48 protein-coding genes and 4 pseudogenes (1 of these 52 running past the window's edge) are annotated in these 57,671 nt (G+C 37.8%); 23 read left to right on the top strand and 29 right to left on the bottom strand.

Features of this window, described 5'->3' with window-relative positions:
• The 4 genes and pseudogenes from thrS to Q0017_RS02760 all read left to right on the top strand — a co-directional run.
• On the top strand, positions 1–548 hold the 3' portion of the coding sequence (thrS, locus tag Q0017_RS02775) for a threonine--tRNA ligase (protein ID WP_298142363.1). Its footprint begins 1,363 nt before the window's first position; 548 of the gene's 1,911 nt are visible here — the last part of the coding sequence; the start codon falls outside the window, past its left edge; the stop codon is at positions 546–548.
• Between the two features lie 11 nt (positions 549–559).
• Positions 560–2,383: pseudogene (mrdA, locus tag Q0017_RS02770) on the top strand (penicillin-binding protein 2); the annotation flags it as partial.
• A gap of 481 nt (positions 2,384–2,864) precedes the next feature.
• On the top strand, positions 2,865–4,397 hold the full coding sequence (locus tag Q0017_RS02765; RefSeq protein WP_298142361.1) for a TnsD family Tn7-like transposition protein: 1,533 nt from the start codon (positions 2,865–2,867) through the stop codon (positions 4,395–4,397).
• Entirely contained in the window at positions 4,381–5,982 is a 1,602-nt protein-coding gene (locus tag Q0017_RS02760; protein WP_298142359.1) for a Tn7-like element transposition protein TnsE, read from the top strand. Before Q0017_RS02765 ends, Q0017_RS02760 begins: the two co-directional genes overlap by 17 nt.
• A 60-nt stretch (positions 5,983–6,042) precedes the next feature.
• Here the strand turns inward: Q0017_RS02760 and Q0017_RS02755 are convergent, their stop codons facing one another.
• Complete coding sequence (locus tag Q0017_RS02755; protein WP_038350079.1) at positions 6,043–6,519, bottom strand: hypothetical protein; 477 nt, start codon at positions 6,517–6,519, stop codon at positions 6,043–6,045.
• Between the two features lie 188 nt (positions 6,520–6,707).
• Between Q0017_RS02755 and Q0017_RS02750 the strand changes: the two genes are divergently transcribed.
• Genes Q0017_RS02750 through Q0017_RS02730 form a run of 5 tightly spaced genes read left to right on the top strand, consistent with a single transcriptional unit; the run spans position 6,708 to position 11,180 of the window.
• A complete protein-coding gene (locus Q0017_RS02750) occupies positions 6,708–8,243 on the top strand; it encodes a 5'-methylthioadenosine/S-adenosylhomocysteine nucleosidase (RefSeq protein WP_136144149.1) in 1,536 nt (511 codons plus the stop codon).
• Positions 8,244–8,262: 19 nt separating this feature from the next.
• Positions 8,263–9,210, top strand: coding sequence for a CBASS oligonucleotide cyclase (locus tag Q0017_RS02745; RefSeq protein ID WP_298142354.1), 948 nt, complete (start codon positions 8,263–8,265; stop codon positions 9,208–9,210).
• A gap of 2 nt (positions 9,211–9,212) precedes the next feature.
• Entirely contained in the window at positions 9,213–9,710 is a 498-nt protein-coding gene (locus Q0017_RS02740; protein ID WP_298142352.1) for a hypothetical protein, read from the top strand.
• Positions 9,707–10,603 carry an ATP-binding protein gene (locus Q0017_RS02735; protein ID WP_298142350.1) on the top strand — a complete coding sequence of 299 codons (897 nt, stop codon included), beginning with the start codon at positions 9,707–9,709 and terminating at the stop codon, positions 10,601–10,603. The genes Q0017_RS02740 and Q0017_RS02735 overlap by 4 nt, the downstream gene beginning before the upstream one ends.
• Positions 10,604–10,631: 28 nt before the next feature.
• Complete coding sequence (locus Q0017_RS02730; protein ID WP_298142348.1) at positions 10,632–11,180, top strand: 3'-5' exonuclease; 549 nt, start codon at positions 10,632–10,634, stop codon at positions 11,178–11,180.
• A gap of 250 nt (positions 11,181–11,430) precedes the next feature.
• Here Q0017_RS02730 and Q0017_RS02725 read toward each other — a convergent pair.
• Positions 11,431–11,611 (bottom strand): annotated as a pseudogene (locus Q0017_RS02725) (IS982 family transposase); the annotation flags it as partial.
• 373 nt (positions 11,612–11,984) lie between these two features.
• Here Q0017_RS02725 and Q0017_RS02720 point away from each other — a divergent pair.
• Positions 11,985–12,533 (top strand): sce7726 family protein, encoded by a 549-nt coding sequence (locus Q0017_RS02720; RefSeq protein WP_298142346.1) that lies wholly within the window; start codon positions 11,985–11,987, stop codon positions 12,531–12,533.
• Positions 12,534–12,614: 81 nt separating this feature from the next.
• On the opposite strand, the gene Q0017_RS02715 is transcribed toward Q0017_RS02720, so the two are convergent.
• The 5 genes from Q0017_RS02715 to Q0017_RS02695 all read right to left on the bottom strand — a co-directional run bounded on the left by Q0017_RS02715 (position 12,615) and on the right by Q0017_RS02695 (position 16,683).
• Positions 12,615–13,828 (bottom strand): IS3 family transposase gene (locus tag Q0017_RS02715; protein ID WP_298142344.1). Its coding sequence is split into 2 segments (ribosomal slippage): positions 12,615–13,501 and positions 13,501–13,828, totalling 1,215 coding nucleotides; the frame shifts between segments, so codons are not numbered across the junction.
• Positions 13,829–13,882: 54 nt separating this feature from the next.
• Positions 13,883–14,938, bottom strand: a complete 1,056-nt coding sequence (locus Q0017_RS02710; protein WP_298142341.1) for a hypothetical protein — start codon at positions 14,936–14,938, stop codon at positions 13,883–13,885.
• Positions 14,928–15,755 carry an ImmA/IrrE family metallo-endopeptidase gene (locus Q0017_RS02705; RefSeq protein ID WP_298142338.1) on the bottom strand — a complete coding sequence of 276 codons (828 nt, stop codon included), beginning with the start codon at positions 15,753–15,755 and terminating at the stop codon, positions 14,928–14,930. The genes Q0017_RS02710 and Q0017_RS02705 overlap by 11 nt, the downstream gene beginning before the upstream one ends.
• Entirely contained in the window at positions 15,752–16,432 is a 681-nt protein-coding gene (locus tag Q0017_RS02700; protein ID WP_298142336.1) for a hypothetical protein, read from the bottom strand. Before Q0017_RS02700 ends, Q0017_RS02705 begins: the two co-directional genes overlap by 4 nt.
• 44 nt (positions 16,433–16,476) lie before the next feature.
• Positions 16,477–16,683, bottom strand: coding sequence for a helix-turn-helix transcriptional regulator (locus Q0017_RS02695; protein ID WP_298142334.1), 207 nt, complete (start codon positions 16,681–16,683; stop codon positions 16,477–16,479).
• Between the two features lie 118 nt (positions 16,684–16,801).
• On the opposite strand from Q0017_RS02695, the gene Q0017_RS02690 reads away from it, so the two are divergent.
• Positions 16,802–17,263: a hypothetical protein gene (locus Q0017_RS02690; RefSeq protein ID WP_298142332.1), complete on the top strand. Its 462-nt coding sequence runs from the start codon at positions 16,802–16,804 to the stop codon at positions 17,261–17,263.
• Positions 17,264–17,278: 15 nt separating this feature from the next.
• Here the strand turns inward: Q0017_RS02690 and Q0017_RS02685 are convergent, their stop codons facing one another.
• The 11 genes from Q0017_RS02685 to Q0017_RS02635 all read right to left on the bottom strand — a co-directional run bounded on the left by Q0017_RS02685 (position 17,279) and on the right by Q0017_RS02635 (position 28,957).
• On the bottom strand, positions 17,279–18,025 hold the full coding sequence (locus Q0017_RS02685) for an HEXXH motif-containing putative peptide modification protein (RefSeq protein ID WP_298142330.1): 747 nt from the start codon (positions 18,023–18,025) through the stop codon (positions 17,279–17,281).
• A 5-nt stretch (positions 18,026–18,030) separates the two neighbouring features.
• Entirely contained in the window at positions 18,031–18,615 is a 585-nt protein-coding gene (yhhC, locus tag Q0017_RS02680; RefSeq protein WP_298142328.1) for a cyclophane-containing peptide 2OG-Fe(II) oxygenase YhhC, read from the bottom strand.
• A complete protein-coding gene (gene yhhB, locus Q0017_RS02675; RefSeq protein ID WP_298142326.1) occupies positions 18,612–19,736 on the bottom strand; it encodes a cyclophane-forming radical SAM/SPASM peptide maturase YhhB in 1,125 nt (374 codons plus the stop codon). The genes yhhC and yhhB overlap by 4 nt, the downstream gene beginning before the upstream one ends.
• A 2-nt stretch (positions 19,737–19,738) precedes the next feature.
• Positions 19,739–19,897 (bottom strand): YhhA family cyclophane-containing RiPP, encoded by a 159-nt coding sequence (gene yhhA, locus Q0017_RS02670; RefSeq protein WP_168730614.1) that lies wholly within the window; start codon positions 19,895–19,897, stop codon positions 19,739–19,741.
• Between the two features lie 211 nt (positions 19,898–20,108).
• Entirely contained in the window at positions 20,109–20,525 is a 417-nt protein-coding gene (locus Q0017_RS02665) for a hypothetical protein (RefSeq protein ID WP_298142323.1), read from the bottom strand.
• Positions 20,522–22,681: a hypothetical protein gene (locus tag Q0017_RS02660; protein WP_298142321.1), complete on the bottom strand. Its 2,160-nt coding sequence runs from the start codon at positions 22,679–22,681 to the stop codon at positions 20,522–20,524. Before Q0017_RS02660 ends, Q0017_RS02665 begins: the two co-directional genes overlap by 4 nt.
• Complete coding sequence (locus Q0017_RS02655) at positions 22,678–24,231, bottom strand: site-specific integrase (RefSeq protein WP_298142319.1); 1,554 nt, start codon at positions 24,229–24,231, stop codon at positions 22,678–22,680. The genes Q0017_RS02660 and Q0017_RS02655 overlap by 4 nt, the downstream gene beginning before the upstream one ends.
• Positions 24,228–25,598 carry a site-specific integrase gene (locus Q0017_RS02650; RefSeq protein WP_298142317.1) on the bottom strand — a complete coding sequence of 457 codons (1,371 nt, stop codon included), beginning with the start codon at positions 25,596–25,598 and terminating at the stop codon, positions 24,228–24,230. The genes Q0017_RS02655 and Q0017_RS02650 overlap by 4 nt, the downstream gene beginning before the upstream one ends.
• Positions 25,599–25,742: 144 nt before the next feature.
• Positions 25,743–26,339 (bottom strand): single-stranded DNA-binding protein, encoded by a 597-nt coding sequence (ssb, locus tag Q0017_RS02645; protein ID WP_298142315.1) that lies wholly within the window; start codon positions 26,337–26,339, stop codon positions 25,743–25,745.
• A 53-nt stretch (positions 26,340–26,392) separates the two neighbouring features.
• A complete protein-coding gene (locus Q0017_RS02640) occupies positions 26,393–27,757 on the bottom strand; it encodes an MFS transporter (protein ID WP_298142313.1) in 1,365 nt (454 codons plus the stop codon).
• A gap of 111 nt (positions 27,758–27,868) precedes the next feature.
• Positions 27,869–28,957, bottom strand: a complete 1,089-nt coding sequence (locus Q0017_RS02635; protein WP_298142311.1) for a DUF475 domain-containing protein — start codon at positions 28,955–28,957, stop codon at positions 27,869–27,871.
• A gap of 201 nt (positions 28,958–29,158) precedes the next feature.
• Between Q0017_RS02635 and tenA the strand changes: the two genes are divergently transcribed.
• Positions 29,159–29,821 carry a thiaminase II gene (tenA, locus tag Q0017_RS02630; RefSeq protein WP_298142309.1) on the top strand — a complete coding sequence of 221 codons (663 nt, stop codon included), beginning with the start codon at positions 29,159–29,161 and terminating at the stop codon, positions 29,819–29,821.
• Positions 29,822–29,998: 177 nt separating this feature from the next.
• Positions 29,999–32,830, top strand: a complete 2,832-nt coding sequence (gene uvrA / locus Q0017_RS02625) for an excinuclease ABC subunit UvrA (protein WP_298142307.1) — start codon at positions 29,999–30,001, stop codon at positions 32,828–32,830.
• Between the two features lie 141 nt (positions 32,831–32,971).
• On the opposite strand, the gene Q0017_RS02620 is transcribed toward uvrA, so the two are convergent.
• Together Q0017_RS02620 and Q0017_RS02615 are read right to left on the bottom strand one after the other, a co-directional pair.
• Positions 32,972–34,657, bottom strand: a complete 1,686-nt coding sequence (locus Q0017_RS02620; protein WP_298142305.1) for a GGDEF domain-containing protein — start codon at positions 34,655–34,657, stop codon at positions 32,972–32,974.
• Positions 34,658–35,102: 445 nt separating this feature from the next.
• The gene (locus Q0017_RS02615; protein WP_298142402.1) at positions 35,103–35,960 is read right to left on the bottom strand and encodes an IS982 family transposase; all 858 of its coding nucleotides are present in this window, start codon (positions 35,958–35,960) and stop codon (positions 35,103–35,105) included.
• Positions 35,961–36,757: 797 nt separating this feature from the next.
• Between Q0017_RS02615 and omp33-36 the strand changes: the two genes are divergently transcribed.
• Complete coding sequence (gene omp33-36 / locus Q0017_RS02610; RefSeq protein WP_298142303.1) at positions 36,758–37,648, top strand: porin Omp33-36; 891 nt, start codon at positions 36,758–36,760, stop codon at positions 37,646–37,648.
• 58 nt (positions 37,649–37,706) lie between these two features.
• Here the strand turns inward: omp33-36 and Q0017_RS02605 are convergent, their stop codons facing one another.
• A complete protein-coding gene (locus tag Q0017_RS02605) occupies positions 37,707–38,381 on the bottom strand; it encodes an ion channel (RefSeq protein WP_298142301.1) in 675 nt (224 codons plus the stop codon).
• A 74-nt stretch (positions 38,382–38,455) separates the two neighbouring features.
• On the opposite strand from Q0017_RS02605, the gene Q0017_RS02600 reads away from it, so the two are divergent.
• Both Q0017_RS02600 and Q0017_RS02595 read left to right on the top strand, forming a co-directional pair.
• Positions 38,456–38,968, top strand: coding sequence for a hypothetical protein (locus tag Q0017_RS02600; protein WP_298142300.1), 513 nt, complete (start codon positions 38,456–38,458; stop codon positions 38,966–38,968).
• Positions 38,969–39,814 carry a hypothetical protein gene (locus Q0017_RS02595; RefSeq protein WP_298142298.1) on the top strand — a complete coding sequence of 282 codons (846 nt, stop codon included), beginning with the start codon at positions 38,969–38,971 and terminating at the stop codon, positions 39,812–39,814.
• 48 nt (positions 39,815–39,862) lie between these two features.
• Here Q0017_RS02595 and Q0017_RS02590 read toward each other — a convergent pair whose 3' ends face one another.
• Positions 39,863–41,569: a cation acetate symporter gene (locus tag Q0017_RS02590; RefSeq protein ID WP_298142296.1), complete on the bottom strand. Its 1,707-nt coding sequence runs from the start codon at positions 41,567–41,569 to the stop codon at positions 39,863–39,865.
• Positions 41,566–41,901, bottom strand: coding sequence for a DUF485 domain-containing protein (locus tag Q0017_RS02585; protein ID WP_298142295.1), 336 nt, complete (start codon positions 41,899–41,901; stop codon positions 41,566–41,568). Before Q0017_RS02585 ends, Q0017_RS02590 begins: the two co-directional genes overlap by 4 nt.
• A gap of 183 nt (positions 41,902–42,084) precedes the next feature.
• On the opposite strand from Q0017_RS02585, the gene Q0017_RS02580 reads away from it, so the two are divergent.
• Complete coding sequence (locus Q0017_RS02580) at positions 42,085–45,576, top strand: PAS domain-containing hybrid sensor histidine kinase/response regulator (RefSeq protein ID WP_298142293.1); 3,492 nt, start codon at positions 42,085–42,087, stop codon at positions 45,574–45,576.
• Between the two features lie 44 nt (positions 45,577–45,620).
• Here Q0017_RS02580 and Q0017_RS02575 read toward each other — a convergent pair whose 3' ends face one another.
• Positions 45,621–46,271, bottom strand: coding sequence for a response regulator transcription factor (locus tag Q0017_RS02575; RefSeq protein ID WP_297425344.1), 651 nt, complete (start codon positions 46,269–46,271; stop codon positions 45,621–45,623).
• Between the two features lie 373 nt (positions 46,272–46,644).
• Between Q0017_RS02575 and msuE the strand changes: the two genes are divergently transcribed.
• From msuE to Q0017_RS02555, 4 genes and pseudogenes are all read left to right on the top strand, one after another.
• Positions 46,645–47,373 carry an FMN reductase gene (gene msuE / locus Q0017_RS02570; protein WP_298142291.1) on the top strand — a complete coding sequence of 243 codons (729 nt, stop codon included), beginning with the start codon at positions 46,645–46,647 and terminating at the stop codon, positions 47,371–47,373.
• A gap of 24 nt (positions 47,374–47,397) precedes the next feature.
• Positions 47,398–48,483, top strand: a pseudogene (gene sfnG / locus Q0017_RS02565) (dimethylsulfone monooxygenase SfnG).
• Between the two features lie 169 nt (positions 48,484–48,652).
• The gene (locus tag Q0017_RS02560; protein ID WP_298142289.1) at positions 48,653–49,111 is read left to right on the top strand and encodes a hypothetical protein; all 459 of its coding nucleotides are present in this window, start codon (positions 48,653–48,655) and stop codon (positions 49,109–49,111) included.
• Between the two features lie 12 nt (positions 49,112–49,123).
• Positions 49,124–49,309, top strand: a complete 186-nt coding sequence (locus Q0017_RS02555) for a hypothetical protein (RefSeq protein ID WP_298142287.1) — start codon at positions 49,124–49,126, stop codon at positions 49,307–49,309.
• Between the two features lie 27 nt (positions 49,310–49,336).
• Here Q0017_RS02555 and Q0017_RS02550 read toward each other — a convergent pair whose 3' ends face one another.
• Both Q0017_RS02550 and acs read right to left on the bottom strand, forming a co-directional pair.
• The gene (locus tag Q0017_RS02550; protein ID WP_298142285.1) at positions 49,337–50,515 is read right to left on the bottom strand and encodes an acyl-CoA dehydrogenase family protein; all 1,179 of its coding nucleotides are present in this window, start codon (positions 50,513–50,515) and stop codon (positions 49,337–49,339) included.
• Between the two features lie 126 nt (positions 50,516–50,641).
• The gene (gene acs, locus Q0017_RS02545) at positions 50,642–52,582 is read right to left on the bottom strand and encodes an acetate--CoA ligase (protein ID WP_298142283.1); all 1,941 of its coding nucleotides are present in this window, start codon (positions 52,580–52,582) and stop codon (positions 50,642–50,644) included.
• Between the two features lie 128 nt (positions 52,583–52,710).
• On the opposite strand from acs, the gene Q0017_RS02540 reads away from it, so the two are divergent.
• Positions 52,711–53,256, top strand: coding sequence for a DUF805 domain-containing protein (locus tag Q0017_RS02540; protein ID WP_298142282.1), 546 nt, complete (start codon positions 52,711–52,713; stop codon positions 53,254–53,256).
• Positions 53,257–53,363: 107 nt separating this feature from the next.
• Positions 53,364–54,329: a mechanosensitive ion channel family protein gene (locus Q0017_RS02535; RefSeq protein WP_298142280.1), complete on the top strand. Its 966-nt coding sequence runs from the start codon at positions 53,364–53,366 to the stop codon at positions 54,327–54,329.
• Here the strand turns inward: Q0017_RS02535 and Q0017_RS02530 are convergent.
• From Q0017_RS02530 to Q0017_RS02520, 3 genes and pseudogenes are all read right to left on the bottom strand, one after another.
• Positions 54,315–55,025, bottom strand: a complete 711-nt coding sequence (locus Q0017_RS02530) for a 16S rRNA (uracil(1498)-N(3))-methyltransferase (protein ID WP_298142278.1) — start codon at positions 55,023–55,025, stop codon at positions 54,315–54,317. The two genes, Q0017_RS02535 and Q0017_RS02530, sit on opposite strands and share 15 nt — an antisense overlap.
• A gap of 9 nt (positions 55,026–55,034) precedes the next feature.
• Positions 55,035–56,315: a 3-deoxy-D-manno-octulosonic acid transferase gene (locus tag Q0017_RS02525; RefSeq protein ID WP_298142276.1), complete on the bottom strand. Its 1,281-nt coding sequence runs from the start codon at positions 56,313–56,315 to the stop codon at positions 55,035–55,037.
• Between the two features lie 127 nt (positions 56,316–56,442).
• Positions 56,443–57,513: pseudogene (locus Q0017_RS02520) on the bottom strand (alkene reductase).
• Positions 57,514–57,671 lie beyond the last annotated feature (158 nt).

The raw sequence follows: 57,671 nt of genomic DNA, 5'->3' as shown, positions 1-57,671 counted from the left end.
CATTAAATATCGGTGAAGGTGCATTTTATGGCCCTAAACTTGAATTTACCTTAAAAGATGCCATTGGTCGTGAATGGCAATGCGGAACAATTCAGGTTGATTTAAATTTACCAGAACGTTTTGATATTCATTACATTGATGAAAATAATGAAAAACAACGGCCTGTGATGTTGCACCGTGCTTTATTTGGATCTCTTGAGCGTTTTATTGGTATTTTGATCGAGCATTATATGGGGCACTTCCCATTTTGGCTTGCACCTGTCCAGATCGCAATTTTACCGATTACAGATGCACAACATGATTACGCCAAACAAGTCCAAGAATCACTTAAACAGAGTGGCTTTAGGGCAACATTAGATTTAAGTCAATCGAAATTGAACTATAAAATCCGTGAAAATACGCTACAAAAAATACCTTATCTGATCATTGTTGGGGAGCAAGAAAAGCAACAATCATCTGTTCGAATACGTGCGCAAAATGGGCAGGATTTGGGGGTTTTTCTAACTACAGATCTGCATGATTTTTTACTACTCAAGCACATTTTGTGACTTAATTGCTTATGTGGCATCAAACACATAATCAGGTTAAAAATTTACGGCAGGAAAAGAAGATTTTTAACCTGAGAATCTATTTTGCAATGGCTCTAGTGGGAATTTGTCTTGCTGTCTTGATCATTAGATATGGTTATTTGCAGCTCTATCAGCATCAACATTTTCAAACTATCTCAGAATCTAACAGAATTCGTTTACAGTCAATCCCACCTGCGAGAGGAAATATTTACGATCGTAATGGAATATTACTCGCCCATAATTATCCTATTTTTTCAATTACTGTAAATAAAGCTCAATATCCAAAAATTAACAATTTAATCAACAATTTACAACCAATATTAAATTTATCAGCAGAAGATATTGGACAAGTTCAAAAACGTTTTAAAGATGCACGAAAAACTGATCAAGTCACCATTAAATTCCATCTTACTGATGAAGATATTGCACGATTTAGTGAAGTTAAATATCAATTTCCTGATGTTGAAATTGCAACCCAAATGACACGAATTTATCCTTATGATGATTTATTTGCTCATTTAATTGGCTATGTGGGACGAATCAATGATAAAGAGCTAAAAGTTATTGATAAAGATAAATATGCAGGTACAAACCTGATTAGTAAAATCGGTATAGAAAAATTTTATGAACAACTTTTACATGGGCAAAAAGGTCATGAATCTGTTGAAGTCAATGTACATGGGACAGTTTTAAAACATTTAGAACATCAACCTGCAATTCGTGGCAATGATCTCTATCTTTCACTTGACTTTCATTTACAAAAGTTTGCATCGGAACAACTTGCACAGAAACGTGGAGCGATTATCGCCTTAGATCCTCGTAATGGTGAAGTACTGGCAATGGTATCTAGTCCAAGTTTTAATCCGAATTTATTTGTGATGGGTATTAGCCATAAAAATTATAACAATCTTAATGAGAATCTTGATCAACCATTATATAACCGAGCATTACAGGGGACTTATCCACCAGCATCAACAATTAAACCTATGGCTGGATTGGGCGGTATTCATTATGGCTATATTGACTGGAATACCAAAATTTTTGATCCTGGCTATTTCCAAATCCCTGGTGATAGTCATAAATTTCGTGATTGGAAAAAATCTGGCCATGGTATTGTCGATTTACATAAAGCGATCACACAGTCTAGTGATACCTATTTTTATATATTGTCTTATCAAATGGGTATCGACAATATGTACAAATGGATGACCCAGTTTGGCTTTGGTGAAAAAACAGGAATTGACTTACCTTATGAAGGTTCGGGATTATATCCATCACCCGAATGGAAAATGCGAACCCGTGGGACAAAATGGTTAATGGGTGAAACAATTTCCGTAAGTATTGGTCAGGGGGCATTTACCGCTACACCATTACAATTAGCCCTTTCGACAGCAATCGTTGCCAATTCTGGTAAGCATATTACCCCTCATTTACTTAAAGAAAGTAAAGGTTCAACACCCTACCCAATCCACCATGATACAGATGGTAAAATTCTCTTTAATGGCACCCCTAACGATTGGGTAAAAATGCATCACGCCATGATTGATGTGATTCAGTCTGGTACAGGTCAAGGTATCAAGTAGGGACTACAATATCAAATTGCAGGAAAAACAGGTACAGCCCAAGTTAAAAGTATTGCACAGGGCAAACACTACAATGAAGCCTTACTCAGTGGACGGCATTACGATCATGCTCTATTTATTGGCTTTGCTCCTGCGGATAACCCTCAAATTGTTCTTGCCATTATTTTAGAGAATGGACGCAGTGGTAGTGCTGCTGCCAAAGTTGCTCGTCCAATTTTTGATTATTGGCTGAAAGAAAGTATTCACTAACAAATGTCTGAAATATAATTTACTTATGAGCTTATAATATGACATTTATTGAAAAACAAGCCTATGCGTTATCAATTCCAAATCCTCCTTTAAGTAAAAAGCAGGGTTTTATAATCCTTATTTTTCATTAAATATCAATATTTTAAATTACATAAAAGACAGTTTGATCTTACTTATCAGTACGGGCCCTTGCTATAGAGATGGTCTTGAAGCATCGCTCTAACTTTATCGTGATGGATCATAGTTTAGTAGTAATTCTGCTGAAGGATTACCCCATGAGTCGTTTTATAATCGAGTTTGAAAGCCTTTTAAACGGTATTTACACAGATTTTAAAAAAGTCCATTTTGTGAATGCTTAATGTCATGTAAATTAATTTGGGGGCTTAGGAAGCTAAGCTAAAGAAATAAGTCTATTTCTGTTAAAACGCTATTTGAAAAATAAGCTGATACAATCATGATACATATGCATAACTTTCCATTACCACACCCCGATGAACTTCTATACAGCTCAATAGCACGGGCAGGTGTGTATCATGGCATTACCAGTCCTAAACAACTGTTGGATGAGGTTTTTGGTACTAGAGCTGTTATAGCAACGCTAGATTTACCCAGCCATGTCTCTAAAATTGCATATTTATTAAGAAAAACAAAACAATATTCAACTAATGATTTGATAAACCAAAATACCTTATTTCCACTGTATGCCCCATTTGTTCCACAAAAAATACGTAATAAAGCCATTAAACTGATGCAAGGTAAAACCAATGGTGCTCTACATACAATGTTTGGAGTTTCTGCATCAAGAATCAAGGCAATTCAGAATTTCCAAGTTTGTCCAAAATGTATTGAAATTCAAATACAGACTTATGGTGAAGCTTTTTGGAAAAGAAATTGGTTTATTCCTAACCTACCAATCTGTTTAGATCACGGACCATTAATTATTTATAAAGAAAAACCATCGGACTCTAGACATCATTTCCAACCCTTAATTGAATCAAACTTTTCAATAGAATCATTCAGCTCAGTCTTCCCTCAAGACTTCATTATGTCTTACCAAGTGCAAAAATTATTTAAGCTATCATCCTATCCATCTATTTCTTTTGAGCAATGGAGTCATTTTTACCATGGATTAGCACATGACTTTGGTTACACACGAGGAAAGCATATTAAACATGATGAAATTTTATCCTTAGTTTTACAACACTGGGGCAAAGAATATCTTCAAACTAAGAATTTACTCTGCCACCAAGGTGAAGAAAATTCCTGGTTAAAAAGCATATTCCGTAAGCATCGAAAAAGTTTTAGCTTCTTTGAACATCTATTGATTCATCAAACCTTTACTCCAAAGGAAAAATTAGAAGATATTTTTCATTACGTCCAAAATATTCAACCCGTTTTTATTGTTAAAACTAAACCTAACGAAGATACCCTAGATATAATTAAACGTGAACAACATAGAGAACAATGGCAACAGTTAGTTCTAGAAAATGGTATTAAAGCAAGTCGTTCCATACGAAATGGAGGCGCTATCTATGCATGGTTGTATCGCTATGATTATCAGTGGCTCCAGAGCTTTAACTCAGAACATCAAATAATCCAACAAGCACCTGAAACCCGAGTGGAATGGCCTCAACGTGATCGGGTATACGTAAAACTATTACTACGAATTGCACATCAATCTAAAGATGATCTAAGTACTCCGAGACATTCTGCAAACTGGTATCTTATGCAATTACCACAGCATTCAACAATAGAACATAATCTTAACAAGCTCCCATTAGTTAAACAATTTTTAGTGAAATATGTTGAAAGCATCACTGAATATCAACTACGGAGAGTCTGTGTAGCTGTTGAATTATTATCGTTAGATAATCAACAATTACACTTATGGCGAGTCTTCCGTTTAGCAGGACTCAGTAAAGAAAGAATAACTCCTGACGCCTCAAGAATTTTAGAATTATCTGGATTTTTTAAAACTGATGACAGCAAGAATTAATAATTTTGATCATAATGTAACAATTACTCATATTGGCGGACTTTTCAAAGGCTCAAGATCGAAGATATGGAGTATCAACCTTCAATGTTCACCAAAGCAGGAGAAAAAATTTACAAATTTCAGTAATTCCTCCATGCTAATCCGAGGTAAAAAGATAAATTGTAGTGAACGGCAATTATCTCAACCAAACCTAGCCATTACATTGACCAATCAAGATGTCCTTACTCCATCATACTTAAAAGACTTTAACGAATTATCGACTGATCCAAAACTTGCATATTTTGAAGGAATACAAACCAGCTTTGTCATTGAAAGACAGAATCAAGCCACAATTCATCTTCCTCAGCTTGAATTAGCTCGAACACTTTTTCTCATTAATTCTTATTTTTGTCGAGCAAGTCTCTCTACCACCACGATCCAACATGAGTTTGAAGTCATTCAAAATGATGAGGAAAACTTAATTGTTTTTCTAGAAAATAATACGATGCCTTTAAAATTAGTAAATCAGAAAGGAACCCAAATCCTACTTGCTTGGTTGCTACTTGATCCAAATGCAAAACAATCATTTGAAAGTATTTCGCGTTACTTTAACACTCAACTAAAAGATCAGAATGGGTGGAAAAAATGGATTTTCCAGTTTGACCCACCATCAATGAAAGGTTGGACATTACATTTCCGAGGACGATATAACACATCACGAGATGCTTTTCTTGTAGAAGAGATTGTTGGCATCGAAATTGATACTGATATTCCAACAAACATTACTTTTTCACATCCATCTTTCATTCAAATCAAGACTGAAGGACAACAATCAGGGCAAGGTTATAAACCAGAATATAGTGACTCCCTTGGCTCTACCATTGAGGATGATGCAACAGCTTCTATAGAACAAGGAATTCGAGTTTTAAATGCTAATGAATCTTGGGTAAGCTTCATTAAGCCATTAGAAATAACTAAGAAAGGTAAAATCAAAATTACTGGACAGAGAGCAAAAGATGATAGTAATGATGATGAGTCTGGCTCTGGGAATTTAGTCAGTACAGACGAGGCAAATAGTGCTGGAGATCTACCTGCTGCCGATGTTGGAGGCAAAAAAGATTACACAAATTATGATCAGAAATATGCTCAACGTTATAATGACTTCAATTCGTTGATTGAAATACTCCAGTCTGAGCATCAGTGCACACTATATGAGTCCATGACTCATGAGCTCATAAAAGTAGGACGTTCAGAATGTCATAAAATTGGTGACAATATACGACGAACAATTAAGTTTGTACATCTTGTTCAGAAAGGAAAAGATTTTCTACTTATCGAGTTAGATACATCAGATGGTATTAAGAGTATCTCAACTAAACTTATTCATCTCACAACCGATGATTGGAAATTTTATCTGGATGATATTAAAAAACACTTAGTTGCAAAATCATTGTCTTGGCCAAATGAACTATTTAATGATGTATTTGGAGAAAACTCTCATACATATATTATCCATCCACGATTTTCAGTACAAGAAAACTGCTCAATAGAATCAGTTAATAATTGGGCTATGAGAATCATGAATGGATTAAGAGATTTGACCTAAAACACTTAACTTATATTAAAATATTATTTAAAAAATATTAAACAATTAAATTAATGAAGATTATAGTACAATATAACCTATAATCTTCATGTAAAAAATTAAAACCCCTATGACACCAACCAATCCAGTGATAAAGAAAGTTGATCTAAACAATAAACCATACGTAATAATTTGATTAACAAAAGCTTTATTCTTATTGGCTCTTTCTAAATTAGCATCCTCATTACAGAATATCCCAATATCAATTGAAGAATTTCTTTCTAGTTTTTTAAAAACTTGCTCAGATTGCTTAATAAGAAAAGAGGTTCTTTGATCGAGCTTCCAAAAAACCACAGATACAACAATGATAAATATACTAATGAAAATACCCACATATGAAAATTTGTTTGAGGATTGAAGAATTACTCCAACAGCTGTACCCAAACCTGCCATAATAAAAAGAAAATAATTAAATAAGGTTATTCTCTGATTAGAATGTAATTCAAAATATTTCCAAGCATGCTCTACCGCCTGCTCAGAACTAATATTACTTGCCATAATTAATCAACCACTCAGAAAAATCGAATAAAATTTTACCACTACCCTTGCAATTAGAAACAGTCATCCCAACTAAAAAATTAGTTATATAAGTATGTAATAAACTCTTATATCAAACTACTAAACTTAATAATAATGATTACTCAAAAATAGTACTCATTGCATCAATAGAAATAACTGGGCTTAAAATGAACGACTCTCATATGCTTTCTGATAGCTGCATTCTACTGGCAGGGAGTATTTCTCATGCTACAAATGATGACCAAATTGATAAGGCACATGCATTTGTTGAAACTCTTGTTACAGAAATAATTAATTCAGGTGGAAGTTTTGTTGGCTATTTTTCAGCTGAACCAGTTAATGAAAATCAAAAACCTTTACTGTTTGATTGGACTATTGCAAGAAAGATTAATGAATTAACCAAAGAAAATAATAACGATGTACGTCTAAAGATTGTTGCATCAAATGATCGGTTACAAAATAAAACAAACGTTGAACAGCGTCAGCTTTTGAATAGCATGATAGCTCGTGGTATTGCTGAGCATATCTGTATCGATGATGAGATCCTAACTGGAAGCAATGTCGGCGAAGAACAAATAGAGCATGCTACAGCAATGATAGCTCTAGGTGGTGGTAAAGGTGTATTAGATAGAGCCCACAAAATGGCAAAGAAATCACTACCTGTTTTACCCCTTGATCTTCAACTGGGAGCAAATAAAGAAGATGGAAAGGGTGCATTAGGTGTCCTTCAAAAATTTCGTGAAGCTCCTTTAACTTACATGCAAAATACTGGTTTGTCGGTAGTAAAAAGTATTTCAGCAATTACTCTAGAAGAACCTGTATTAGATTTCTCACAAATATCAAAGAGAATTATCACAATCTTTCATGAAGAAGAGCAAGCTCGATTAGCTGCTCTTCCACCAGATGTATTAGTATTAACAGCTTTACCAGTTGAGCTATCAGCAGCAAGACAGGCATTAAATATTAGTGAAGATACTCAGCCCTTTATTACTAGTATAGGGCTTCACGTTTGGAAGACAGTAATTATTCGAAATAATGGAGTGCGTGCAAATTGTGCAATTGCATCTTTTGCAGGTCCAGGAAATGTAGATGCATCTTCAATTACATCTACATTACTAAGCGAATTACAACCCAAGAATGTAATCATGTTAGGTATCGCTGCGGGAATGCGAGAAAAATGTTCTTTAGGTGAAGTAGTCTTATCTGAACGGGTTGTTGCGTATGAAGGAGCTGCTCTAATTGAAGGCGGGGTTACGGAACACCGCTCTAGAAGTACAGAGTTAGATTTAAAAGTTAGGCAGGATGTTAATACATATTTATCTAATAAAAGTTCTGTAGAAAATCGTTTAATTCAAAGCTATGAGGCCTTAGAAATCAATTTTCCAGAGAACATTGAAATTGGACCAGTCGCTAAAAGCGTTATGCCTAAGACAGCCACAATTGGAAGTGGTGAGAAGCTTCTTCGCGATCCAGAAAAATTTAGAGCTTTGAAAGAGCTTAATGGAAAAATAGAAGTCGCTGAGATGGAAGGTGCAGGAGTATTTGCAGCTTGTGCTAACCACAAAAAGCCTGTGTTGATGATTAGGGGAATTAGCGACTTTGGGGACTCCACAAAAGACAATCGCTTTCATGATTTAGCAGCAAAAGCTGCGGCAGCAGTAACAGCAGATTATATTGCTTATGGATTAACTCTTAATAACTAACTTTGGGAAACCTATCCGAATGTCACTTAAAAATTCAGATCTCCAATACTATGATGGCAATATTTTGCGTTTATCTTCTGAAAAACGTAAAGAATATCATGCACAAGTTGATAATTTGATTGCTGAACTGCGTAAACATATAACAGTAAACTCTGACTTAAAAGTAAAAAAGGTAGTCAAAGCTGGCTCGTTTGCTAAGTTCACAATTCTAAAAAAAACAGCAGAGGATGATATCGATGTTGACGTTGTGTTCTATATAGATGGTAAAAATATTGATGATACAACTTTAGATAATCTTAATGATCTAATTTACTCGTTACTAACAAAAATTTATCCTACTAAGGCAGTTGAAGATTTTGAAATCCAACGAAGAGCTGCGACAGTAACCTTTGTCAAAAGTGGTATCAGTGTTGATATCGTTCCTGTTATTCAAGATGAATTAGATCCAAATCATGGCTGGCAATATGATCTTAAGTCCAAAGAAAGAAATTTGACTTGTGCCCCTTGTCATATTCAATTTATCCAAGATAGAAAAAATTCAGACAAACACTATCGAACTTTAGTACGTATGGCAAAGCGGTGGAAAAATTTTGCGTGTCCTCCTGGACTCAAGTCTTTTCATATCGAGTTGATTTTAGCTTATTTACAAGATCGTGATGGGCCGACTCAAAATATTGAGCAACGTTTTAGAGAATTCTTGGGGTTTATAGCACAAAGTGAACTAAATAAACGTATCGATTTTCCTGAGAACTCAGCAAAGATAGAGAAATATTTTTCTGATCCAGTTGTAATTATTGATCCTGCGAATCATGAAAATAATGTGGCCTCGCGAATAACTCCAAACGAAAAAGAGCAAATTGTCAATATAGCCTTAAAAGCATGGGAAACCGCAAATTATGCTTCAGTAGAAGACGATATTGATATTTGGAAAGAAGTTTTTGGTAATAAATTCAAAATTAAGGATTAAATATGAGTTCGTCTAATTCCAGCACCTATACCACTACTTATACTTTTGCTGATGTTGAAAAAGTTGTACGTAGCATCAAAGCGGATTTAGTTATGATCGCAAGTAGTACAAAGGCAATAACTGAGTCTGAAGCTAAAGAATATGCTCATGATATTGAGCTGTTAGCAAAAAATGACTATTTATCTAAAGTTGATGTGACCTTAATAAATTCCTATGGCTCAGAAATTAGAGCTATTCAATATACATTTCAAACTGAAAATGCATCAGGTTCAGAAAGACCAGGTGGAGTAATGTGGCCTCACACACCAGATGGCCGAGTTAGAATTATATTGTCACATACAGATAAATATCGTAGTGAATCAGATAAAATTTCTAAATTACCATTTGAAATAACTTGGGTATCAACAACAGAAAGTACAAATCATAGTAGCCTCTCAGCAGTTGGGGAACGTGGCTACAGCAGTAATGGTTATGGTGCAAATAGGAGCGATTATTCATGAGCAAATCAACAGTTTTTGAAATTAAAGCAGATTTACCAATTAAACAATTTGATGATTTAGCTAATAAATTACTTGGTTTTGAATCAAGATATGCTCGTATCAAAAAGCAAGTACAGCTCTTACTGCAAGTTGATGAGTTAGAGCTCTGGAGCAAACAGAAGCATGGTAAGAAAATTGCATTAATTGATCTTCTTGCTGATCAATATCCATTAGCTATTTTCCATGGTGATGTTGGTACTGGTAAAACTGCAAATGCTGAGGCAATTGTCAATCGATTAGCCCGTGATGCTAAAATTGAAGATGCTCTACTATTTAAATTAAGTAATAAAGTTAGAGGAACTGGTAAAGTTGGTGAAATGGGTACTCTAATTTCACAAGCATTCGATGAGATCACTAGATCGATTGGCAGTGGGAATGGTCGAGCATTTCTTATTATTGATGAAGGTGATTCACTTGGAGCATCTCGAAGCCAAGAAAATAGCCATCATGAAGATAAAGTCGGTGTTAATACTTTAATTCAGGCTATTGATGATTTGAGAAAACATGGTGGACGGATATTTGCGATCTTATGTACCAATAGATTAGCTGCCCTAGATGCTGCTGTCTTGCGTAGAGCCTCAATTGTAGAAGAATTTGTTCGCCCATCAAATGAAGAGCGACATGAGCTTTTTACCAAAGACTTATCAGATATCAACTTTTCAGAGAATGATATTGCAGAATTAGTAAGTGTGACAGCCCCTCGTGGTGAAGAACCAGGTTGGACATATTCAGATATTCGTACTCGTTTATATCCAACAGCAGTTGCGTTAGCATTTCCTGAATCAGAATTAACAATTTCACATTTTCATCAAGCGCTTAGTAAACTTAAACCCTCACCTATAATGGCTGGATAAAGAAATCTTAGTTGGAAGGAGCATAATAATGGGCAAGAAAGAAATCTTTATTTCTGTTGATATTGAAACAGCTGGTCCTATTGTTGGTGAACACAGTATGCTGACAATAGGAGCATGTTTTGTATATAATCCTGCGGTTGAATTTACAATAATGCTCCAACCAATTAGTGATAAAGCAATTGAAGAAGCCCTAAAAGTCTCAGGCATAACTTTAGAACATGCAAGTAAAGCAGGACTCCCACCAAAAGAGGCTATGTCTCAATTTGAGAATTGGCTGATTCAAAATATGCCTGAGAATGCTGCTCCTGTTTTCGTAGGGCTTAATGCCCCATTCGATTGGTCCTTTATAAATTTTTATTTTTTGAAATATTTGAATAGAAATCCTTTCGGCATTTCAGCCATAGATATCAAAGCTCTTTTTATGGGCGCTACAAAATGTAGTTGGCACGATACAAAATCAAGCTCAATAGATAAATATGTACATCCGACCTTACAAGGTGATCATAATGCTTTGCATGATGCAAAATACCAAGCAGAGCTATTCAGATTAGTTTATGAGTTAAATCGCTCAAAATAAATAATATTTTGAGTTCTGAAATCAAATTATAGTATCTGAATTAATTTAGATGCTAAAATACACTGAGTATCAAAGAGAAAGGCTGGTAAATTCAGCATTCAGTTAATAACTATTTTGTCCTTTATTTTTTTAGTATCAATTTCATGACATTTATTAGTTAATAACTATTTTGTAATAAAAGACAATTTAACTAAGTTTAAGTTATTGATTTTTAATAGTCATTAGTTAACAACTATTTTGTCTGACCACAATTAGTGAAATGAGAGCATTTATACATACCAAATAGCAATAAAGGTGATTTCTGAAATACTCAAGTGAGCTGTTCGGGCTCTGGAGAAACGATGGCTTTGCTTAAGGAATTGCCAATAAGTTGCTTCAAATTTAAGAAAGAAATCATCAATTACGCAGAATAATTCGGTACTATTAAACATAAGGACTAGAGCTTTAAGTTTTGTGTGGTAACTCAACTGATGGCTCTAGTCCTCTTATTTTTCAAGTCAATTTCTTATCCGCGATTCGGGTTATATATGAAGAATAATTTTATAAACTTTACAAAATATGATCTCTAGTAGGTGTCAAAACGGTTAACTATATAAAAAACAATAAAAATAAAAATAAAAACTTAAAAATCAAAATCCTATTAAAATATAAATCAAATATTTTTTTTAAAAATTTGATTTTATGGAATTTCTTCTGAAATATAGCGATAAATACAACTTTTACAATTAGTTTAAAAAATTAGAGAGAAGACTAAAATCGGTTATAATTATTTCACTATTTACATAGCTAAAAATCATGCTCGTTATGAATGATGCTGAAATCAGGTTAGCCCTGACCAATTGGCTGAACCAAAAAAAAATTTCTCCTCAAAAAATTTTAAATGAAATCACTATTTCAGATGGTTTAGCACGTCCGGATCTTATAGCGATTTATAGTTATTCTCATTGTTATGAAATCAAAGGTGATAATGATCAAATACAACGTATAGTCAGACAATTTACCCACTATCAGTCTTCATTTAAGAAAAATACACTGGTTACGACTCAAAAACATCTAAAAAAAGCGTTAGAGCTTCTGCCTGACTTTTGGGGAATTATTTTGGCAATAAATGAAAATGAAACAATAAAATTCAAGTATGTGAGAAAATCTTCTCACAACCCATTCTATCGCAAGGACATAGCTTCAAAGATTCTTTGGAAAGCTGAAATGCAGCAACTTTTAGAAAATAAATATATAAACTATAAATCAAGTTCAACAAGAAATGATCTAATTGATCTCCTAAATATCTCCTACACTTCTTATGAATTAGACCAATCAATTTGCCTTAGCTTATTAAATAGAAAAGTCTCTTAGCATATATGTCACATGTAAATTAATGTTAGGCTTTAAAATAGTAGAAGAAGTTACTGTATTAGCCCCCGTAAAAACGGACAGTTAACTTGCTAAGTTTAGCGATCGAAACTCCCGAGGGGATTTCATTTTTAGCCCACTATGGGGATGATTGCAATTGTAATCTTCAATCCAAGTCGGTAAACATCGCATAACCGTTTCTGCATCAGGTACATCATTCAAATACACATAATCCCGTTTAAATGTTTTGACGAAAGCCTCAGCCATTCCATTACTCTGTGGACTACGAATTGGTGTTGTGCAAATACGAAACCCTAACGACTGAGCAAATACACGTGTTGGATGAGCGATGTAGCAGCTACCATTATCTGTAAGCCATTCAATCCTATGTGGAAGATGAGAGACTACACCGAAACGTCGTTCCATACTTTGTACGAGTACATCACAGACCATTTCACTACTGATGCCAGCAGTCGTTGCTACATAACTCATGATTTCACGATCACAGCAGTCTAAGCTGAAGATCACTCGTACCTTTTCACCATTCCAACACTTGATCTCGAAGCCATCTGAACACCAACGGAGATTAGAGTCAGATACGATAACCTTTCCCTCATGTGTACGATCATTTGGGAGAAGCTGAGCTCGAGTGAGCAGCAAATCATTCTGCTTCATGATGCGGTAAATACGCTTATGATTTACCTGCTTCAGTATTAGATTACTCGCCTGTAAATTGCGATTGAGATGCACTGTAACACGCCGATAGCCATTACTTGGTCGTTGGTCGCAAATAGCTCGAATCATTGGAAGCAGGATGTGATCATCCGCCTTGTTATACCTCGAACGAGACTTCATATTCGGTTGCTTCAAGCGACGATACAAGTTCGATCTCGACACACCGAGTGTTCGTGCTATTTGTTGTGTTGGGTAGCGTCGGGTGGTAGTAAGGGCATGTGCGATATGTACTTTTTTGTTTGTGCAATCTCTAATGCATCTTTGAGAATTTCTGCTTCAACGGTCTTTCGACCGAGCATCTGTTCAAGCTGTTTTACTTTTTTTAATAATGAATTGTAGTCTGAAACACTCACGACTTGATCATTGGCTTCCACGGCAGTTACTCCACCATCTTGCATAAGTTTCTTCCATTTAAACAGCAAACTTGGCGTAATTCCATACTGTCTAGCAACGGAGGAAACGGATGATCCTGGTTGCATGGTCATAGCAACAAACTGTGCTTTCTCTTGACCTGTATAACGTCTACGACGCTGAACAGATGTAATAACTTCAATACGTTCCATAAGACACTCCTTAACTCTAGTTCTATGCCTAGGTCTTAATTTTGAGTGTCCGTTTTAATTGGGGGTTAATACAGTTACTGATAGGCCTGTTGGCTGTTTTTCATGAATATATTTATCACCAAATGAATAATCCTTTTTTCTGTAAAAGTGTTTATGAACAATTTCATCAAGTAATGGCTTAAAAGGATCTCTTAAGCCTCTAGTTTTTCCACTTCTTGTAACATAAAAATAATGATCATAAGGGTAAAAAATTTTACCTGTCATATATGACTGAATAGTCTCAATATATATGTCTAAAAAACTAGTTTCAGGACTAACACACGTGTAATCACCAAAATCAAATTGTATGTTTTGTTCTTTTAATTTTTTGAATACTGAAACTTCTTTTCTTTCGACAACTTTATTCTTTTTTGTTTCTATGAGTTGAGTTATGACTTTAGGAATAGTTGATCCCGATACTATTATTCTTTCGAATTTGCCCAAATCTAGATTATCTAGAAAATCTATAACCTGCTTACTAGATCTCTCGACATCTTCTACAACCCTTAAGTCAAAAATAAGAATAATTTTTTCAAAGGTAGATTCTAAATTTGCTACGCAATCCTCAAAATCATATTCAATGAATTCATAATCTTCAAAGGCAGATTCAGTTAATCGAATAGCAACTTTATCCTTTAGAAACAATCCTGCTTTTGCGCTAGCTATAACGCAATCTAAATGCTCCTGTACTCGATCATCAACACCACATACAGGTATCATTCCAAGAGGAGCAAATTCATTTATTATCGATTGATAATTATATGTTTTTCCGTCAATTTTTACTAAAGGATCAATATCATAATTATCAATAAATATTTCATCTAAAAAATTAAGCTTAGTATTCAGATATTTTTTTTGAGCTTCAATTTTCTTTTTCAATGCATCAGTTTTAAATTCGAGTAATTCCTCTGGAGAAAAAGAGTTAATACCATCATTGTGAGACTTTGAAGGAAGTTCATTAGGCAAATCAAAGAATACACTTAAATCTACCTTAAGTTCATCATCTAAGTAATTTAAAGCATAAACTTCATTCATTTTAAATTTTAAAAATGGAATATATTTAGAGTTCATAGTTAATTTTATATTCCGCTCTTAATTTTGAATAACTAGCCCAATCATTATTTTCAAACGATAGCCTCCCCGCAATAATACTTGGATGAACTTTAAATAGCTTAGAATAGCTAGCCAAGTCTTCTAAGTTTCTTGTAGTTTTAATAGTTCTCCAAATTGAATTAGGGATCATTATTTCCCTCGCAAGTTTATTTGCTTGCTTCTCTAATTTATTTATATCTAAATCGGAACTTTCTTCAAAATAGTCCACAATAGGCTCATTCAGTTCATCAAAGTGTAATACGATATGGGATAATTCATGGAGTAAAGTAAACCAAAAACTATCTAAATTTTTTAGTCTTAGAGACATAGCAACAACTGGCTTTTCATTAACTTTTAAAGAGACACCATCTACTTTTGTACCTTCCTTAGCAGTTTCAAAAATTAGGTATATACCTTGCTCTAGAAGATAATTTTGTATAACTATCAAATTAGTTTCTTCGATGAATTTATTAAATAGTATCCGTAGAAAATTCCTATTTATGCCAACGTAGGGCTTATCCAAAAAACCATCTAAAAATCTAGCTTTACCACTTACAGTTGAAACCCAAAAATCAATTAGATATTGATCTGCTGAATCCGTTTTCTTAAATAAACTTTTGGTGGAGCTATTACGGTAGATATTAAAAAACTTGTGATAGTTTTCATTATTTATACCAATTTTTTTCTTAATATTATCAGGCATTTGCGAATAATATGCATGAAAATTTTCAAACTCATTAAAGATTTCAACACTATTAGCTGAATGACATCCAATTGATTCTATTTCCAAACTCATGCTACTGCTCCAATAATATTTGAAACTTCATGATCTGGTAATTCAAAATACTTTAATGAAGGCTTATCATTACTTTGAACATGTTGCATCTTCAGTTTATTAATATAATACCCTTCAGCTTGTATAAGTGAATGTAATGAAAAACGTCCAGAATTATTATATTTTTTTGCAAGATAATTAATTGCTTTTAATAATAGTGAGCTTCCCAATCCCTTATATCGGTGCGATTCAATAGGGGTATAACGATTCCATGGAGCAACTGCTAAATATTCAACATAGAAAATTTGCTCCAAGGGATTCAGACAACTATCTTTAGGAAAATAAATTAAGCATGCTGCCTGTACTTGCGAATCAATAGTAAGATAAAACCATTCATTACAATCGTCAGTTTTCAAATGATAGGTCTTATCTAACCATTTCCAATGCCAATCCTGTGAATCGATTTTTTTTGCTAAATCAAGCGTTTCTTCTTTCGGTAAACTTTTCAAATAAGCCAGAACTTGTGTATGGTATAGCTTCCATTCTTGATCACAATAAAGGGATTTTTCAAAACTATATCCATTAGAAATTTCTAATAATTGTCCAGTCGGCAAATATTCTGAATGAATAATCTGCTCATTAGGTGATTGAATTGGAATTCCATAACTTTTCAACTGATCTAAAATAGACTGTCCCATATCACCCCCCATTTTTTCCGTATTATAACAAATAAAATCAAAAATTAAGGCAAGAGAAGACTGAAATCGACTTCTAATATTTTTGCGATATCATATGCTTTCTCTAAAGTAATATTTACTTCTCCGCGCTCAATACGCCCCATATAACTTCGATCAATATTACATAACAGAGCGAGCTTCTCCTGGGATATCTTTTTCTCTTTTCTATATTTCCGAACTAATTGTCCAAAAGCGATACTAAGTTCTGACATTTCAATTCAAGTGGTCAAAAAACAGAACTATCACTATTTGAGGACTATATATCCACGGACTATAATCCTCTTTTATTTTTTTTATGCTGTGATTGTCATGCTTATAAGCAATATGCCGATGTTTGAACTTTTTCCACCACTTTTTAAGAGTAAAAAGATTGAACAGTGGACAGCAAATGAGTTTTGGAAACACTTAAAACTTAGTAAAAAAGAACGTAATCGCTTTAATCGACAACGAATGTATCGATTACTGAGAAAGCTAGTAGAAGATGGTTTCTTAACAAAAGAAACCAATTTGGTTAACCCTCGTTTTTCAACATTTTCGGAAACAAGTAAACTCGATCAATTGAGAGAAATTACAGATACATCTTTAGATTTTGTAGAAATGAGCCACTCTAAAGAAGAAACTCAAAAGAAAATCTTAATGTTAGAAAAGCAACTAGAAAGCTTCTCTTTATTAGAAAAGAAATTTCCAAATTCAGCAATTAGGATCAATACTGAAAAAAATAAATGCATTGAGAAATTAAATGATCTCAATGCATACACTACTGCTTTAAATTGCGTCCTAACCTCTCTTTAGAGGTTATGGCTACATTTAAGGTTTAAGACAGAACTTTAAAATATCCTTTCCAGCTTTAGTATAAAAATCTGATAATTGATCAAAATTTAGTAAATTAAGCTGTTCCTGAATATCGTCTATACGATGTTTAGCAAATATAGTCTGGTTAGCAATGTAAACTTTTTCCCAAAAATTCTTTAAATGTGAAAATACATATACAGCATGTAATATACCTTTATTATTGCGAGGCTCATCCTTCCAAGGAGAATAAATCTTAGAGTCAGTTAATGCATAAAAATTATATTTTCTTTCAAGCAACGATAACTGTAGATGCATAGCTTCATGAATCACATTCTCTACAGTCCTCTCGAGCCAATTCTTTAAATGTATATTAGGCAGATTTATGAAAATCGTATAAGGTAAATTAGGGTCGCTAAAACTTATATCATTGTCTTCATTCTTTGTTTTTAACAGGTGAATTGATTTGACTAAAATATCAACGTAGATGCCAACAGAAAAACTATCATTTTTCCAAATATATTCAAAAACCTCATTTATTTGTAATAAAGCATCTTGCTCATTATATTCTTGATCTAACTCAATACCGATATCTAGCCAAGTTTCTGAAAGATTTTGGGGAAGTTTTTGTAATATTCTTGAAGTAGATTTTTTTTCACTAGATGAGCCATTTATATAATCAAGAGTATTATAATTTTTATAATAAATATCACTTAAAACTATGTTTAAGATTTCATCTTTATCAGGATATAAATAATTAATCACAACCTTTAACCTGAATAAAAAGTAAAAATAATTGTTAGTCTATTACCGGAATATATCTCACTCACTGCATGATGAGAATTTTCTGATATTTCAAAGCTTTGTAACAAATTACCTTCTGGAATTATTATATTATGTATTGATGAAGCATCATTACTAGAAAAGACCATACATAAGCCTCCATTCTCCACATTCCAATTAGAGTTGAAATGCATAAGAAGCCTATGACTTTCTTTTAATTGATCATCAACTAAAAAATCATTATGTATTTTAATGACATGTCCTTTAGTTAATTTGTGTGCTACCACATCAACCTGATTATGTAGATTTACTTTATATGTTTTCTCTACAATTCCCTTTAATTCTGTAAGATAATCTTTTGATATTATAAATTTTAAAAATTCAGGAAGCTCTATATCTTTTAGACTAAATTCATATTGTGTATAGAAACTAGCTTTTACCAAATTCCATGGTGCTTCATTTAGCAACCAATACTGGATATTTTTCTTCAGACTATCATCAATATAATACTCTGAAAAAAAATGTTTATATGGGGCTAATTCCAAAGAAATATAACTAGGAATAGAGATCATTTAATACCCATTAAATTCAGTAATTTATATATATAATATTTGTGATCATTACAATAAATAGAGGGATTATCAAATTCCTTCTCTTTACTCCATCTTGATAAAGGCATACCACCACCACAAATAAAATTAATTTCGCAATTGATACAATTTTGGCATGTAGGTTTTTGAATTTTAGATGCCTCTACATATTCTTTAGATTTAAGGGTATCTATTAAGGTATTTGGCTCATTAATATTAGGATGTTTTTCAAAATAATCTGCACCATCAAAAGTAGCTCTTAATGTATCGTTTTTACGTATTTCACCATTAGTTTCAATTACTAAGATACCAAAATTGTTTTCGCCCTTACCTTCTTTATCAGGATTTCCTCCTAGAATTATTTTTATTAAATCATCAAAAAAGCGAATTGGTACAGGTTCAGGATCTCTTAAATAATATTCTAATAACTCTCCTAACCATTCACCATATTCAATACTTTCAAAACTTTCTTTTCCTTTGGGAAGATAAGTATGATTCCCATCCTGCAAAAGTACATCAATACTTTTACTACCAATACTTTTTAAATATTTATAATTTTCAATTGGTGAAGTTGTTGGCTGAATTACTGATAAAGTACCCGAAAATAGAAAATCTCTATCAGGATGTGAAACCAATTTGTCTATACCATTAACAACTTTTTGAAATGAGCTTTTACCATCATGGGTAAATCTAGCTATATCATTTGCCTTTTTCACACCATCCAAACTCACAGAGATACTAGTTTTATATCGGCTACAAATTTCTAGTATTTCATCATTTATTAACATCCCATTTGTTTGAATAGCAATTGGATACTTATGATGGTTTGGTAAAACCGTACGCAAATTTGAAAGCATTTCTTCTAATCTAGTAGCCCCCAACAGCAATGGCTCTCCACCATGCAAGACAACGGCAAAACCACTTTCTTGGAAAGAAATTACCTGATTCAAACTGTTGCAAATCGAGCCAATAGTTCCTTGACTCATTCTTTTTGGCTGATTTACCCAGTTTTGATCTTGCCCTTGATATACATAACAGTAACTGCAATCAAGATTACATCGACTTGCAATCTTGATTAACAACGTATCGAGACGATTTAACATTATTAGCGATTATGACGATTATGAACTCGATCATAATTACCACCAACGCATGACATTTTCTCTTTTTCCATCTTAACTTCTTTAATAAGTCTTTGTAAAACAACACTATTTAAAGAAACTTGTTTAACATTTTGTGCTACTGATTGTGATTGTGGTTGCATTGTAAGACCCTCTTCGTTTATTTCTTAATCTAATTCTAAAATAGAATTTCAAAAAAATAAATAAAATAAATAACTTACAACACTTTAAAAATACAAAAAACAATTAAATAATTGTTTTTTAATCATATTTATTTTAAAAAATAGATATCATTATAAAGTCTCGCAAAACATATAACTCTCGATCTATTACGCAAGAAGGTGAATATATAAATTATTTCTTGGTTAATGATCTATCCAATGTAGCCAAATCTACATTCGGCATTTGAGATAAATTATATTGCCATCGTCTGTACTGGTCTGCCCATAAACTTTCTTTTGCTTCAAGTAACTTTTTCAAATGTGAAATTTGGCTTCTTAACTCTTCATTCTCTTTGATAAGCATATCAATCGTCACATCACCTATTGAGGCTATAACAGTCGATTTTGCCTCTCTAAGCGTCTTTTTTCGAAGATTAAAAGCCTGTTTTACAGGCTCATAGCTCATTAAGGTAAATTTAGAAATAGAAGGTTTATCTAATGCTCTAGCTACTGACACTGCGAAAAGATCCCAAGTTAACTTACCCGACCATTTATTGAGGATACTTTCGATAACTTTCATTTCTTTGACATCAATGAACTTATGTTTCATAAGCCACCTTGCAATAATGCTAAGAATGAATTCTTTGACTCATTCGCTAATTGTTCAGACATAGGATTCTTTTCGTCTACCGTATTCATTAAATTTTGTTCACCTAATGCAATTTTTGTCAGGCTCACATCTAACTCTTCTGGGATACGAAGTATTAAGCCATCAGGTAATTGATCATCTTCTAGATATTTTAATAATGTCTTAATAATGGCGAGTTTTTTGCCATGGTAAACTAACCAAGCACTTGCACCATGAAAGCCTTCTTGCGTAGCAGCAGCGGCTCGATTAAGTTCATCTTGCACAACATCTTCTAGCTGCTTGAGATGTTCAACATTTTTCGGCAATCCTTTTACACATGCATGTTCTTTACAACTGATACATTCACCTGCTTTAGTACAGGGTGTCATTGTCCAGTCATGCTCACAGTATCCATAACCTGAGACTTGTACTGTACCTATTCGATCTTTACGCCCCAGCATTTCAAATGTCACAGGTACATTAGCTTTGATAGCTTCTAAAGCGGTTGTGCCATCTAAACTTTCCAATCCAAGTTCTAAAAGTTTTCTAGATTCAGCTTTAAACTCACTCATTGGTCGCAAATCATAAGCACGATTATCTTCAATTCTTGAACGTCCAGCAAACATAGCTAGATCCAGAGAGTCCATCTCACCACGCTCTGCCATCGTGGATAGCCAAACTCTAATTTGATGGGAGGAAATAACTATTTCGCCTCCATCTTCATTTTTAATACCTAATTCACTGAATAGAGAGTGTGTACCAGGTAATCTCTGATGTATTGCACCTAATGCGTCATTTAGTAAGTTTAGATTTGGACATTCAAAACTATACTCTTTGGGTGCAAATTCATTATGAAATTCATTCTCTCGAACCAGACACAATAGATCACAAACTGGCTTATCAATTTCAGCTATTTGAGGCCAACTTGGGAATTTTTTCTTATATTTTTCAAAAGTGAATTTAGCTAAGTCGCTGTAAGTAATATAACTCTTTGCACCAATTAGATTTGTAACCCATTTTTGTCTATATAGTTTCTTAATAACCTCAGTATTTGTGGATGTACTTTCTAAACTTGTAGAACGATCTACTAAATTGAAGGCAGCAGCAAATTCACCAACTGTAAGTGGTGCATCTTCATCGTGTTCCTTAGATGTTATGCAGCTATCATGCCGATAAAATTGACTGGATTTTTCAATAGCCCATTTTGCAGCTTTTCTTGCAGGCTCTCCAATCATAATTAGCCGCTTAACAGCTTCCTTAACTGTAGGTGCTATTAACGGATGAACAGGCTTGGAAATAAGACCCCCACCTTTTTCAGCCTTCCATCGAATATAAAGAATTGTTGTTTCTTTATCCTCAAGCTGCTGAGTTTCCTCATTTCTTACTTTTTCACTATGAGTTTCTTCAAACAGACAATCTACAGTTAAAAAACTTAACTCCCCACCACGACTAGGAGCACACATCAGTAAGACAGCTTGAGCCGAATAAAATTTTTGATAAGCTGTTGTTGCTAATCTGAATGCATCAGCTAATGCTGTAATTTCAAAACTTGCTAATAGCCTTTCTTGTTGCCATTTTCTATCTTCTTCTGATGTTCCTTGTGCTTTATTTCCAGGTCGTTTCCACGGATTTGTCCATACAGGAATAGTTATATTAATTTTAAGAAGTCGCAAATCTTCTAAAAATTTTTCCAACATTTGTCCATAACGGTATCTTGAAGATTCAGAACTCCGTTCATAAATCATCTCAGTAATCTTTCTTAATACAATCCCATCAAGTAGTAAAACATCTGCCTTAGAGTAAACAAAGAGTAGTGCATCATGACAAGTCTTTAATACCATCATCATGTTACCGGGATTTGTTGCATTCCATGTTTGGCTATCTCTTACATAAGCTTTAGCAAAATCAACAAAAGGGGGCTCCATCGGAGAACCAGTCTTTCTACCTTTTTCCGCTAAACCAGTAAATTCCATAGATTGAGCACGACCATTAGCTAAATAATGCTTCCAATTTGAGCTACTGAAACCACCTTGATCTTCATAAATAGTTAACTGATTCTTGGCCCGACAAATGAAATCATTTAAGTTCTTTTGACAATCTAATTCATGTTTGGGTACAAATGGAATAACTTCACTCATGCTCTTATTTCCTCCATTTTAATGCGCTTATCACATGCATCTAAAATGGCTTTTACACGAGATAATTGTAAGTCATAAGATTTTATAACTAATTCGCTAGCACCCTCTTTATGTCGCTGCTCAACCTCTTCTAATAAATTTAAAAACAATTCATCCCAAGGTGCATAAAGTAAAGGTTGAAATTGATCACATAGCAGACATGCTTTCATACCAGCTTGACATGATGGAGAGCCTCCACAATTACCAATCTGTTTATTGTCCCCCTTATAAATTCTGCTAGTAATATCTTGTCCTCGTCTAGCTTCTCTCTCATCCTCGATTAGCCGACCTTCAAATTTAGTCGCCAGGAAAGTCATAGGATCATTCATGTGCTCAAAGATGCGTAAGGCCAATTCATGGGTATGAGCTGTGTAAACTTTCAATTGTTGAGTATCTGAATGATCCATTAAATATGCCAATTGAACTCCCGTGATTCCATGTCGAACCAGGTTTGTTGCACGTGTTCGTCTGCATCGTACTGGAGTAAAGTGAATATAATCTGATGTTCTTTCAGAAATAGCGTCACACTTTCGAGATAGACTTGTAGTTAAAATATCAACATCTTGGATTGAAGCATGAAAATAATCAGGTGTTGTCTTCAATTTTTCGCGGAATAATTCTACCGAATTGACTACCTTAAACCTATTAACATTGAAAAAAATCGGAAGTTCTTTTAAGTCTTCTTCTGTTAATTTTGGGATGTATTTTCTAGCTACTTGCTTGTTTTGCTCAATTAAATTTTTCAGAACCAAATACATATCTTCACTGATATATATTGATCGTGATTCTCCTCTAAACGTACCACCTCTTTGCTTAGCTCTGGGAATTTCAAGCTCGTATTTTAGACCATCAACAACCTTTTTAACTGTTAAATCGACTGCCCTTAATGCTCGAATCTGATTTGATCGGCGAGCCGTAGAATAAATTGTATAAAACCATGCAAACTCTTCTAAACTAATTAGTTCGCTTTTAAATGCATTCCCAGCCCATACTAACAATGATTGTTGTTCAGTTAATGTATATGGACCTGTATAAGGACAATGGTGAGTAACAGCCTTTCCTTTAGTATTTCCCGCTAATACAATCTTATCTAAAACTTCTTCAACACCAATAGTTAAGCCATTAAATCCCCAAGAGATCCAACTACGTAATAAAGCACGAATAGTTCCTAATTTATATTCATCTTCTTTACTTAAACTAGCTTTAATATTCAAAATCAATTCAGGTGTAATAAGTCCACCATCATAAATATCTGTATCTAGGAGATATCTTCTAAAATAACTCCAACAATTATGCGTGTAATGAGCTGATACTTCCTCAGCTAATCTTGCAATTGTTAAGCGAAACCCCTTAAGTACTTCAGGATGGATTTTTTTATTTACAATATTCCAATTTAGTATTAGTGAATTATCTAAAGACCAATGTTGAGCAATAAAATTAAATTCATAACCAGCCTTACTTACTCGTGTGTCGAGATAGAATTCAGCAACATCTGAATAATCATGTTTCACTGAAATTCTCCAATATTCAGATGTTCATCAATTCTGTTTTGTTCATTTTTTAGGAACTTTTCTGCCTGCTCCTTAGTGTGTCTCAAGTTATAAACTATGGCAGAAGTAGCGCTACGATGCCCATTTAGATACATCCTTTGCTCTATTTCCTTTTTTTCCGAAATAACATCGTTTAGCCTGCCTTCCTCTACTGCTAAAGCATTGTTTGTATCAATAATTTTAGAAAATCTATTATTAAAATTATGTCTAAAGCTGTGTTTGGTTAGAGTTCTAGATGTAGAAAAACCATTTTTCTTAATAAAATCTGCTAGTTTTTCACTAACAGCGACTTTCTCTACCATTTTAGAAAATTGAATTAGTGACAATGGATCCCCTTTACTTTTTCCTTTATTTGAAACAAACAAAAAACTATGTGATTTTGTATTAGGTATTTCTCTACGCTCATATAAAATATAATTTCTAAGTTCATTAGATAGTTTACGTGAGATAGGAATATCTCTTTCTTCAGTTTTTGCATTCGGTTCGAATCTACGTTTTGTATCTTCGGGATCGTTATGCCTTCTTCTTACTTGAATTGCTGAGTCCGAAAAATCAATATCTGTAATCTTTAATTGTAATATTTCACCAGTTCTCATACCTGTTTCATACAGCATTCGAAACAATAAATAATTTCTGGTTCTAACAGTAGAAGTAAATGGATTCATTGGATTCTCTAAATCAACAATCCTCATGACCTCATCAAAAACTTCGGGAGGAGGTGCCTTCCTATCAGGATCAATTACTTTGTTTCTGGAACTACGTCCTTTACTCTTTTGATTCAAGATATTGCTTTTAATTCGAGATATCTGATCTAAGTAAGCTGAAAAAGAAGGCTTTGATCTTAAGATATTGATTGCTAAGAATTCAAAATACTCTGCAAACTCATGAATTCTACCTATTTGTTGCTCTACCCCTACTATTGGATCAGGGATTTTACTTATCGGAGATATGAATTTAATTAAATTATCATTTCTTGTTTTTTTCGATGAGGCTTTTAAATTTCTTCTAGCAGCTTTAGAAGTTAATTTACAATGATGGCCAATCTGATGAATTTCATTTGTCGTAAATAAATCATCATTCAATATTTTAGTATGATCATTAATTATGCGAATTATCTTGTCTGATAAACGTTCACCTACAATTTGTTCCCAAATATTGATATGAGCCAAGTTATTTAAATGTGCTCTTTGAGTAGCCTGAGTCTGAGATCTCACTTTAGTAGTCATATAGAGTGTAGTCCAGAAATCAGGAATACCATCTTCATTAACTAACAAAGTAAATCGCTCACCATCTTGAGCTATGAAATTTTTACGGTGTAAGTCAGGCATACTTAAGAATAATAAATACAATGTTTTATATTGTATAAAGTTATTTTACAAGAAATACAAGTTTTTTAGAGTAAAAAAAATAAGAACCCAATCTAAATCAGGTTCTTACTTTATATTAAATACAATATTTAATTATTGTATAGTCTAAAACGGTAAGTCATCGTCCATATCCGCAGGTGGTTGTGCAGCAGGCGCTTTAGGTGCAGCTTGCGGTGCAAAACCACTTGGGTTGTTATTGCCATAACCATTTTGATTTGGCGCAAAACCACCTTGGTTGGCATTATTGGCATAACCACCTTGGTTATTGTTATAGCCGCCTTGATTGGCATTGCCATAACCACCTTGGTTATTGTTGTTAAAACGCGGTTGACCAAAACCACCTTCTTGTGACGCGCCATCACTTTGACCGCGTGAATCAAGCATTTGCATTTGATCACCACGGATTTCGGTGCTGTAACGCTCTTGACCGTTTTGATCAGTCCACTTACGAGTACGTAATGAACCTTCAATATAAACTTTTGAGCCTTTGCGTAAATATTGCTGTGCAATTTCACCTAAACGGTTATTCAGCACAATACGGTGCCATTCGGTTTGTTCTTTACGTTCACCGCTGGCTTTATCTACCCAAGCTTCACTGGTTGCAATTGAAAATTGAGTAATTGAACCACCATTTGGAAAGCTTTTGGTTTCCGGATCTTTACCCAACGTACCCACTAAAATAACTTTATTTACACCACGCATGAGTTCTATACCTAACAACTGTTTTTACTTGTTTTACTTTATAAGAGTTAAGCCTAAATGGCTATATCTTTCCCTAACAACTGCGTTAATTGTTGTCGCCCTGCATCATCCAGTAACTGCTTTTCAACTTTAACATAAGCCACGTTTTGCTCGGCCATAATCACCACTTCTTCAATGCCACGAATTGCCAATAAAGTTTGGCTCCATTCTTGGTCTTTTTGATTTTCAGGTAAACGAAACACCATAGAAGATAAATAACGTGGCTGCTTTAATCCAAAGCTAACCAATAACCATAAAATGGCAATTACCGTTAAAATGCTCCAACCTAAGGCCGTGTTATTTAGCAACAATAATTGCCCACCCAATAAACCACCCACAAATGCACCTAAAAATTGGCTAGAAGCATTGACGCCCATGGCTGTGGCTTTAGATTGAATAGGTGCAGACTTTGACATCCATGAAGGTAGTAATGCTTCCATCACGTTAAAGGCAATAAAGAACAGTGCTAAACCTAACAATAAGATATATTTTGATTCAAAGCCAAAAATCAAAATGATTAAACCTAAGATAATACCGCCAATCGCGGTTAAGAAAATGCCGCGCATTTTGCGGTATTTCTCGGCCAAAATAATGCTTGGGAAGGCAAAAAACAAACTCAGCACCAACAGTGGCAAGTACACTAAACCATGATTTGCAAGGGGTAAATCTGCCATCTCAATCAATTGCGATGGCATATAAATAAACATTGCGGTGAGCAATAAATGTAAGCTAAATACCGACACATGCAGACGATTGAGATCGCCCATTTTAAGCACTTGCTTTAGTTGTGTGACGTAACCTTGTTGGAAATTTTTATGGTGACGAATCACTTGGGGTACTAAAGCCAACATTCCAATTGCCATTAAACCCATAAGAGTGGTCACCCAAAACAAGCCCGAGATGCCCACCAAACTGGTCAGCCAAGGCCCCAAGCTAAAAGCCACCACAAACGATAAACCAATACTCATGCCCATCATGGCCATGGCTTTAGAGCGTTGTTCTTCTCGGGTCACATCGGCCAATAATGCCATCACCACCGCAGACACTGCTCCACCACCGGCAATAGCGCGCCCAATGATCACCCCATAAATGCTCTCAGACATGGCAGCGACAGCCCCACCTAAAGCAAACATTAATAAACCAATCACGATTAAAGGTTTACGGCTATAACGGTCGGCAATCAAGCTAAATGGAATCTGTAAAAGGGCTTGGGTCAAACCATAGACCCCCACAGCTAGACCAATCAGCATTGGGGTGGCATGTGCATATTGCTGCCCCGCGACCGAAAACACCGGAATAATCATGAATAAACCCAACATGCGTAAAGCAAAAATACTGCTTAAGGCAAAAGTTGAGCGTCGTTCTAAGGCATTCATCATAGGGTTTGGGATTTAATAGCAAGGTCGCTAATATGCTACATCATTCAGCCTCAAGCTGCTATTTCAGGCATAAAAAAGGCGCATTGAAATGCGCCATAGTTGATATCGGTTTTACGAATCCAACTTTACTTGACGTTTACGATACTGAATCGACGCAATAATCGCCCAAACAATAAATGCCACACCAATTAAACCAGTCACCACTTCAGGAACGTGTAAACCTGTACCACTGGCAATCATAATAAAGGCCAATGCACCAATGGCATAATGCGCACCATGTTCTAAGTAAACGTAAGCATCTAAAGTGCCTTTTTCTACTAAGTAAATGGTAATAGAACGCACGAACATTGCACCAATGGCAAGACCAAGCATAATGATCACCACGTCTGAGGTAATCGCAAATGCACCAATTACACCGTCAAAACTAAACGATGCATCAAGCACTTCGAGGTACAAAAAGCCACCAATACCGGCTTTTACCACACCACCTGGTACAGGATTACCAGCTTTGTCTACCGCGTTACCTTCATCGTCTAATTCAGGCTCACCACCTAATAAATGACTAAGAACTTGAACACCGATATAAATCACGATACCCCAAATACCCGCCATGGTCACCACTAAACGTTTGGCTTCATCTACATTGGCAGCCATAATTAAAAGTGCCACTAAAGCAATAAACACCGACAACGCAGGCACAGAGGCTAAATTGGCTAAACGGCGTTCAATCCATTTAAACCAATGGGTGTCTTTACCATCATCTAAGAAGAAGTTTAAGAACACCATAAGTAAGAACGCACCACCAAAAGCGGCAATTTCAGGATGATGATTCATTAAACGGGCTGAGTATTCTTTGGGATCATTTAACGCTAAATTCACCACTTCCATCATGCCCATGTCGGCTGTCACCGCCACAATCACAATTGGGAAAATTAAACGCATACCAAACACGGCGACCAAAATGCCGACCGTTAAAAACAGCATTTTCCAAAAATGGTCCCAATGGCGCAGTACCGATGCATTTACAACCGCATTATCAAACGACAACGATATTTCCATGACCGCCAAAATGGCTGTAATGGTAAGCACCGTTAACATGGTTTTTAAGCCTGCCTCAGGCCCATGGGTATAACCCCAATAAGCCGACAACCCCAAACACACGATCGTAAATACGATTGAAAAACCAAAATGTTTCCACATAATTTTTCGACCTTAAATATCAAGCAATAAGAAAACGCTTGAGCAATCTTACCAAACAAGCGTTTATACGTTGCGATTATTGTACTCGTAAAGATGCAAGGGTCGTTGAATTTATTGTCTGACTGACGGCATTTTTTACCCTAGGGCGAGACTGGATAACTTGCTATAGTCATATACAATTTCACCTTTTGGATTTAAGACATGCTTTTTTCTGCACAGCTTTGGCAACAACATGCCGACATTTATCAAAAAATTCTCGCGCATCCGTTTAACCAACAATTAAGCCAAGGCACGTTATCGCAAAGTGCTTTTCAGCATTATATGATTCAAGATGCGCATTATTTGGTGGCTTACGGACGCGCCTTAGCTGTATGTGCCGCCAAAGCTTTTGATGCCAAAGATGTGATTCAATTTGCAGAAGCTGCCAAATTGGCGATTGTATTTGAACGTGAAATGCATGACAGCTTTTTAACGCAGTTTAATGTCAGCCAAGCAGAATTTGAAAATACTCCGCTCACCTTAGCCTGTCACCATTACACCAACTTTTTAACCGCTACCGCATGGTCAGAAAGTTACCCTGTGGTATTGGCATCTTTGCTGCCATGTTTTTGGATTTATGCTGAGGTTGGCCGTGATATTGTCAAGCAATCGGTTGCCAATAATCCTTATCAAGCGTGGATTAATACCTATGCAGGCGAAGAGTTTCACACTGCTGTTCGTGAAGTAGTGGCCACCATTGACCGTGTTGCAGCACGTTGTGATGAAGATACCTTAGCTAAAATGCATCAAGCCTATCGCCGTGGGGCAGAACTCGAATGGCTATTTTGGGACAGTGCTTATCGCGAGCAGACTTGGCCTTTATAATTGCACTTGGCGATTAAGCAAGTTGATGTTTAGTCGCCTGATCTTGTGCAGCTGTAGATTTGCCCAGAAACACAGCACTCCGACATAATTTGACGTACAAATGTAGTCAAAGCCCACTTGAACATTTTTCATGCGCTATTATATACGCCTCTCAAGATAAATGTTTAGGATCATTGCATGAGCCAAAGTCATATCCGTATTCGAGGCGCACGTACCCATAATTTAAAAAATGTGAACCTTGATATTCCACGCGATCAGTTTGTGGTGATTACGGGGCTTTCGGGTTCAGGTAAGTCATCACTTGCTTTTGATACCTTATATGCCGAAGGTCAGCGTCGTTATGTAGAATCGCTGTCGGCTTATGCGCGTCAATTTTTATCACAAATGGAAAAGCCCGAAGTCGACTCGATTGAAGGTTTAAGCCCAGCGATTGCCATTGAGCAAAAATCAACAAGTCATAACCCACGTTCAACCGTAGGTACCATTACCGAAATTTACGACTATTTACGCTTATTGTATGCCCGTGTTGGTACGCCATATTGTCCTGAGCATGACCTACCTATGGTGGCGCAAACCGTGTCCGAAATGGTCGATGCAGTTAAAGGCTTAGAAGAAGGTACAGCGCTAATGCTACTTGCACCGGTGGTGCGTGAGCGTAAAGGTGAATACAGTAATTTATTTGAACAATTGCAAAGCCAAGGTTTTGTGCGTGCCCGCGTCGATGGTGAGATTGTGGACCTTGACCCGATGCCTGAATTGGACAAAAAGAAAAAACACACCATTGAAGTGGTGGTCGATCGCTTTAAAGTGCGTGATGACTTAGGCAACCGTATTGCTGAAAGCTTTGAAACAGCGCTACGTTTAGGTGGTGATATTGCGATTTTATCGTGGATGAATGGCGAGCATGATGATCGAGTCTTTTCAGCCAAACACTCTTGCCCTGAATGTGAACGTGCTGTGGCAGAACTCGAGCCACGTTTATTTTCGTTTAACAACCCGTTTGGCGCTTGCCCTGTCTGTGATGGTTTAGGCACACGTAACCATTTTAGTGCCGAAAAACTGATTCATAATCCTGAGCTGTCCATTAGCCAAGGCGCAATTCGTGGTTGGGATCGTCAGCGTCCATATTATTACAGCATGTTGCAAAAAGTGGCGGAGCACTACGGTTTTTCCATGGACGCAGCATGGAATCAACTCGATAAAGACACGCAAAAGAAATTCCTATACGGCACAGGGCGTGACAAAATTGACTTAAGTTATATCGATGAACGTGGTCGTCGTCATAACCGCGTCATGCCGTTTGAAGGAATTTTGCCGCATTTAGAACGTCGTTACCGTGAGACTGAAAGTAACTATGTGCGTGATGATTTATCACAATATTTATCCAATACCGCCTGTGACGCCTGCGATGGTTCGCGCCTCAATGAAATTTCACGTCATGTGAAAATTTTAGACAAGACCATTGCCGAAATCACCAAAATGTCAATTGGCGATGCCGAGCAGTATTACCAAGATTTACAACTCAGCGGCGCCAAAGGCGAAATTGCCGATAAAATCTTTAAAGAAATTCGTGATCGTTTGCACTTTTTAGTATCTGTGGGTTTAAATTATTTAAGCCTGTCACGTTCAGCCGAAACTTTATCGGGTGGTGAAGCACAGCGTATTCGTTTGGCATCACAAATTGGTGCAGGCTTAATGGGCGTGATGTATGTGCTTGATGAACCTTCCATTGGTTTACATCAGCGTGATAACGACCGTTTGCTAGAAACTTTGGTGCGTTTACGCGATTTAGGCAACACTGTATTAGTAGTTGAGCATGATGAAGATGCCATTCGCGCAGCCGATCATATTATTGATATTGGCCCGGGTGCAGGTGTGCATGGTGGTTATGTGATTGCTGAAGGTACTTATGATGAGATTTTAGCCAACCCTGATTCATTAACGGGTCAGTATTTATCAGGCAAACTCAAAATCGAAGTGCCCAAAACACGTATTCAACCGCCAAAACCCGATGAGCAAATTAAGCTGATGGGCGCGGCAGGTCATAACCTTAAAAACGTAGATCTAACCTTACCTTTAGGCGTAATGACCTGCGTAACAGGCGTTTCAGGTTCAGGTAAATCCACCTTAATTAACCGTACCTTATTGCCGCTTGCTGCCACACAACTCAATGGTGCAACCACTTTAACAGCTGAGAAATTTGATTCAATTGACGGCTTACAGTTCTTAGATAAAGTGGTTGATATTGATCAAAGCCCAATTGGTCGTACCCCACGCTCTAACCCTGCAACTTATACTGGTTTATTTACTCCAATTCGTGAGTTATTTGCACAAACTCAAGAAGCCAAAGCACGTGGTTATACTGCTGGCCGTTTTTCATTTAACGTCAAAGGTGGGCGCTGCGAAGCCTGTGAAGGCGATGGTATGATTAAAGTTGCCATGCATTTCTTACCCGATATGTATGTGCCGTGTGATGCCTGTCATGGCAAGCGTTATAACCGCGAAACTTTAGAAGTTGGCTATAAGAGTAAAAATATTGCCGATGTATTAGAGATGACGGTTGAAGATGCGATGCATTTCTTTGATGCGATTCCTGTGATTCATCGTCGTTTAGAAACTTTAAACCAAGTGGGTTTGGGCTATATTCGTTTAGGTCAGTCGGCAACGACTTTGTCGGGCGGTGAAGCACAACGAGTCAAACTTGCTCGTGAATTGGCTAAGCGTGATACAGGCAAAACGCTGTATGTGTTAGATGAGCCAACCACAGGTTTACACTTCCATGATATTGCCAAGTTGTTGGATATTTTGCATCAGCTTCGCAACAAGGGTAATACCATTGTGGTGATTGAGCATAATTTGGATGTGATTAAAACCGCCGATTGGATTGTAGATTTAGGTCCTGAAGGCGGTTCAGGTGGTGGGATGATTATTGCTGAAGGAACGCCTGAAGAGATTGTAAATATTGACATTTCACATACAGGTCGTTTCTTAAAACCGATGCTTAAATAACCTTTGGTTTTAGTTCAATACGTGATAAAACGGTGATTCATTCACCGTTTTTTTTATTTAAGCAAAGACTAAACAACTTTTCACCTGAGCAAAATCTGTTTTTAAAACCACTAAAATAATTCTTCAGATTTGGTTAAAAAATTAACCCTCCACTGCATTTTTACCACTGGCTTTGACTCTTAATAAACTTTGATCTGCTTTGGCAAGCAACTGCTTCCATGAATCTCCACCAACAGCAACCCCTGCACTCACCGAAACGCGTAAATCCTCATGCCCTTCTACTTGGACTGGATGATGACTAATGGCACAACGTATTTTATCGCCAATATATAAAGCATCGCCAAAGGCACAATTTTCTAAAATCACCAAAAACTCATCACCACCATAACGCACCACCAAATCGGTGTTTCTAACATTTGCTTGCAATTGTTGCGCAATATGGCGAATCACATCATCTCCTACCAAGTGCCCATAGTAATCATTCACTTGCTTAAAATTATCAATATCAACAATAATAAGCGCCGTGTCACTAAAGGCATTACTTTGCTGATTTTTTAACTTTAAATACTCATCTAAGGCCACCCGATTTGAAGCACCTGTTAAGGGGTCAGTGTTGGCCATATTTTTAAGTTGAAAGGCTAAGGCATCACGTTGCTGTAAGGTTTGTTTCATACGTTCAATCGCATCTAACAAAGTCACAGAATCATTTAAGTCATGCTTATTTGCAGGGTCCACCAAGTCAAGTAAAGTATTACGTGCTAACACTAAAGGTAAAAAAACCTGATGACGTACATATAAAAAGGTAAAAACAACAGCGCCCAAACATAAAAATAACACCAAGCACGATACAATAAAGTCACGCTGTGCCACATGCTTACGCTCTTCAACTACAGCCAAACGTGTTTTTAGCACATAATGCTGTAAATCCAATACAGTTGCAGAATTCTGCACCGCAATTGTGGTGATTTGTTGAGTCGTATAACTATAAGGTTTTTGTTGATTACTTTCGTTTAATAAGGTGTCTATCAGCGCTTTGTTGGTCTGTAGCAATTGGCTTTCAATTGCCTGATAATACTTTTGAAATGCTGCGTGTTTTTCACTGGTGTCTTTAATATTGCCAATTAATTTCCATAAGTATTCAACTTGATATAACTGTTTTAAAGTCGCAATACGTTGCTGCTCATTAATTTTTTCAGAAAATATAATCGGTTCTTTTAAAGAAGATGTAATCCGGCTTGTTTGATCTTGTAAGTCATAGATCAACAGAATCATGGCATAGTGATAAGTGTTTTCCATCCCATAAGCTCTAGACTCAAGCAATTTCTTTTTTAATAAAGCATGGGTCTTTTCCCACACATCAAATAAGCTTTGCAGGTCTTGCATCAAGCGTTGTTGGGTACGTTGTTTTGATGGTAGATTGACATAATGATCAAAATCACGGCGTGCATTCACCAAATGTGGTGTGACTTCATTGCTTAACTGATTGGCAATTTCAGAAAAACCTGACGCTTGTAAAATGTGTACTGTTTGTTGAATTTTTTGATCGACCCGATCACGATGTTGCTGTAATTGAGCTTGATAAATGACTTGATTTTCAGCACTGGCATGATGCACAAAATTAATCGGTAAACGCTCACTCAGCATCGCCTGAGATAAGTCTGACATTGCAATTAAAGCTTCAATCTCAAGTAAGGTATGATTTGCTCGTTGGTAGCTTTGATAGCTTTTAAAAATCAATGACGCGGTCAGGACCAATAAACAAATGACCATTACAAAAGTTGAGATATGCAAATGTGTGCGCATACGTTCAGAACGTAATCTATACATGAATCTCTACGTCCTAAAACCAACAAATCAGGAAAAACATAGCTAAATTAAGCTGCTACTTTAAAACGAAAACATTTTGCCTGCTAGCGCTTATTTAAAGATAGGGAATAGAATTGCTCATTTGCATACAACTTAGCTGCATTTATCTACATCTGCCAAATTTTAATGCTTTTAGATCAGCTAAAAAACGCTATTTTTTTTGCTGATTTACCATAACAAAATATTTACAGCTGCCACAAAGCGGTGCATAATGCACTTCATTAGGGCGAGTTGAAATATTCCTCAGCAGATTTTTTAACTTTCCCGCAGATTTTGGCTAAAAAACCCACTTTTCTTTGAAAAGTGGGTTTTTTTATGCTTAAAATCTAGCTCAAAAATCATCATTTTGCACCAAAGTTGTGCAAAAACCTATTTAATATAACCCGAATCATGGATAAGCCTAGTTTTACATTGTTGTAAATTGAGGCTTATTCTGATGGCAGATTTGATAAGCACATAAGGATGCATAAATCCCAGCGAAATAACCTGAAATGGAACGATGACGGCTGCTTACTAAATTGTATTGCTGCTTCAATAAGCTAAAGACCGTCTCTATTTTATTGCGTTGTCTTAGCATTGCTTCATCCTCTGATGATAGCTCCATTGGACGCATATTTTTGCGATGATAGGTAATTAACTCAATACCTTGCTTTGTTAATGTATCTTTTAAACTTTCACTGATGTAGCCACGATCGCCGAAGATCTTACCCATATAGCCTTGCGCTAACTTTGGCAGAATCTTGATATCTGAAGTATGGCCATTCGACAGTTGGGTCTGAATCAATTGACCCTGAGCATCCACCAATATATGCAATTTGCATCCATAGAACCAACCCATTGAGCTTTTACCTCGTGTAGCAATTTGTTTTAAAGATTTATGGCGCTGAATACGCTGATTTTTACATACGGGTAAAGTTGTAGAGTCAACCCAAGCACATTCTGTTTGAGTCTTGGATGTTAAAGAAATATGTAATGCTTGAAGTGCGAGTTGATGTTGATTGATCAAATAAACGATCCGTTGATAGGATGGTAATGCTTTAAAAAGCTTGGAGTAAAAGCGTTTTATCATGCCATAAAAGGCTTTGAAATGATGAAGTTGAGAGTTTTTATACCAAACTGCGATAAAGATAATTTCAGATAAGCATAGAACACCTGATCGCTGTCTGACTTTAGGATTTTCTTGTTTTAGATACTGCCAATAGACCACTTCATTTTTTTGAAAAAAATCATCAATCGTGCAGAATAAAGTTGTAAACTCGAACATAGGATGGCTGGTTGAATGGTTTGTGTCGTAACTCACTTATCAACTCAGTCATCTTTTTTTTCAACTGAATTTCTTATCCATGATTCGGGTTAATATACGGTGTCAAGCAAGTATAAGCGACCAATTCGCTTGTAAAATACATAAAAAAAAGCCCAACCTTGGGGAAAGCTGGGCGGATAAAAACAAAATTAAAATCATTTTTTAAGCATTATATTCATTAAAGCCTGAATACAATGTTATGAATAGAATTCATTTAAGTTGACTAAACTGGTCGACTTTATAATCGAAATTATGGAAGAAAAATTCAGTGAAGTAAAGCACACTACAAACACATGTTTCTTTTTTAATCACCTTATTTTGAAATAATGTGTCAATCATGGCAATTTCAAAAAATTTACTTTATTTATCGCGGTATTTTTTATAAAAAGTGACTTACTTAGTATTTAAATTATTTTGAACTATAAAAAGATGCACTTTTTAGTTACAAGAAGATAACACTATAAATGTTTTTAACGATCAATTTTAACAATCAGATCGCTTTTATTACTGCTCTTATTTACGATATTGTTCATGTATTTTTAATTTTTTTAGCGGTAGTTTTACTTATTCTTTTGTTATAAAAAGTTTTTTCCTGACTTTAAAATTAAAACTTAAATGTGTAAATTTTAAACTCATACCATAAATCATATCAACAAATCAAAACAATAATATCTTTCCACTTCATTGACTTAATGAAATGTTACAATAGAATTGGCTAAGCAAATTCAGTCCATTTTTAATTACAACTGGTATCTATTATGAAAAAACTCGGTTTAGCCACTGCTTTATTATTAGCCGTAACCGGTGCTCAAGCTTACCAATTTGAAGTACAAGGTCAAGCTGAATACCTAGACACCACAGTAAATAACAAAGACTTTATTGGTGGTGTTCAAGCGACTTACTACTTTAAAAATGTTGATGCTGCTAAAGGTCCTTTAGCTGAAGCTGCGTTTTTAAACCATGCATCTAATGTTGCTGTTGCTTATAACTATGCAGAATTAGGTAACGACGGTCTTGACGTTGTAGCGCATAACATGGGTGCTAAAGGTGAAGTTTATATCCCAACTTCAGTTGTACCTGTATATGCAAGCGCATCTTACAGCGCAACCATTGCTGATGCTAAAAACCAAATCACTAAAGAGCTTGGTCTTGAAGACAATGGCGACCGTTATGCATTAGAACTTGGTGCTTTAGCACTACCTAACTTCTTGGTTGCTGTAGGTTACACAAGCGCTGCGAACCAACAAGCATTTGACGCATTCAAAGTTGCAAACAACGGTGTTGTTGCAGGCTATGGCGAATCTTTAACTCTAGGTGAAGACCAAGACGCAATCACTGCACGTACTAAATACGTAGGTGATATTGACGGTACTAACATGTCAGTTGCGTTTGAATCTGGCTTAGTTTATGGCGATGACACTGCATTTAACTTAGGTTCTACGCTTTATGTAACACCTAAATTAGGCTTAGGCGTTTCTTACTACGAATCTAGCTTTGCAGCTTCTCCAGATTCAGCTTTAGCTGCAAACGTAAACTACTTCATTACACCAGCTGTTGCTGTTGGTGCTTCATTTGTTAAAGCAAATGCTGAAGACAACTCTGTATTGGATACAGAAACTGTTGGCTTAAATGCTAAATTCCGTTTCTAATTTAAATTAGATACGATATAAAAAAAGGACGCTCAGCGTCCTTTTTTTATATCTCATGCTAAATTTTTCTTTCGCCAATATATTGCAGCGCAATTAAACGCGACACGATTACGGCCAAATACATTACCCCGCAAAACATTTGCACAATCGCCAATACACGCGCTAAAGGACTTAAGGGCATTAAGTCGGATAAGCCTGTGGCTGATTGCAAACTAAAGCTTAAGAATAATAAATCTAACCATTGTTGTTGCTGTGCCATGCTATTGAGGCTAAAACTATGCGGAATGAGTAACTGGCAAGTACTGTATAAAAATGCAAAACCCCATGCCAATAAGGTAAATACAGCACCTGCGGCAAATAACTCATCTAAAGTTAAATAACGATCTTCAAACATATAACGCAATAAACCATAAGCTGCACTAAAATAAGCAAAAGCTTCAAATACATGCGCCAATATTTGCACCCAACGCTGATCTATTCCCACTAAAATTAAGCTGGAAAACAACACCGCCAAACTCACAAAACTTAAACCTAAAAAGGTAAATACTGGCGTTTGGCGGATCACTTTTGCAATCACCAACAACGCCAATACCCCAAGCACCCAAGTCACCACTCGGTACGACTGGCTATACGAACTAAACATGGCCAAAACCAACATCAAGCTTTGTAAAAGTAACAGCCAAGCTGAAGGAAGCTGTTTAAAGGTGCACCAAAAATTAACAAATGCCTGCATAGCGTGTTTACTGTTGTGTTTTTATACGCAGTTAACTTAGCATGAGAAAAGTGCTTTACTGAGCAAAATATTGTATGAAAATCACAGCTAAAATTCGTCAAGAAATTACCGCCATTGAATTACGAGAAGATTTATCTCACGATAAAAAAATCTCCAATATTACCCACATTGCTTGCGCAACATGTGCAGGAGTGTCCATTCAACCGCTACCATTTGCCGATATTTTGTTGCTCACCCCGTTACAAGGTTATTTTGCCAGTCGTATTGCGGCTATTCATGGTGTTCCCATTAGTGAAAATGAGGCGCTTGATTGGGTCAAAGAAATTGTTGCTTTGGCAGGTTTAGGCATGTTGGCCCAGCAATTGGCGCTTGGGGTTTGGAAAACCGTGAGTTTTGGTTTTGGTGGTTTGCTGTCAATTCCACTAGTGTATGCCCTCACCTATGCAATTATGAAAGTGGCCGATGTATATTTTGCACATAAAGCTAAAAATGAAAAAATCAGCGAGGCACAGATTAAAGCAATTTGGCAGCAGGCTTTTCAACAAGGACAACAACGCGCCAAAGCGCAAAAAAAGCAGGAGGATTAAATGTCTCAAGCTTATCATTATTTAAACCGTCAGCTAAATACGCTTGAAATTACCCAAAGTTTGCTAGATATTGTGCAAGCTCATGTACTTTCATCACAAACACATGTGGTAATTTTGGCACTGCGTTTTGCTGTAGACGAGCTGAAAAATTACGATGCAGCTTTGCTTAAACACTATTTACAAACCATTGATGCAGATCAAATTGTCGCTTTGGTTAAAAATATCAAGACACAACTGTCTTTGCTTGAGTGCTTAAAACTCCAACATCAACAAGACCTGATGTATGTGGCTTATCCCAAAACGCATAGCAATACACTTGAAGTTTGTTTACATAGCCAAGACTTAGATGCTGTTTGTTTGATTTTATCAGCCTTTGGGCAAGCACAAGCTACATGGTCAGTTAAAAACCCTGAAGAACATGCCATTGCAGGGATTGAAATATTACATTCTTTGCAAGATGAAAATGCAGCCAATCACAAAGTGATGCTACAAAGTGTGGAAGATGCCATTGATTTATGGGTGACTGCCAAAGATCCAAATGATGAGCATTTTTGGGAATATTTTCCGGCCATTTCTGTGCTGAGTGTGTCTTTAGCCATTTATGATTTATTTAAACGCTACCAACGCCAAGAGATTAGTTGGCAACAATTTCAATGGATGGCAGCAAAAATCTCAGGGCTTAAAGTCAGTAAGATTGCTTTGATTGGCGTGTTACTGAGTCTACCTGTTGTAGGACAAGTAACAGGTGCTTATTTAGTGGCGCGTTTATTGCTCAGTGCTAAAGCCAATTGGTTTGAAAAAGATGCTGTGTTTTATCGTTATTTAAAGCATAAATTTAAACCCTAAATCACATAAAAAAAGCCCCAAATGGGGCTTTTTAAAAGGGACTATCACTTAGTGATCTGAAGCACCCGAGATACCAATACCCGTTTGTGAACGTACAAACTGCGCATCGAAAGCACGGCGTTCTTCTTGAGCTTGCGCCGAGTTATCCGTTACAGAGAACAACCAGCAGCAGAAGAATGCCAAAGGCATTGCAAACAATGCAGGACCATTGTATGGGTTAATTGGTGTATCAGAAATACCTAATGTATCTACCCATACTGCTTTAGATAAGATAATCAAGGTTACCGCAAGTACTAGACCAACCACGCCACCCATGACTGCACCGCGTGTGGTTAATCCTTTCCAGAACATTGACAATACAAGCACTGGGAAGTTGGCACAAGCAGCAACAGAGAATGCCAGACCCACCATGAAGGCTACGTTTTGTTTTTCGAAGATGATACCTAAAACCATGGCAAAGATCGCTAAACCTAAAGTTGCAATTTTTGACATACGTAATTCAGATTCAGGTGTAGTTTGACCTTTCTTAAATACGTTGGCATATAAGTCGTGTGAAATCGCTGAAGCACCTGATAGGGTTAAACCTGCAACCACGGCTAAGATTGTGGCAAATGCAACCGCAGAGATAAAGCCCATGAACAAGTCACCGCCCACTGCATCAGATAAATGCACCGCAGCCATGTTGTTACCGCCCACAAGTTCTAATTTACCTGTCACTGCCATTTTAGCAACGTCAAGGAACTGTGGATTGTTTGATACGTAAAGGATCGCACCAAAACCAATAATGAAAGTTAATAGGTAGAAGTAACCAATAAAACCTGTTGCAACCACAACTGATTTACGTGCTTCTTTAGCATCTTTTACCGTAAAGAAACGCATCAAAATGTGTGGTAAACCTGCTGTACCAAACATCAACGCTAAACCTAAAGAAATCGCATCAATTGGATTCGAAGCTAAGCTACCTGGACCCATGATTTTTGCAGCATCTGTTAAGTTTAAATCATGTACTTTAGAGAACACTTGAATAGATTGTTCAAACATGTTGGTAAAGCTAAAGCCTACACCTTTCATCACCATAAATGCCATGAAAGTTGCACCAGACAATAGCATCACGGCTTTAATGATTTGTACCCATGTGGTGGCTAACATACCGCCAAACATCACATACGCCATCATTAATAAGCCAACAATCACCACTGCAAGGTTGTAGTTCAAACCAAATAGCAATTTGATGAGCTGACCTGCACCGACCATCTGTGCAATAAGGTAGAATGCCACAACAACCAACGAACTGACCGCAGCCAAAGTACGCACTGGTTTTTCTTGTAAGCGGAAAGATACCACGTCAGATAAGTTAAATTTACCTAAATTACGTAGACGTTCAGCCACCAAGAATAAAACGATAGGCCAACCCACCATAAAGCCCAGTGAATACAGCAAGCCATCAAAGCCTGACATAAACACCATTGCAGAAATACCCAAGAACGATGCAGCTGACATATAGTCACCGGCAATTGCTAAACCGTTTTGGAAACCTGAAATCCCGCCACCTGCGGTATAGAAATCATTGGTACTCGTGGTTTGTTTAGCAGCCCACTTGGTAATAAATAAGGTACCTCCTACAAAGATCATAAACATGATAATTGCAGGCCAGTTGGTCGGTTGTTGTTCTGCTGCACCTAAGTCAGGACCTGCAAATGCTAATCCTGAAGCTAGCAACATAGTTACTGCGGCAAAAAATTTAGATTTGATCATGCATTTGGTCCTTTTTCTTTGGCAATCGCTTCAACTTCACGAAGCGCTTCATTGTTTAAACTGTCGAGTTTGTTGTTGGCAATGTACGAATACACACCACACAGCACAAAAGACAACACAATGATGCCAAGACCTAATGGAATCCCAATGGTGGTGACACCACCACTTAACGATTGCAATAAGAACTCTTTGTTGTAGCCAACCAATAGCATAAAACCAACATAAGCAAACAGCATGATTGCCGTGAGCGTCCAGCTCAAGCGACTTTTTCGTGCCACCATTTCTTTGAATTTTGGATTTTGTAGAATACGATCTACATGAGCCTGATCCATTTTTGTACTCCCTGCGCGAAAACCGTTCGGCGCGATTTTTTAATTAGAATTATTCCTGATGCCAAAGTAACAATGTGCAAGCTGCTTGTAATTTAGACTTTGGTCGTTAAATTTTGATCAATTTTGACTGACGAGTTTATGAATAAGCTATCATAGCCGCACAATCGGTACGCTCTAGGCAATATGAACAGTTGGCTCATTATGGGGGTGTTAGCCCTCTATATCGCACTCCTTTTTATCTGTGCATTTTTTGGTGAAAAACATGCCAGTCGTTTAAGTACTCGCGGTCGCATGCTTTTGTTTAGCTTAACTTTAGGTGTGTATTGCTCGTCATGGACATTTTATGGAGCCACCGGAGCGGCTGTTCGTGAAGGCATTATTTTTCTGCCCATTTATTTAGGTCCATTGTTATTTATTGCAGTCGGTTACGATATTTGGCGCCGCCTTGGACGGGTGCGCCAACATCATGCCATTTCCTCAATTGCCGATTTTGTCGCTGCACGTTACGGTAAAAGTGGCTCTCTTGCCTCTTTAGTCACCATTCTTGCCGTGATTGCCATTATTCCATACTTAGCATTGCAGCTACGCGCAATTGCTTTAAGTGCCACGGTCGTCATGGATACGCCAACCAGCATGGCATCGACTAGTAACGGCGTTTTGTTTCTCACCGCAGTCTTGGCAATTTTGGCGATGATTTTTGGCACACGACAAATTGCCAACACCGAACAACATGGCGGTTTAATGTTGGCGGTGGCATTTGAGTCCTTTGTGAAACTCTTCGCTTTGATTGCAGTCGCATTATTTTTTATTTTTGCCGAACCGGGGAATTTACAACAAATATCACGTGATACTTTAAACACATTCCAAGAAGTACAATTGTTTGGTGTACCAGACACCTTTTGGGTACAAACCCTATTAGCCGCTTTAGCGATTATTTGTCTGCCACGTCAGTTCCACGTGGCTGTGGTTGAGCTGCGTGATGAAAAACATATTCGTGGCGCACGGCGTTGGTTTGCTGCTTATTTAATTTTAACCACTATTGCTATTATTCCAATTGCCAGTTGGGCCTTACATGCCGCACCTGAATATTTGGCAATTCCTGATATTGCAGTTTTATCGCTGCCTTTAAGCTATAACCAAGATTGGCTGAGTATTTTGGCTTTCTTAGGTGGTTTTTCTGCCTCCACAGGTATGTTATTGGTATCATCTGTTGCACTGTCAATCATGCTGAGTAACGACCTCATCATGCCCGCTCTGTGGCGTTTTGGCTTATTGTCACGACATGATAAACGCTTACCCTTAGTGCTGAAGTTTACCCGCCGTGTATGTATTTTAGCAGTGATGCTACTTGGCTTTTTATTCTTCCATTTCTTTAATGATATTGACCAATTATCGGTCTTTGGTTTATTGGCTTTTAGTGCTGTTGCACAGTTCTCACCAGCTTTAATTGGGGGGCTATATTGGCGTGGTGGCAGTAAACAAGGTGTCTATGCTGGTTTAATTATGGGCTTTGTAATGTGGGCATATACCCTGTTCTTGCCAACCGTATTACGCAGCTTGCCACACGATTACTTTGCCATGAGCCATGCCTTTTTACATCAAGGTCCATTGGGTTTATCGTGGTTACGTCCCGAAGCTTTGCTTGGCTTTGAGTCATTTGCCCCATTAACCCATGGTGTGCTGTGGTCATTGGGCTTAAATATTGTGCTTTATGTATGGGTGTCGCGCATTTTCCGCCCAAGCATTGCAGAGCAAATCCAAGCAGAAAGTTTCTTTTATTATGAAACTAAACCCCTACTTGCGCAAAATACCCCAACAGATATGACCTACTTACATCACGACGTAGCACGTTTAAAAGTAGGTGACTTAATTGCGCTTGCCAAACGTATTACCGGTGATGCTCCGACCATTCAGGCCTTTAGCCAATTTTGCGCTCAAAACAACGTCACACTCAATGAAAATAGCAGTGCCAACGGTATGTGGTGGCGTTTTACCGAACAATATTTGGCAGGCACCATTGGGGCTGCTTCTGCACGTACCTTACTCACCACGGCCATGGTGAATAATGGTTTGGCTTTAGGTCAAGTGGCCAATATTTTAGACCAAGCCTCACAGTGGCAACGCTTTAACCAAAACCTGATTATGACCATGATTGACCATATGACCCAAGGGGTGAGTGTGGTGGATGCCAACATGTGCTTAGTGGCTTGGAATAACCAATATTTAAAACTCTTCGACTATCCAAAAGATATTGTGTATGTGGGTTGCCCAATTGCCGATTTGATTCGTTATAACGCCGAACGTGGTGAATGTGGTCCCGGTTCAATTGAAGAGCATGTACGTAAACGTATTCATTGGATGGAAGTAGGCAGCGCACATGAATTTGAACGAGTACGTAAAGATGGTCGCGTGATTCAAATGCGTGGTAATCCAATTGAAGGTGGTGGCTTTGTGACCACCTTTGCCGACATTACCACCTTCCGTGAAAATGAAGCCTTGCTTGAAGGGCGTGTGCAAGATCGTACTCAACAACTTGCCGATGCACTTGCCGAACAACAACTCGCGCGTGAACAAGCCGATAAAGCCAACATGTCTAAAAGTCGCTTTATTGCCGCGGCAAGTCATGACCTTTTACAACCCATGCATGCTGCACGTTTGTTTAGTACTGCACTTGAGCAAAGCATTCAATCTGATGAAGATCGTAAAATCCTCCAGCAGCTTGATCGCTCCTTACATGGGGCAGAGAGTATGTTGTCGGCATTATTGGACATTGCGCGCTTAGAAGGCGGTACCATTCAACCAAATCGTCAGCCGTATCCATTACATGATTTACTCAGCGATTTAGACTTACAATTTAAATCCATTGCTGCACAGCGTGGCATTCAATTTAAAGTGCATGATGTGCAATTTTGGATTGATACCGATCCACAATGGATTCGTCGTATTATTCAAAACTTTGTTAGTAATGCCCTGCGTTATACCGCCAAAGGTCGCGTAATTGTTGGTGTGCTACGTTCAGCAGAGCGTCCGCAGCATATTCGTATTGGGGTATGGGATACAGGTCCCGGCATTGCAGAACAACAACGTATTAAATTATTCCAAGAGTTTGAACGTTGTGGACATACCTCACCTTGGGGTGAACAAGGCTTAGGTTTAGGTTTAGCCATTGTACAACGCATGACCAGCATGCTCGATTATCCGGTGCATGTATATTCTGAGTATGGTCAAGGTTCCTGCTTTATGATTGAAGTGCCAATTGTGCCTGCACCCAAAGTAGTGGCACAACCTGTACAAGCTGTACCACTCAAAACCAAAGCCTATAGAATTTTGTGCTTAGACAATGATGAAACCATTTTAGAAGGCATGGCAACTTTATTGACCAAATGGGGTTATCAAGTCTTTAAAGCCACAGAACCTGAACACGCCATGCAGATTATTCAAGAACAGAATATTCAAGTGTGGTTGGTCGATCAGCATTTAAACCATGACAAAATTGGTTTAGATTTTATTTTGGCGCATCGTCAAGACAAAGTACCTGTGGCTTTAATTACCGCAGACTCAGATCCTGATCTACCGCAGCGTTTAAAAGAGCTCAACATCATGTTGCTGCGTAAACCTTTAAAACCTGCCGGACTACGGGCTTGGTTATCGGGCTTAAAAATCTCAAGTGATTAAAAACAAAAAAGACCGCTTAAAGCGGTCTTTTTTTTCAAGCTATTTTAAATCTTACGTTCTTCAATATTTAAAGCATTAATGGCTAATACAGCTTGAGTACGGTTTTGTACGCCCAATTTACGGAAAATTGCCGTCACATGCGCTTTAATGGTGGCTTCAGACACATCTAACTCATACGCAATTTGCTTGTTGAGTAAACCTTCCGCCACCATCATTAACACGCGAAATTGTTGTGGTGTTAAAGATTGAATACGCTCAGCGAGTGCTGTTTCATCGGCTGCACGCGGGTCAAAGTTCATATTGGCAGGTAGGTTAGGTGGTAACCAAATTTCGCCTTCTAAGACTTGACGGATCGCTTCACCAATATGGCTTGGATGCGCTGATTTTGGAATATAGCCCATTGCACCATGTGCAATTGAGCGTTGAATAATAGACACTTCTTCATGTGCCGACACCACAATAATCGGCAAAGCAGGATACTGCGCACGCACGTGTACCAATGCGGAAAAGCCTGAAGCACCGGGTAAGTTTAAATCCAATAAAACAAGATCAGGCTCAGGACCATTTTCTAAGCGTTCGTAAAATTCATTTACAGCGGCAGTCTCATGAATTTGGGCTTGCGGTAAGCTATAACGCACAGCTTGAATTAAAGCGTGGCGAAATAAGGGATGATCATCAACGATTAAAATATTCATAAGTAGTGACGCGAAGGATCTGGTGCACATTAGGCCCTATTCTAACCACACATCGCCCTTTAGCGATACGCAAGAATCGATTATTTTTTGCCAAAGCGTGGCATGGAATTCTTAAAAGCCGTTTTTTTCAGCGTTTTAGAATAATCTAAGCAGATTTTCATATAAATTTTATTCCCAAAGCAGAAAAGTTTATCTTTATGAAATATAAATTTATTATTCAATTACTTAAATTTATTTTTATCAATAAAATAAGCAAAAAAAAGGCATATCTTAAAAATAGATAACTTATCTTTTTTTGCGTATTTTACACAATATGTGATGTGTTGATTAATAGTGAATATTCCGAGCGAGCACAACTTACGAGTAATTCACTATGAGCATTTCACTACAAAAACCATTGAACATTGTGGCTGTATCTGGCGGCTTAAATACCCCATCTAAAACCGAAGCATTGGTGCAAGAAATTTTAAATGAGTTAGGTGAAGCCACGCCAATTCAGGTGCATTTTATTAAATTTAGCGAAATTGGGCATTTGTTGGGTGGTGCAATTTATCGCAATCAATTGCCACAACGTGTACAAGATGATTTAGCGGCTGTAGAAGCGGCTGATGCATTAATTGTAGGTACACCGGTGTACCGTGCTTCATTTACAGGTTTATTTAAACATTTCTTTGATTTTGTAGAGCAAACGGCATTAGTGGATGTACCGGTATTGTTGGCAGCATCAGGGGGTTCAGAGCGTCATGCTTTGGTACTTGAACATCAATTGCGCCCATTATTTAGCTTTTTCCAAGCACAAACTTTACCGATCGGAGTGTACGCAACAGATCAAGACTTTAGCGCAGCTTATACAGTGCAAAGCCCACATCTACGTGCTCGTATTACCCTAGCGGTAGCACGTGCTTTACCCATTTTACAGTGGGCACCAGCAAAAGGTCAGCGTGCTGAAGTGGTCAAAGAAAAAACCATTCAAGCCAGCCAAAACTTAGGCATTAACACACAAATTGAACAAGCAGAAGTATTGCCTTCTGCCGCAGTGCCAAGCCTAGATGCCGCCGAAGCACGCTTACATGGCAAAAAGACCATCACGGAAGTGGCTTAAAACAAAATTAGGGAGCAGCATGCAATGTCAAAACCAATCACTTTTGCCTATTGGGTTCCCAATGTCAGTGGTGGTTTAGTGGTCAGCACCATTGAGCAACGTACCGATTGGAGTTATGAATATAATGTACGTTTAGCACAAGCAGCCGAAAACAATGGCTTTGACTATGCCCTCACTTAAATTCGTTTTACCGCCGGTTACAATGCAGAATATCAACATGAATCTGTCAGTTTTAGTCATGGTATTTTAGCCAAAACCGAACGTCTAAAAGTGATTGCGGCGATTTTACCGGGGCCTTGGAAACCTGCGGTAGTGGCTAAGCAACTTGCAACGATTGATCATCTTACCCAAGGGCGTATTGCGATTAATGTTGTAAGTGGTTGGTTCCGTGGTGAATTTGATGCCATTGGCGAACCATGGCCTGAGCACGATGTACGCTACCAACGTTCAGAAGAATTTATCCGTGCTTTAAAAGGCGTCTGGACTCAAGATCAATTTAATTTTGATGGCAAATTTTATCAATTTAAAGACTATACCTTGAGTCCAAAACCAGTGCAAAAACCGCATATTGAAATTTTCCAAGGCGGTAGTTCACGCGCAGCGCGCGATATGGCAGCACGCGTGTCGGATTGGTATTTTACCAATGGCAATAGCCCTCAAGAACTTAAAAAACAAATTGATGATATTCGTGAAAAAGCACAAGCCAATGGTCATCAGGTTAAAATTGGCGTGAATGCCTTTATTATTGCCCGTGATACTGAACAAGAAGCTCAAGCTGTTTTACAAGAAATTATTGATAAAGCACATGTAGCTGCGGTGAATTCTTTTGCTGATGCTACTCGTGAAGCAGGCGCTGCAACCGATGAAGGTGAAGGCAACTGGGCCAAATCAACTTTTGAAGATTTAGTCCAATATAACGATGGCTTTAAGACCAATTTAATTGGCACACCCCAGCAAATTGCTGAGCGTATTCTTGAGCTTAAACAAGTTGGGGTAGATTTAGTGCTTTCAGGCTTTTTACATGCCATTGAAGAAGTCAAATATTTTGGTGCTAAAGTTTTACCCTTAGTGCGAGAACTAGAGCAACAACAGCAACTTAAATCTGCTTAAAGCATTCTAATAATAATAAATCATCAGCGTACTGTCCCTTAAGGCTCGGCTTAAGGGATTTTTTTCATTATAATATTCAAGATTATGATTAATTTTTGGCATGAATTGTGCATTTTTTAATGCAGAAAAAACTATACAATCTAGTGATCTAAACAATGAGAATAACAACATGAATAAGGCAAAAATCGGATTTGTGAGCGGTACCATAGTACATACTGCCTGTGGGTTAAAACCCATTCAGGATTTGCATGTTGGAGAACTAATTTTAACTTGCGCTGCGGATGGCAATACAGTGGCTCAGCCTATTGTTCAGATTCATAAAACAGCCCAAGCCATTTATCGTTGCACTTTATTAAACGAAGAGGATCCGCAATCATGCACCGTACATTATTTATTTACAGCACCCGAACAACACATTTTTGCGCACAATGCTTGGACCTGCGTGTTAAATTCTGAGCAAAAACAGCTACAAGCCTTTAGTTTAGCCAAGCAGCCGTTAAGCTTATGGCAAGGCAAACCCATTTTTGCAGCAAGCACACGCACCCAACAAACCATTGGTTTAAATGCAGCCACTTTTAGCCGCGACCTATATCCCAATGGTAAAGATGATGAATTTATTTCTATCTAAAACAAAGGCTTAGTGCATTACCCCAATCCAAATAGTCAGTTTAAATTTTCTCATGTGGCTGCACCGTTGTATCCTAACAGTGTTAATTGGCACCGTCTTGAGCAAAAAACATTGGTACTGCCTGTGTACCAATTAAAATTGGCACATAGTGATAATTATTTTGTGGGTGAAGCTGGAATTTTGGCACGCGCCAGTTAAAAAGCCCGCAACTGCTGGCTTAGAGATTTAAGAGTAAAAACTCGGTTTGGGGAATTTATTGCTCAATACCCATTCACCAATTTCTTGATACTTATAATCTACAGGGTCATGCAAAGTTTGGGTACGTACATTGCGCCAAAAACGATCTAAATTCAGTTGAGCAGTGGTGGCGCGCGCGCCCATCACTTGGAAGATATTTTGCGTAATGGCTAAGCTGCTATTGGTGGCGGCAATCTTAGCTGTGGCAATGGCAACTGCCACCTCTCCACGCTGCTCTGGACTTAAATTTTGACCTTCATTCCATGCGCTTTGTAAGCTTGCTACTGCTTTAGCTGCTAACAAACGTACACTTTCAAGTTGTAGGTAAAACTCAGCAAAATGCCGCTGAATATAAGGGTCATCGACTGCCTGTTCAGTCAGTGACGTAGACCATGCTTTTTGTCCCTGTACCGCCTGCTTAGCGGTGTTAAATGCACCTTCTGCCACACCTAAAAACATATGCACAAAAATCAATTGTGCAATCAAAGGACGTAAGCTTGAGTATGGTGTGCTTAAAGGTCCGGGATTGAGTAGCAATTCATGTTGATGGATTTTAACCTGTTCAAAATGACTGGTGCCACTGTCAGTTTGGCGTTGCCCCATATTATTCCAATCGCCTAAAAAATTTACTCCTTCGCGTTGCGTTGGAATCACCGCAATCAATAACTTCCCTTCAGGATTGTAGGCAGAACACAGCAACATATCTGAATCTATTGAGCCTGAGCAAAAGCTTTTATCGCCATGAAAAATATATTCATGTTCATTAATTTTTGTGGCTGTAGCACGTCGGTCAAGTGGATTTAATGTATTGCCCCAAAACAAATTTTCTTGGACTGTTTTTTCAAACCAAGGCGCATATTGTGGTGGTTGCGCAAACAATTTAACTGTGGCAATCAATAAGTGATGAAAAGCATAAACATGCGCCAATGAGCTATCGGCGCGGGCAATAGTTTGAATGGTGGCAAAAATAGTTGTCCAATTGGCACCTTGTCCACCAAATTCTTTGGGGATAGACAGACTAAGTAAGCCACTTTGGCGAATTAAATCGCGTTCGGTTTTCGGGTTGCCGCCTTTTTTGTCACGCTGTGCTGCGGTTTGGGCAAATTGCTCTGCAAGACTTTGAGCAATGCTGAGCGGATCGAGGCTATTTTGATGTGCAATATTCATAATAATAGTTGATGCTTCCAATATTTTAGCTTAGCAGAACTGTGACTTGCGCCTTAGCTAAATGCCTGCTGTGCTTATGGCAAAAAATAAAATGCCGCGACCGAGCACGGCATGCGTTTTGTTTTTTTAGTTTGGATAAACTGTTTTGATGAGCTCTTCGACTACTTTAGGTTCGGCTAAGGTTGAGGTATCACCTAAGCTATCGAGTTCATTGGCAGCAATTTTTCTTAAAATACGCCGCATGATTTTGCCCGAGCGGGTTTTAGGTAAAGCCGGTGCCCAATACAATGCATCAGGTGTGGCCACAGGTCCTAAAATTTTGCGCACCCATTGAATTAACTCGTCATGTAATACTGCACTCGGTTGTATATCAGCTTGTAAAGTCACAAAAGCACAAATAGCTTGCCCTTTAATCTGATGTGGCATACCCACAACCGCTGCTTCTGCAACACTTGGGTGTGCCACCAACGCACTTTCTACTTCGGCTGTTCCTAAACGATGCCCTGAAATATTAAGCACATCGTCTACACGTCCGGTAATCCAGTAATAGCCATCTTGGTCACGGCGCGCACCATCACCGGTAAAGTAGCAATCAGGATAAGTGCTAAAATAGGCATCTATAAAACGCTGTGGGTCGCCCCAAATGCCACGCATTTGCCCCGGCCATGAATCTTTAATCACTAAATTGCCTTCGGCTTCACCCTCAAGTTCGTGTCCATCGGCATCTACAATGGCCGCTTGCACACCAAAAAATGGACGCGTAGCAGAACCGGGTTTCAATGCCGTTGCACCGGGCAATGGACTAATCATAAAACCGCCTGTTTCGGTCTGCCACCATGTATCTACAATTGGACAACGCGCCTCGCCTACCACGTTGTAATACCAATTCCATGCTTCAGGATTAATCGGCTCGCCCACCGACCCCAACAAACGTAACGAGCTACGATCACTTTCACGTACAAAGGCATCGCCTTCTCGCATCATAGATCGGATTGCGGTGGGGGCGGTATACAGCACAGTAATATCATGTTTATCCACAATATGTCCGGTACGCGCCCACGATGGATAATTGGGGACACCTTCATACATCACACTCGAAATACCATTAGACAACGGACCATATAGCACGTAAGAGTGACCGGTAATCCACCCTACATCGGCAGTACACCAAAATACATCATCTTGTTTAATATCAAACACTTCACGAAAAGTGCAGTTGACATACGTTAAATAACCACCTGTCGTGTGCAACACGCCTTTTGGTTTTCCAGTCGAGCCTGAAGTATATAAAATAAATAATGGATCCTCAGCATTCATAACTTCGGGTGGACAATCATCATTTACTTGCATAATTTCAAGGTGATACCATAAATCCCGCCCTATTTTCATAGAAATAGGATTACCCGTCCGATGCACCACAATCACTTGTTCAATACAATGACTTGTGGTTTGCTCAAGTGCTAGATCGACATTGGCTTTTAGTAAAATGGCTTGACCACCACGCATGCCAGAATCGGCAGTAATCACCATTTTGGCTTGGCAATCATCAATTCGGCTGGCTAAGGCGTCGGGTGAAAAGCCACCAAACACCACACAATGCACTGCACCAATACGACTACATGCCAACATTGCAATAGCAGCTTCGGGAATCATGGGCATATACAACATGACACGGTCGCCCTTTTGAATCCCATTTTTCTTTAACACATTGGCAAAACGGCACACCTCATCATGCAAAGACACAAAAGAAATCACTTTATGCCGTGAAGGATGATCACCTTCCCAAATAATGGCAGGCTTATGTGGATGCTCTTTTAAATGCCGATCTAAGCAGTTATAAGACACATTCAACTCACCATCTTGAAACCATTCAATTTTAAAATTGTCTTGGGCAAAACTGGTATTTTTGACTTGAGTAAATGGCGTAATCCAATCGAGCTTTAATGCCTGTTCACGCCAAAACGTATCAGGATCATCAATAGATTGTTGATAACGTGCCAAATATTGTGCTTCATTGGTACGTGCGGTTTTTTTTAAGTGTTCGGGAATAGGATAAATCTCTTGCATAGCGAACATCCTTGATCAAATGGCAACCTTGTATTGCACTTCAATTTTTTATGCTTCTCATCTTGTTATGGTTTTGGCTAACATACACAGTAACGCATCCTGCGTCCTTTGATTAAAAATGGTGATGTATGTCTCCTGTTGAATTTCGTGCTCAGCGTCGTCCACATCAAGGACGCTTTGGGCGTTTAAGCTATATGGCATGGCAGGCGGTGTTATGGTGCGTGGCATGTATGTTTGGACTGATGCTACTGCTTAGTTTAGGTGTGATTAACTTTGCCACGTTGAGCCTTGATTCGGCTGCCTACCTTTTACCCACCTTAAATCAAGTTATTAGTTTACTTTTTTTTGCCTTATATACCTATTTTGCTTTTGTAATCACGATTCGGCGTTTACACGACCTTAACTTAACGGGTTGGTGGTCGTTATTGAGTTTGTTGCCACTCATTAATATATTGTTGTTTGTGTATTTGCTTTTGGCGTCTGGTACAGCTCAGGCTAATCGTTTTGGTGCAGTACGCGTAACACCTTTTTGGGAAAAATTAGTGGCATGGTTGTGCATTGCTTTTATGCTGCTTGTGTTTATGAGCTTTGCCAGTGTTGTAAGTCATTTTAGTCTAGACGCTAATTTTTCACAGCCACAACAGATCATAGAAAAAACCGCTGAATTTTTCTAAGTCTTTGCTTTAGATTTCAACAACATTTTAAGTAAAATAGTAACTCAAGTTAATTTCTTGGCAATTTTCAGGCACAATAAAACAAAATTTTACCAATTGGAAAAGCTGTGGCTGAACAAGAAAATGCCTCAAAAGATTTGTCCGAAGGTGCGGCTAATTTAATCCTAGAGGCAAGCAATAAAACTGCTGAGACAGTGAGTTTATATGCGAAAACCTCAATTGAAGCATACTCCACCATTGATCATTTTATTGATCTATTTTGGCAACGTCTGCCCTACATTTGCATTGCAATTGTGGTGTTTGCAATTTTTTATCTACTGTCCAAAGTATTTAAATTATTTGTACGCAAGGCACTTTCTGAGCGTTCTTATACCAAACAAAATTTAGTTTTGGTGCTCAATCGGGTTGGTAGTTCCGCAATTATCTTTTTCGGTTTTTTAATTTCCATGGTGATTGCCATTCCGGGCTTTACGCCGGGTCAGCTGATGAGTGCGCTTGGGATTGGTTCGGTTGCGATTGGTTTTGCCTTTAAAGATATTTTCCAAAACTTGCTTTCAGGAATTTTAATTTTATTGGGTGAACCATTTAAAATTGGCGATGACATTATTGTTTCAGGCATGGAAGGTACGGTTGAAGATATTCAAATTCGCGCAACCTTTTTACGCTCCCCCGATGGACGTCGTATTGTGATTCCAAATGCGACCGTTTACACCAGTCCAGTCACAGTCAACACAGCCTATCCACGCCGTCGTTGTCAATTTGTGGTAGGTATTGGTTATGAAGATGATGTGCAAAAAGCAAAAGACATCATTATGACCATTTTAGATAAAGACCAAACCATTTTAAGCCAACCGGGCTTTAGCGTTAATGTAAACGCACTGGCAGATTTCTCGGTCAATTTAAATGTTACATGGTGGGTCAACACCTCAGAAACCACCATGTCAGGTTCAATTAGTGATGTCCAACAACGCGTGATTAAAGCCTTTGCTGAACATGGCATTTCCATTCCTTACCCTGTGCAAGAAGTGAAAGTCTATCGTGGCGACCCTGTTGTAGATTCAAGTGCTAAATAAGCGTCCAATTAAATAAGGAATCACTGTTTCGGTGCGAATAATACGGTTGCCTAAGTTTGCCGCTTGGCAGCCGTTTTTTATGAGTAAATCAATTTCATAAGGAATAAAACCACCTTCTGGCCCAATCACAATGCTACACGGCTGATTAATCGCATGCGGCATGGCCTGCTCGACATAAGGATGTGCCACAAAAGCCGGTTTAGCCTCAGTGATTAACGTTGGTAACACATCTTCTACAAACGGTTTAAAGCGTTTATACAGCTCAATTTGTGGGGCAATGGTATCACCTGCTTGCTCAAGTCCAAGCTCAATATAATGATTCACTTGTTGTAAAAATGGGGTTTGCCAATAGCTTTTATCCACCCGATAACTATGAATTAAAATAATTTTCTCAACCCCTAAAGTTACTGCGTCCATGATTAAACGTCGTAATACTTTGGGACGTGGCAATGCCACAATTAAGGTAACGGGTAGTTTTTGAGGCACGTTTTCTTGTTGGATTGGCTGAATCTGAATAGCACTAGGGCCAACTTGCAACACTTTCGTTAAATAACGCGGCCCTTCAGCAATGCCAACTTTAAGCGTATCTCCAACTTGTAGATTGATATGCGTATGTAGATGCTCAAGCTGACGTTTAGATGTGATGCTCCACACTTCATTTTGAGTTTGGCGAGGGTCAAGTAAGACAATATTCATAAGCGCCTCTTAAAGATAAGTATCGAGGCATTGGATATGCCGTGCCAATGCACCTTGGTTGTGTTGCATGACCTGTTGGGCATTTAAATTAAGCAGTTGGCGCTGCTCTGGCTTGTCCATTAAGCTGAGCAATATCGTGCCGGCATGTTTAAAATCGCTCGCGACCATTACCCCATCTACCGCCACAAACTCATCGACAATACTTTGGAAATTAAAATACTGTTGACCTAATACCGTTGCCACACCCAATGCAATCGGCTCCAAAATATTATGTCCACCGCCAAGTTGATTAAGTGAGCCACCTACATAACAAGCCTGACTTAAAGCGTACCATAGCCACATCTCACCCATAGAATCGGCTAAATATACTTGCGTATTGGTTTCAATCTTCTGCCCTAAACTACGGCGCTGAGTGTTTAAATTTAAACTCTGACAGGCTGCAAAAACCTCGTCAAAACGCTCAGGGTGACGCGGCACCACAATACACACTAAATGAGGATCGGCCATTAAAGCAGGTTTAAGCTGTTCAAGCAGTTTTACTTCTTCAGGGGCATGGGTACTGGCAAGCGTAATAATTTTACGCGTCTGCAATTGCCATTTAATTTTGAGATGTTCAGCTTGGTTTATAAAGCTGTGTGGCGCAGTAATATCAAATTTTACGCTACCTAAAACTTGGGTTTTTTGTGCCGGCATTCCAAGTGCAATAAAGCGCTGCTGCGTGGCTTGATCTTGAGCCAGTAGTGCATCAAGCCCTTGCAACATGCCGCGTGTAAGACCTTTAACTTTGTTATAGCCTTGCGCTGATTTTTCCGATAAACGTGCATTTAATACAATACAAGGCACCTTAAATTCTTGTGCAATATCAATTAAATTTGGCCACAATTCTGTTTCCATTAACGCTAAGATTTTAGGTTGATATTTTTGATAAAAATCACGCACTAAATCACGTTGATCAGCAGGTAAATACACCGCTTGAAACAGATGTTCATATTCAGGTTTTAAAAATAATGCTTTGGCACGCGCCTGACCTGTTTTGGTGGTATTGGTGACCAAAACCGCATGACCTTGTTTTAAATAATGTTCAATGATCGGTTGTGCTGCATTGGTTTCACCAACCGACACCACATGAAACCACAGTGTTTTTAAATTTTTAGGCGCCTGGAATGGACCAAAACGCTCGATGAGTTCTTGTTGTAAGGCTTCAGGCTGAGTAGCACGCTGTTTAATGCGCGCACGATAAATTGGCTTAATAAGTGTTAGTGCTGCGTTATACCAAAACGGAGTAGCCAAGAAGTCGCCTCAAATCACAACCAATGAAACGGCAGAATATAGCAGAGAAGCGAGCCAATGAATACAAAGGCACAGTCAATGCCAAGTAAAAGCGCCGAGCGGTTGCCCGACGCTACACTATAAAAGATTAAGCTTCAGTCATCGCTAAAGTCGGATAGTCAATATAACCTTCAGCTGTATCTGTGCCAATCATTTTATCAAGTTGTACTTCATTGAGTGGAGCATCTTGTACTAAGCGTTCATATAAATCCGGATTGGCAATATAAGCTTTACCAAAGGCAACTGCATCCGCTTTACCTGAAGCTAATAAATCAATTGCATCTTGACGGCTTAAGCTCATATTGGCGACATAAGGCACGCCGTTGGAACACTGTTTAATATGCTCAGAAATACTATCTTCAGCCAAATATTCACGCGTAAAGAAAAAGGCGATTTTACGTTTACCAAGTTCTTGCATGGCATAACCAAAGGTTTCACGTGGATTCGCATCGCCCATGTCATTTTCGTCACAACGTGGTGCAAGATGCACACCTACTCGACCCGCACCCCAAACTTCAATTAAAGCATCTACTAAATCAAGTAAAAAACGCACGCGATTTTCGACTAAACCACCATATTGGTCATCACGTAAATTGGTGCTGCTTTGTAAAAATTGATCGACTAAATAACCATTGGCTGCATGTAATTCCACGCCATCAAAACCTGCTGCTTTGGCATTGATCGCCATTTGTTTAAAATCGGCAATGGTGGTTTGAATTTCATCCAAGCTTAAAGGACGTGGCGCCACATAATCTTGTTTTGGGCGTAACAAGCTCAGTTGACCTGCAGGTTGAACATCACTGGCCGAAACCGGCTTTTGCCCATTTTGGAAATAAGGATGTGAAATACGTCCCACATGCCAAAGCTGCGCCATGATTAAGCCACCTTTGGCATGTACCGCATCTGTGACATCTTTCCAACTGGCAATTTGCGCTGGGTTAAACATCGCGGGTGTATTGGCATAGCCAATCGCTTGCTACGATACAATAATTGCTTCTGAGATAATCAAACCTGCACTTGCGCGTTGGGCGTAATAATCTGCCATCATTTGAGTCGGGATTAAATCATCAGCCACGCGTGTACGCGTGAGTGGTGCCATAATCACACGGTTTTTTAGCTGTAAATCACCCAATGTGATTGGAGAAGAAAGTTCAGCCATGATGCCCCTCTTTAAATTTAGTGGTTAAAGTATCAATCTATTGTGTCGTTTATCTTGTATGAAATCAGCATACGTTTTAAGTAACCCGAATCGCGGATAAGAAATTGACTTGAAAAATAAGAGGACTAGAGCCATCAGTTGAGTTACCACACAAAACT

This window comes from uncultured Acinetobacter sp. (assembly GCF_947624825.1).
In the GTDB taxonomy this organism is placed as follows: Bacteria; Pseudomonadota; Gammaproteobacteria; order Pseudomonadales; family Moraxellaceae; genus Acinetobacter.
Note: the sequence above shows the minus strand (reverse complement) of the source record. Positions and strands in the feature narration are given on the sequence as shown.

Bases quoted from the DNA above. Each gene is read 5' to 3' on its own strand.
- Q0017_RS02590 (WP_298142296.1), bottom strand. From the start codon at position 41,569: ATGATCAAATCTAAATTTTTTGCCGCAGTAACTATGTTGCTAGCTTCA.
- Q0017_RS02765 (WP_298142361.1), top strand. From the start codon at position 2,865: ATGCATAACTTTCCATTACCACACCCCGATGAACTTCTATACAGCTCA.
- yhhA (WP_168730614.1), bottom strand. From the start codon at position 19,897: ATGCAACCACAATCACAATCAGTAGCACAAAATGTTAAACAAGTTTCT.
- Q0017_RS02740 (WP_298142352.1), top strand. From the start codon at position 9,213: ATGAGTTCGTCTAATTCCAGCACCTATACCACTACTTATACTTTTGCT.
- Q0017_RS02530 (WP_298142278.1), bottom strand. From the start codon at position 55,025: ATGAATATTGTCTTACTTGACCCTCGCCAAACTCAAAATGAAGTGTGG.
- Q0017_RS02665 (WP_298142323.1), bottom strand. From the start codon at position 20,525: ATGAAACATAAGTTCATTGATGTCAAAGAAATGAAAGTTATCGAAAGT.
- Q0017_RS02730 (WP_298142348.1), top strand. From the start codon at position 10,632: ATGGGCAAGAAAGAAATCTTTATTTCTGTTGATATTGAAACAGCTGGT.
- Q0017_RS02755 (WP_038350079.1), bottom strand. From the start codon at position 6,519: ATGGCAAGTAATATTAGTTCTGAGCAGGCGGTAGAGCATGCTTGGAAA.
- Q0017_RS02580 (WP_298142293.1), top strand. From the start codon at position 42,085: ATGAACAGTTGGCTCATTATGGGGGTGTTAGCCCTCTATATCGCACTC.
- Q0017_RS02615 (WP_298142402.1), bottom strand. From the start codon at position 35,960: ATGTTCGAGTTTACAACTTTATTCTGCACGATTGATGATTTTTTTCAA.
- Q0017_RS02705 (WP_298142338.1), bottom strand. From the start codon at position 15,755: ATGAGTTTGGAAATAGAATCAATTGGATGTCATTCAGCTAATAGTGTT.
- acs (WP_298142283.1), bottom strand. From the start codon at position 52,582: ATGCAAGAGATTTATCCTATTCCCGAACACTTAAAAAAAACCGCACGT.
- Q0017_RS02640 (WP_298142313.1), bottom strand. From the start codon at position 27,757: ATGATGAATGCCTTAGAACGACGCTCAACTTTTGCCTTAAGCAGTATT.
- Q0017_RS02560 (WP_298142289.1), top strand. From the start codon at position 48,653: ATGAATAAGGCAAAAATCGGATTTGTGAGCGGTACCATAGTACATACT.
- Q0017_RS02700 (WP_298142336.1), bottom strand. From the start codon at position 16,432: ATGGGACAGTCTATTTTAGATCAGTTGAAAAGTTATGGAATTCCAATT.
- omp33-36 (WP_298142303.1), top strand. From the start codon at position 36,758: ATGAAAAAACTCGGTTTAGCCACTGCTTTATTATTAGCCGTAACCGGT.
- uvrA (WP_298142307.1), top strand. From the start codon at position 29,999: ATGAGCCAAAGTCATATCCGTATTCGAGGCGCACGTACCCATAATTTA.
- Q0017_RS02690 (WP_298142332.1), top strand. From the start codon at position 16,802: ATGTTTGAACTTTTTCCACCACTTTTTAAGAGTAAAAAGATTGAACAG.
- Q0017_RS02550 (WP_298142285.1), bottom strand. From the start codon at position 50,515: ATGAATATTGCACATCAAAATAGCCTCGATCCGCTCAGCATTGCTCAA.
- Q0017_RS02745 (WP_298142354.1), top strand. From the start codon at position 8,263: ATGTCACTTAAAAATTCAGATCTCCAATACTATGATGGCAATATTTTG.
- yhhC (WP_298142328.1), bottom strand. From the start codon at position 18,615: ATGATCTCTATTCCTAGTTATATTTCTTTGGAATTAGCCCCATATAAA.
- Q0017_RS02735 (WP_298142350.1), top strand. From the start codon at position 9,707: ATGAGCAAATCAACAGTTTTTGAAATTAAAGCAGATTTACCAATTAAA.
- Q0017_RS02710 (WP_298142341.1), bottom strand. From the start codon at position 14,938: ATGAACTCTAAATATATTCCATTTTTAAAATTTAAAATGAATGAAGTT.
- Q0017_RS02595 (WP_298142298.1), top strand. From the start codon at position 38,969: ATGTCTCAAGCTTATCATTATTTAAACCGTCAGCTAAATACGCTTGAA.
- msuE (WP_298142291.1), top strand. From the start codon at position 46,645: ATGAGCATTTCACTACAAAAACCATTGAACATTGTGGCTGTATCTGGC.
- Q0017_RS02720 (WP_298142346.1), top strand. From the start codon at position 11,985: ATGAATGATGCTGAAATCAGGTTAGCCCTGACCAATTGGCTGAACCAA.
- yhhB (WP_298142326.1), bottom strand. From the start codon at position 19,736: ATGTTAAATCGTCTCGATACGTTGTTAATCAAGATTGCAAGTCGATGT.
- Q0017_RS02585 (WP_298142295.1), bottom strand. From the start codon at position 41,901: ATGGATCAGGCTCATGTAGATCGTATTCTACAAAATCCAAAATTCAAA.
- Q0017_RS02620 (WP_298142305.1), bottom strand. From the start codon at position 34,657: ATGTATAGATTACGTTCTGAACGTATGCGCACACATTTGCATATCTCA.
- tenA (WP_298142309.1), top strand. From the start codon at position 29,159: ATGCTTTTTTCTGCACAGCTTTGGCAACAACATGCCGACATTTATCAA.
- Q0017_RS02575 (WP_297425344.1), bottom strand. From the start codon at position 46,271: ATGAATATTTTAATCGTTGATGATCATCCCTTATTTCGCCACGCTTTA.
- Q0017_RS02540 (WP_298142282.1), top strand. From the start codon at position 52,711: ATGTCTCCTGTTGAATTTCGTGCTCAGCGTCGTCCACATCAAGGACGC.
- Q0017_RS02695 (WP_298142334.1), bottom strand. From the start codon at position 16,683: ATGTCAGAACTTAGTATCGCTTTTGGACAATTAGTTCGGAAATATAGA.
- Q0017_RS02600 (WP_298142300.1), top strand. From the start codon at position 38,456: ATGAAAATCACAGCTAAAATTCGTCAAGAAATTACCGCCATTGAATTA.
- Q0017_RS02605 (WP_298142301.1), bottom strand. From the start codon at position 38,381: ATGCAGGCATTTGTTAATTTTTGGTGCACCTTTAAACAGCTTCCTTCA.
- Q0017_RS02750 (WP_136144149.1), top strand. From the start codon at position 6,708: ATGAACGACTCTCATATGCTTTCTGATAGCTGCATTCTACTGGCAGGG.
- ssb (WP_298142315.1), bottom strand. From the start codon at position 26,339: ATGCGTGGTGTAAATAAAGTTATTTTAGTGGGTACGTTGGGTAAAGAT.
- Q0017_RS02660 (WP_298142321.1), bottom strand. From the start codon at position 22,681: ATGAGTGAAGTTATTCCATTTGTACCCAAACATGAATTAGATTGTCAA.
- Q0017_RS02760 (WP_298142359.1), top strand. From the start codon at position 4,381: ATGACAGCAAGAATTAATAATTTTGATCATAATGTAACAATTACTCAT.
- Q0017_RS02650 (WP_298142317.1), bottom strand. From the start codon at position 25,598: ATGCCTGACTTACACCGTAAAAATTTCATAGCTCAAGATGGTGAGCGA.
- Q0017_RS02635 (WP_298142311.1), bottom strand. From the start codon at position 28,957: ATGTGGAAACATTTTGGTTTTTCAATCGTATTTACGATCGTGTGTTTG.